We start from the raw sequence: 57,671 nt of genomic DNA on the forward strand, positions 1-57,671 counted from the left end.
GTTCGAAGGGCAAGACCGCCGGTCGCGGTACGAAGGGCACCAAGGCCCGGAAGAACGTGCCCGCCGGGTTCGAGGGTGGGCAGATGCCCATCCACATGCGGCTGCCGAAGCTGCGTGGGTTCAAGAACCGCTTCCGCACCGAGTACCAGCCGGTGAACGTCGGCGACATCGCCCGGGTCTTCCCGGACGGTGGCGACGTCACCAAGGAGCAGCTGGTGGAGCGCGGTCTGGTTCGCAAGAACCAGCTCGTCAAGGTCCTCGGCAACGGCGACCTGAACGGCGTGAAGCTGAACGTCACCGCCGACAAGTTCTCCTCGTCCGCGAAGGAGAAGCTCGAGGCGGCGGGCGGCTCGGCCACCGAGCTCTGACGCTTTGACGCGGGACGGCCCGCCGGTCTTCGAACCGGCGGGCCGTTCCTTTTTCCGGCCCTGGGTGCCACGATCGGGTGATGTCGTTTCCCGGGGTTCCGCCGGGCCGTCGTCCCGGCTGGCACGGCGGTCGGATCGTGGGCGCCGTGCTGGCGCTGCTGGCCGCCGCGGCCGCCGTGACGGGCTCGTTCCTGGCGCTGTTCCTGGGCGAGCTGCTCTTCCAGGGCGAGGCGCAGCTGAAGCTGACGGTGACCGGTTGGGACCTGTCGGCGGAGGCGGTCGAGCCCGGGATCCCGACGAACACCTTCGGCAGCCCGGTCCGCAACGGCTACCTGCTGGCGGCCGCCGGGTTGCTGCTGCTCGTCGCGGCCGTGCTGGGCCTCGCCGCGGCCCGCCGGACCGCGTCGCCGGGCCGCAAGCTCGCCGCGGCACTGGCGACGGCGATCGGAGCGGCCTTCCTGCTGGCGACGACCGCGGGGATAGTGCTGCAGGGAGTCAGCCTGCACGAGAGTTTCCGCCCAACAGGCGCCGCCGAGGGCGACGGCGATTTCACGACGGGGGACAGCTTCGGGCTCGGCTTCTGGCTGGTGGCCGGGGCGACCCTGGCGGCGATCGTGGCCGCGGTACTGGCCACGACCCGCGGCCGGCGCGCCCCGGACCCGACCACGCCGCGCTACGGGGTCCCCGCGCCGCCCGGCTACCAGCCCGGACCCCAGTTCCCGGCGCCGACAAGACACTGGCCCAAGGGCGAGCCCTACCCGGGCGGCCACGGCATGCCGCCACACGCCGGCTTCGCCCCCGGACCCCCGCAGGCTCCACAGCCGCCGGGTCAGCCGGACCTGGGCCGCCCGCCCGGAGGGCAGGCAGCTACGGGGCAGCCGGACCAGGGCTGGTCGCCCACGGCGCAGCCGGGCCCCGGCGCGGACACTTCGCCGGAGGAGTCACCACGGCCCGAGCAGCGACCCGGAGCCGACCGGCCGCAGCTGTAGCCCGCACCGGAGCGGCCAGGTAACCACGGCCGCCACCGCGATGGCGGTGCCCACATGGCCGGCCAGCGGACCGCCGCCAGTCGAGGGCCGGGCGGTCCCGCAGCGGATCGCGGGCGTCTCGCCGGGAGAGCCGCCGCGTGCGGCAGGTCGCCAGGGGAGCCGCCGGGAGGCGGCTCGGGTGAGGCGCTTCGCAGCGGGAGGCGGCGCGGGCGCGGCACTTCCCCGGCCTGCCGCCGTGGTCCGAGCAGCCGCCCCGGGGCCCCGCCGGGACAGCCGGACCGCGGCTGGGCACTGCCTCACCAGCCGCCGCGCTCCGAACAGCCGCTCAGCGCGCACCGCCCAGCGCGACCGGTCGCCCACCGCGCACCAGTCGCCCACGCGGACTGGGCGCCCGGCGCGGACCGGCCGGTCATCGCGCACCGGCCACCCACCGCGCACCGCCCACCCAGCGCGCACCGGCCACCCAGCGCACCGGTCGCCCACCACGCACCGGCCACCCAGCGCGCACCGGCCGCCCACCGCCCCACCGACCGCGCAGCGCGCAACAGCCGCCCAGCCCACAACCACTCCCGAACCAGCCGCCCCACCTACCGTCACCCCATGACCTGGTTGCTCGTCTTCCTCGGTGCCGCCATGCTCATCGCCCTCACGCCGGGGGCCAACAACCTTCTCGGGCTGCACCACGGGATTCAGCACGGCCTTCCGCGGGCGCTCGCGGGGCTGCTCGGGCGCCTGGCCGCCTTCACCCTCATGATCGGCGCCGTCGCGGGTGGGCTGGGGCAGCTGCTCGCCGCCTCCGAGCCGGCGCTCACCGTCATCAAGTGGGCCGGCGTGGCCTACCTCGTCTGGCTCGCGGTCCGCCTCCTGCGCGCCAAACCCCAGCCCGCGCAGACCCCGCCGCCGGGACCTGTGCTGCGCAAGGAGTTCCTCGTCGCCATCACCAACCCCAAGGCGATCCTCATCTTCACCGCCTTCGTGCCGCAGTTCGTCGACCCCGCGCACGGCTCGCCCACCGCCCAGATCGCCGTCCTCGGCGCCGTCTACCTGCTCGCCGAGTTCCTCGCCGGCACCGCCTACGCCGCGGTCGGCGCCGCGCTCAAGGCTGTCCGCCTGAGCGCCCGCGCCCGCCGCAACATGGACCGCGGCACCGGAGTCGTCCTGCTCGGCATGGCCGGCACGCTGGCCGCCTCCGGCTCATAACACGGCCTACCTCACAGCCCTCCAACCCCCGGCTGTTAGAGTCGGGCGACGCGCTTCGGGGACCCATCTGCCCCGGAGCGCTGCTGGCTTGCCAGCGACATGGTGTTCCTGCCGGCCAGCGTGCCGGCCAAGCCGATCGCCGGTGACACCCACCGGCGACGCCGAGGAGGTCCCCCGCGTGCTCAGCGCCTTTCGCTCGGCTCTCGCCACGCCGGACCTGCGCAAGAAGATCCTGTTCACGCTGTTGATCGTGGCCGTGTACCGGATCGGTGCGGTCACTCCGGCGCCCGGGATCTCCTATCCCAATGTGCAGGCATGCCAGGCAGGTGCCGACCAGTCCGGCATCTACTCCCTGCTGAACCTGTTCAGCGGCGGGGCGCTCCTGCAGTTGTCGATCTTCTCGACCGGCATCATGCCGTACATCACGGCCAGCATCATCGTCCAGCTGCTCACCGTCGTCATCCCGCGGTTCGAGGAGCTGAAGAAGGAAGGCCAGGCCGGCCAGAGCAAGCTGACGCAGTACACCCGGTACCTGACGATCGCGCTGGCGATCCTGCAGGCGACCGGTGTGGTGGCGCTGGCCGACCGCGGCCAGCTGTTCCCGGACTGCGCGCAGTCGATCATCCCGGACAACAGCATCTTCTCGCTGGCGCTGATCGTCATCACGATGACGGCGGGCACCGCGGTCATGATGTGGCTGGGCGAGCTCATCACCGAGCGCGGCGTCGGCAACGGCATGTCCGTCCTGATCTTCCTGAACATCGCGGCCCGCATCCCGGCCGAGGGCATGAACATCCTGAACAACCAGGGCGGTCTCGTCTTCGCGCTGGTGTGCCTCTTCGGCCTGGTGATCATCGCCAGCGTCATCTTCGTCGAGCAGGGCCAGCGCCGGATCCCGGTGCAGTACGCCAAGCGGATGATCGGCCGCCGGATGTACGGCGGCACGTCGACCTACCTGCCGATCAAGGTGAACCAGGCCGGTGTCATCCCGGTCATCTTCGCTTCGTCGCTGCTCTACCTGCCGGACCTGATCAGCCGTCTGTTCGGTGACCCGACCAGCGGCTCGGGCTGGCAGGCGTTCCTGCAGACCTACGTGGTCAACCAGTCCAGCTGGGTGCACATCCTGCTGTACTTCGCGCTGATCATCTTCTTCACGTACTTCTACATCACCATCACCTTCAACGTGGATGAGCGCGCGGAGGAGATGAAGAAGTTCGGCGGCTTCATCCCGGGCATCCGCCCGGGCCGGCCGACCGCCGAGTACCTGAGCTTCGTGCTGGGCCGGATCACCTTCCCCGGCTCGCTCTACCTCGGCATCATCGCGATCCTCCCGAACTTCTTCCTGTCCATCACGCAGGAGGGCAACAACCAGAACTTCCCGTTCGGCGGCACCGCTGTGCTGATCATGGTCGGCGTCGGCCTCGACACGGTGAAGCAGATCGAAAGCCAGCTGATGCAGCGGAATTACGAAGGGTTCTTGCGATGACGCGCCTGGTTCTTGTCGGCCCGCCCGGAGCAGGAAAGGGAACTCAGGCGGTAGCGCTGTCGCAGCGGCTCTCCATCCCGCACATCTCCACCGGTGACCTCTTCCGCGCTCACGTGGCGGAGCAGACGCCGCTGGGCGAGGAGGCGAAGCGTTACCTCGACTCGGGCGAGCTGGTCCCGGACAGCGTCACCAACGAGATGGTCCGCGAGCGCCTGGCCGAGTCCGACACCAAGGCCGGCTTCCTGCTGGACGGGTTCCCGCGCAACACCAAGCAGGCCGAGGTCCTCGGCGAGATGCTGGCCGAGTCGGACAGCGCCCTCGACGCCGTCATCCAGCTCGACGTGCCGGAGGACGTCCTGGTCGCGCGTCTGCTGGGCCGCGGCCGCACGGACGACACCGAAGAGGTCATCCGCCGCAGGCAGCAGGTCTACCAGTCGGAGACCGCGCCGCTGCTGGACTACTACCGCGACATCCTGGTGAAGGTGGACGGCGTCGGCGAGGTCGACGAGGTGTCCTCGCGGATCGTGAACGCACTCGACGACCGCGCGTGAACCTGGTGCCTTCCGTGCTCCGCCGCCACCGCGGCATCGAGATCAAGACGCCCGGCGAGCTGGACGCGATGCGGGCAGCCGGCATCGTGGTGGCCCGCACCCTCGCGGCGGTCGCCGAGGCCGCCCGGCCCGGCGTCAGCACCGGTGACCTCGACGAGATCGCCGAGCAGACGATCCGGGCCGCCGGTGCGGTGCCCTCGTTCAAGGGCTACCACGGCTTCCCGGCCTCGATCTGCGCGTCGGTGAACGAGCAGGTCGTCCACGGCATCCCGGCGAAGACGACCGTGCTGGCCGAGGGCGACCTGCTGTCCGTGGACTGCGGCGCGATCCTCGACGGCTGGCACGGCGACTCCGCCGTCACCCTGGCCATCGGCACGGTCTCGGCCGCCGACCAGGCGCTGTCGGCCGCCACCCGCGCCGCGATGCTCGCCGGCATCGAGGCCGCGGTGCCCGGCGCCCGGCTCACCGACATCTCGCACGCCGTGCAGTCCTCGGCCGAGACCTCCGCGGCGGCCGACGGCATCGACTACGGCCAGATCGTCGAGTACGGCGGGCATGGCATCGGCACCGAGATGCACATGGAGCCGTTCCTGCCCAACGTCGGCAAGCCCGGCAAGGGGCCGAAGCTCAAGCCCGGTATGGCGCTGGCCATCGAGCCGATGCTGACCGGCGGCAGCGCCGAGACCGTCGAGCTGGAGGACGGCTGGACCGTGGTGACCGCGGACGGCTCGCGCGCCGCCCACTGGGAGCACACGGTCGCCGTCACGGAGGACGGTCCGCGCGTCCTGACCCTCCCCGAAGGCTCCTGACCTGCGGTTTCGCCCCTTCGGGGGCGATCAGGGGTATCGTCGGAGTGACGTTGCCTACCACACATCACCCCGCCTCGCGAGGTGCGACACAGGCTGCGTACACTATCTAGTCGGCGTACCCATCACGCCGGTTCCAACGTGCTCGTCAATGCTCGGGTCCTTGGGGTCGGTGCGGCGTGTCCGCCGAACGCAAGAGTTGCCCATTTCGGTGCTCTACCCAGTCACGAAACGCGGAGGACATGGCTAAGAAAGACGGGGCCATCGAGGTCGAAGGTCGGGTCATCGAGCCACTCCCCAACGCGATGTTCCGAGTCGAGTTGGAGAACGGTCACAAGGTCCTGGCACACATCAGCGGCAAGATGCGGCAGCACTACATCCGCATCCTCCCGGAGGACCGGGTTGTCGTGGAGCTGTCGCCGTACGACCTGTCTCGCGGGCGGATCGTCTACCGCTACAAGTGACACGGTGAGCAACGCATAAGGAAGCAGGAGACGTGAAGGTCCAGCCGAGCGTCAAGAAGATCTGCGACAAGTGCAAGGTGATCCGCCGCCACGGCCGGATCATGGTGATCTGCGAGAACCTGCGGCACAAGCAGCGGCAGGGCTGATCACCGCTCGCACCACGCAGAGCGGACGGACAGCTGAATACCCTCCCCGCACCTGCCGGGTCGCGCGAGCGGCCCAGCCGACCCCCGGACTCCAGGCCGGGGCCGGGACACCGGACACGCAAGTGCTCCGGACGACATGCGAGTCGGTCCCGGAACCGGGCGGGGAGCACACCTGGAGCGATGAACACTAGAAGGAGCATCAAGCGCCATGGCACGACTCGCCGGCGTAGACCTCCCCCGCGAGAAGCGGTTGGAGATCGCGCTGACCTACATCTACGGCATCGGTCGTACCCGCTCGAAGGAGCTCATCGCCGCGACGTCGCTGAACCCGGACACCCGGGTGCGCGACCTGTCCGACGACGACCTCGTCAAGCTGCGGGACTACATCGAAGAGAACTTCAAGGTCGAGGGTGACCTCCGCCGCGAGGTGCAGGCCGACATCCGTCGCAAGATCGAGATCGGCTGCTACGAGGGCCTGCGGTGGCGCCGCGGTCTGCCCGTCCGCGGTCAGCGGACCAAGACCAACGCCCGCACCCGCAAGGGTCCGAAGAAGACGGTCGCCGGCAAGAAGAAGGCTGGCAAGAAGTGAGCGTCCAGGGCAAGAAGGTCGTGCGGATCGGCGCCGGGCAGATGCGTCGCCGCAACAATTCGTGCGTCTCGCCGAAGGCCCTGTACGCCCGCCCGATGGCGCTTCGCCAGCTCTACACCGACGCCGGCTCGCTGATCCGGCGTGGCCAGCAGGAGGCCCGCGAGGCCGCCGCTGCCGCCGCTCAGACCGAAAACTCGCGCTAGGCAGGAGAAACCACCCAACATGCCACCCAAGGCTCGCGCCGGGGCCAAGAAGGTCCGGCGGAAGGAAAAGAAGAACGTGGCCCACGGCCACGCCCACATCAAGAGCACGTTCAACAACACCATCGTGTCGATCACCGACCCGAACGGTGCCGTGATCTCGTGGGCCTCGTCCGGCCACGTCGGCTTCAAGGGCTCCCGCAAGTCCACCCCGTTCGCCGCGCAGATGGCGGCCGAGAACGCGGCCCGCAAGGCCGCCGAGCACGGGATGAAGAAGGTCGACGTGTTCGTCAAGGGCCCGGGTTCCGGCCGGGAGACGGCGATCCGTTCGCTGCAGGCCGCCGGTCTCGAGGTCGGCACCATCCAGGACGTGACCCCGCAGCCTCACAACGGCTGCCGCCCGCCCAAGCGGCGCCGGGTCTGAGGAACGGGGAGGAGTAACAACACATGGCTCGCTACACCGGCCCCGCGACTCGCATCTCGCGGCGCCTCAAGGTTGACCTCGTCGGCGGCGACCAGGCTTTCGAGCGCCGCCCGTACCCGCCCGGCCAGCACGGCCGCGGCCGCATCAAGGAGAGCGAGTACCTGCTTCAGCTCCAGGAGAAGCAGAAGGCTCGCTACACCTACGGTGTCCTGGAGCGGCAGTTCAGCCGCTACTACAAGGAGGCCGCGCGGCGCCCCGGCAAGACCGGTGAGAACCTGCTGCAGATCCTCGAGTCGCGCCTGGACAACGTCGTGTACCGCGCCGGCCTGGCCCGGACCCGCCGCCAGGCGCGTCAGCTGGTCGCGCACGGTCACTTCACCGTCAACGGCGTGAAGGTGACGATCCCCAGCTACCAGGTCGAGAAGTTCGACATCATCGACGTGCGGCCGAAGTCGCTCCAGATGCTGCCCTTCGTGGCCGCCAAGGAGTCCTTCGGCGACCGGCCGATCCCCGGCTGGCTGCAGGTCGTGCAGTCCAACCTGCGCATCCTGGTGCACCAGCTCCCCGAGCGGGCGCAGATCGACGTTCCCGTCCAGGAACAGCTGATCGTCGAGTACTACTCGAAGTGATCGGCAGCGGCGGCGCGCACCCGCGCGCCGCCGCTTCGCCATCCCTTTCGGCGTCATATGGCGGGCGCCGGCAGGAAAGGAAGAGAAGAAAGTGCTGATTTCCCAGCGACCGGCCCTCGGCGAGGAGCCGATCAACGAGACCCGGTCCCGGTTCACCATCGAGCCGCTGGAGCCCGGCTTCGGGTACACCCTCGGCAACTCGCTGCGGCGCACGCTGCTGTCGTCCATCCCGGGCGCGGCGGTCACCAGCATCCGCATCGACGGGGTGCTGCACGAGTTCACCACGGTCCCCGGGGTGAAGGAAGACGTCACCGACATCATCCTGAACCTCAAGGAACTGGTCGTGTCCTCCGAGGAGGACGAGCCCGTCACCATGTACCTGCGCAAGCAGGGCCCGGGTGAGGTCACCGCGGCCGACATCGTGCCGCCGGCCGGCGTCACCGTGCACAACCAGGATCTGCACATCGCCTCGCTGAACGGCAAGGGCAAGCTGGAGATCGAACTGGTCGTCGAGCGCGGTCGTGGTTACGTGCCTGCCCAGCAGAACAAGCAGGCGGGTGCCGAGATCGGCCGGATCCCGGTCGACTCGATCTACTCGCCGGTGCTGAAGGTCACCTACAAGGTCGAGGCGACCCGTGTCGAGCAGCGCACCGACTTCGACAAGCTGATCCTGGACGTCGAGACCAAGCCGTCGATCACCCCGCGGGACGCCGTCGCTTCCGCCGGCAAGACGCTGGTCGAGCTGTTCGGCCTGGCCCGGGAGCTCAACGTCGACGCCGAGGGCATCGAGATCGGCCCGTCGCCGCAGGAGGCGGACACCATCGCCGCCTACGCGATGCCGATCGAGGACCTGGACCTGACGGTCCGGTCGTACAACTGCCTCAAGCGCGAGGGCATCCACACGGTCGGCGAACTGGTCTCGCGCAGCGAGGCCGACCTGCTCGACATCCGCAACTTCGGCGCGAAGTCGATCGACGAGGTCAAGATGAAGCTCGTCGGTCTCGGCCTCTCGCTGAAGGACAGCCCGCCCGGGTTCGACCCGACCGCGGCTGCCGCGTCCTACGAGGGCGGCGAGAGCTGGTCCGCCGAGGGTGTCGGCGGTCTGTCGGACAACGGCCACGACGACGGCCAGGACTACGCAGAGACGGAGCAGCTGTAAGGACGGCAGCCCGCCCCGCCGGATGAGCGTGCGGGGCGGGCGCCGGCCTGAAAGCGGCCGGATTTACGAGGAGAAGCAATGCCCACCCCCACGAAGGGCCCCCGTCTCGGTGGATCCGCGGCCCACGAGCGGCTGATGATGGCGAACCTCGCCACGTCGCTGTTCGAGCACGGCAAGATCACCACGACCGAGGCCAAGGCCCGCCGGATGCGGCCGCTCGCCGAGAAGCTGATCACCAAGGCGAAGCGCGGCGACCTGCACAACCGGCGTCAGATCCAGCGCGTGATCCGCGACAAGGACGTGGTTCACAAGCTGCTGGCCGAGATCGGCCCGTTCTTCGCGGACCGCAACGGCGGCTACACCCGGATCACCAAGACGATGCCGCGCAAGGGCGACAACGCCCCGATGGCGGTCATCGAGCTGGTGTCCGAGAAGACCGTCACCGCGGAGGCGGAGAAGGCGCGGAAGACCAAGTTCGCGGCTAAGGACACTGCCGAGGCTTCATCCGCGGTCGAGGAGACCAAGGCCGAGGCGACCGACCAGGACGCCGAGGCGCCCGAGTCGGCCACCACCGAGGCGACGGCCGAGCCGGCCGAGGGTGCCGACGAGGCCAAGGCTGAGGACACCAAGGACGAGGCCAAGAAGGACGAGTCCTGACGGCTGAGTTCGGTCCAGGCAACGAGCCCGCTGCTCCCTCCGGGGAGGGCGGGCTCGTTCGTCTGCGCCTGGACGTCAGCTACGACGGCACGCAGTTCTCCGGGTGGGCCCGCCAGCCGGGCCGCCGCACGGTGCAGGGCCTGCTGGAGGAGGCGCTGGCGAAGCAGCCGCCCGGGGCCGCGGTGCCGAAGTCGGTCGTGGTGGCCGGCCGCACGGACGCCGGGGTGCACGCGACCGGGCAGGTCGTGCACGTGGACGTGGTGCCGCTGTCCGGGCCGGCCGGACGGCTGGCGGTGGACGAGCACGGAATTCTTGATCTGGAGCGGATGCGGCACCGCTGGAACCGGTTCCTGCCAGGCGACGTGCGGGTGCTGGACGCGCGCGTTGCACCCGAGGGTTTCGACGCCCGGTTCTCGGCCGTTCGACGGCACTACCGCTATCGGGTGTCGGACGCGCCGTGGGGTGTCGATCCGCTGCGCCGGTTCGACACCCTGGCCTGGGGCCGCCCGCTGTCCCTGACGGCGATGAACCAGGCGTCGGAGGCGCTGCTGGGTCTGCGGGACTTCGCGGCGTTCTGCAAGCAACGCGAGGGCGGCACGACGATCCGCGAGCTGCAACGGTTCACGTGGCACCGGATCGACGAGCACGTGGTGGAGGCCGAGGTCTCGGCGGACGCGTTCTGCCACTCGATGGTCCGCAGCCTGGTCGGCGCGATGCTCCTCGTGGGTGACGGCCGTCGCCCGGTGGAGTGGCCGGCGGAGCTGCTACGCGGGCGAGTGCGGGACAGCGCGGTGGCCCCAGCACACGGCCTGACGCTGACCGGGGTCGACTACCCGCCCGACGAGGAGCTGGCCGCACGGGCCGAACAGACCCGCAACATGCGAGCGACATCCGAGGCGAGCTGAGTTATCCACAATCCACAGGGGTTGTCCACAGCTATCCACAGGCCGCGCACGGGCGGTGAGGGGGAGCTGACGGCGGGGAAGCCTGGCCGTGCGGAAGGCCTCCGTTCCGGCGGCCGGCAACGCAAGCGGGCTGGTGATCAGCCTGACCACGCGGCAGCCCTGCGTCCGGCAGCCGGCAACGCGAGTGGCCTGGCACTCGGCTGACCGCGGCAGCCCTGCACAACCGCCGCCCGGCAACGCAAGTGGACCGACTACCCCAACCAGACCTCCCCCGCCCCCGATCCACAGCCGGTCTTTGGTCGCCGATCAGGCGTGTCAAGGTACTCTTTCCCGCCTTGACACGCCTGCTCGGCGACTGAAACACAATCAGGCATCGGGGGCGGGGGTGGTCGGAAGGTGACCGTTCGGCGCCGTGAGGCGCTTCCCGCCCGCAGGGCGGACTCCCCGCCTGCCCAAAAGCAAGACTAAAGATCAAAAGATGTCCTCGCCGGACGGGCAGGCTCCGGGATGACGGGGACCGTTGTTGTCTCACCTCGGGTGGGTGGTCGCTGGGTGGTCATCCCGTCGCCTTCCGGTTTGTGTGTATCACTTTGAGCCAGGCCCGCAAGGTTGGCATGTCATCTCGCGTTGGCAGCGGATGTTGCGGGCCTGGCTCAAAGTGATCGTTCCGGTGTCAGGCGACGGGATGACCACCCAGCTCGGGTTGGGTGCAAAGATCAAGGGCACGGCGCTGGCGCGCCGTCAGTCGCCGCGCCTGACTGGGCCCAGTAGTGCCTGCTCCTTCGGTGTGGTGACCAGCCGGAGTGGTCGCCACAGGTTCTGGCCCAGCGCCACCACCTGGTCGTCCTTCAGCGTGGTCAGCTGCCGCATCATCTGGGGTGGCAACCGCCAGATCCGGGCGGCCAGCTCGGCCTGTCCGACGGGCAGGCGCTGCATCAGCACCACGTCCGCGGCGTTCGCGATCGTCGTTGCCTGGGGGTGCAGGTACGGCAGCACGTAGACCGTCGTATGCCAGGGCGATCGCGGCGGGAACAGGTCCTGCGGCGTCGGCCCGCCGTCGGTGACCACGAGCAGCGGTGCGTCCTCCGACGGGCGCGGCAGCTCGACCGGCGAGAGCCGGCGGATGGTCACCAGCGGCGACGGTCGCCCGTTCGGCTGGTTCCCGGCCGCCTTCGGCAGCACCTGCCACGCCGCCGGCCGCCCGGTCGCGATGGTCACCCACGCGCCGACGGCCATCGCCCGCAGCGCCACCTGCCGCGCCAGGTACAGACCACCCACCAGCACGATCCGAGTGGGCGCGGCACGCAGCGCGGAGATCGTCAGCGGCTCGCCCTTCAGCCCCGAGCCGACCACGATCCCGCCGCGGTCACCGGACGGGCTGACCGCGTCCAGCAGCACCGGGTCGACGACGAACTCGGGCGCCACACCCGTGTTCCGGCCCGGGTCCCGAAGCCGCAGGCTCATGCGGTGCCTCCCATCGGCATGGTCGCGGCGAGCCCGTCGATCTGCAGGCCGCGCAGCGGGGTCAGCGACACACCGACGCGCTCGGCGAGCGAGTTGAGCCGCTCGTCGGCGGTGTCCAGCTCGCGCGGGTTGCGGGCGCTGAGCCGCACCACCCCGCGCAGGCCGACCTTGCCCTCGTCGTCGGCGGGCGAGATGGACATCGCCACGGTCGAGGACAGCGTGCGGACACTGGTCAGGGCGTTCAGCGTGGTGGTGATCTTGCCCTTGGGCCAGCTGGTGATCGCGTAGCTGGCGTGCCCGATGCCGGCCGCGGTCGCGCTGGTCCAGTTCTCCTTCATGCTCACCTTCGAGCCGCCGGCGACCGCCGCGGTCAGCTCCGCGGCCGAGATCCCGGCCCGCAGCAGCTCGTCGGGGCTGAGCGGGCGGGTCGGCACGCCCTGCGACTCCAGGGCGTTGCGCACGCGGGACAGCGCGCCGATCAGGGCGCGGTGCGCGCCGACCACGCCGCCACCGCGTTCCCGGATCGCGGTCGGGCAGCGCCGCGGGTCCAGCCGGATGGCGACCCACGTGGTGCGCCGCGCGGCGGCCGGCAGCGGCCCGAGGACCTCCAGGTAGGACGTCAGCGCGGGCGAGTCCGCGGGCAGCGCCGCGCTGCCCGGGTAGCAGTGCCAGATCATCTGGATGGAGTCCAGGACCACACCGCGGTCCTCCAGGCACGGCGCCAGCGCCGACAGCGGCAGGCTGGGCGCGCCACCGGCCTGCGTGATCAGGGCCGGCGCGGGCTCGACGAGCAGGACCGCGGTCCATGTGCCGTCGTGCCAGGCGAGCCCGACCTCCTGCAGCTCGTGGTCCTTGCCGTGGGCGACCACGAGGTCCGGCACGACGAGCCGCAGCAGGCTGACGCGCACGTCCTCGGGGCCGGTAACGGACACGTCGCCGGTCACGATGGCCTGGGCGTCGGGCTTCGGCGGCGTCGACACCCGGTCGTGGTTCCGGAACGAGTAGCGCAGCGTAAGTCCAACCCATTGGGTGAACCACTGACCGCGCCAGCGCAGGATCGCGATGATCAGGGCGGCGGCGAGCACGCCGATGCCGACGTAGAGCAGCGACTCGTTGATCGCGATGAGGATCAGCCCGATCGCCAGGCCGATCTCCAGCACCACGAGGTTGATCACCGGGACGGGACCGAGCCGGGTGTTCAGCACGCGGCGGCGGGCCGGGGGAGCGACCGGCGCCGGCCGTTCGGCGGGCGGCTGCGCGGGCGGCGGTCCACCCGGACCGCCTGGTCCGCCCGGACCGCCTGGGCCACCCGGTCCACCAGGGCCGCGGCTACCGGGACCACCGGGACCACCCGGTCCGCCCGGGCCTCCGGGGCCTTGTGGGCCGCGCGGTCCGGCGGGTCCTCCCGGCCCGCCCGGCACACCGCCGCGCGGTGGCGGACCCGGCGGACGGCCCCTCGGCGGCGGCGAACCCGGAGGCCCACCCGGACGTGGCGGAGTGGTGACGGACATCCGCTCGTTCTTCCCCTCGTACCTACAGCGATCCCGGCAAGCCGGTCGGCCGGGAACCCGACCCTAACCGGAGTTGGGAGAAACCCACACCGGCGGAGTTCCCGTACCGCTATCCTGCGGAACCGTACCGCGACTCGGGGAGCAGTAGGTCGAGAATGCCGTCAACACCGACAACGAAATCGCAAGTTCACGCTTACCAGTTCGTGCTGCGCCGCATGCAGTCCGCGCTGGTCCGGCGTGACTCGGTCATGCTCCACGACCCCATGCGGACCCACGGCAGAGCGACGATCGTGGGGTTCATCCTGGCGCTGCTCGGTGTCGTCGGCTTCGTGATCTTCGGGTTGATCAGCCCGAAGCCCGCCGTGCCGGACTCGGGCAACATCGTGATCGGCAAGGAGTCCGGCGCGATCTACGTGGTCACCGGCAACCCGAAGCAGCTGGTCCCGACCTTCAACCTGGCCTCGGCGCGGCTGCTGCTGATGGCGCAGTCGGGGCAGAACGGCGGTGCCGCGACGGCGGCGGTGGAGCCGTCGGTGGTGCCGGACGACCAGCTCAAGGACATCCCGCGCGGACGGCTGACGGGCATTGTGGACGGTCCGCAGCTGCTGCCGACCACGTCGCAGCGGGTTTCCGACGACTGGGCGGTGTGCGACCAGCTGACCATCCGGGACGACCTGCCCGACCAGGTCGCCGTGCAGCAGGCCACGAACGCGACGACGGTGCTCGCCGGCGTGTCCAGCCCGGGGCGTGAGCTCGGCGACAGCGAGGCCGTGCTGGCCGTGGGCGAGAACGGCAAGCCGTACCTCATCTACCGCCTGGAGCGGAACCCGAACCAGCCGAACGCGAACACGGTGCGCGCCGAACTCGACCCGTCGCGCGCCGGTGTCTACACGGCACTCGGCCTGAACCCGCAGAACGCGCGGCGCATCTCGATCGGCCTGCTGAACGCCATCCCGCAGGTGACGCCCTTCACCCCGCCGTCGATTCCCGGGCAGGGCAACGCGTCGCAGTTCTCCGCGCTGCAGAACTTCAGCCTCTCGGTGGGTGATGTGTTCGCGGTGCCGTTCGCGGACGGCACCAACGTGAACTACGTCATCCTGCAGAACGGCATCCAGCGGGTGTCCCCGGCGGTCGCCGACCTGATCCGGTTCTCGTCCGACTCCAACGCCGCGCCGCGCCCGCAGGAGGTGCGGCCGGACGTGATCAGCAGCATCCGCCAGATCCAGCCCGGTGACGCGGACGCGCTCAAGGTGGACACCATGCCGGCCAAGCTGCCGACGGTCCTGGACCCGACGCAGACGCCGGTGACGTGCCTGGGCTGGAACGTGGTGAACCCCGGCGACCCGACGACGGAGGACCAGCACACGGCCGTCTACGTCGGCACGCAGCTCCCGATCCCCGCCGACGCGAAGCTGATCCAGATCGGCCAGCCGAGCCCGGACGGCCTGAAGATCGACAACTTCTACATGCCTCCGGGCCGCGGAGCGGTCATCCGGTCGGCGACGTCGAAGCAGTCGTTCAAGACGGGCCCCATCTCGCTGGTGACCGACCGGGGCCTGCGGTACGGGGTACCGGACGCGAACACGGCGAACGCGCTGGGCCTGAGCGACCCGAGGCCGGCCCCGGACGCCATCGTGCGCCTGCTGCCGACCGGAGCGTCCCTGAACGTGCAGGACGCGCAGCGGAGCTACGACTCGGTGCCGGTCTCCCCGAACGCGGGCAGCTTCCCGAGTCAGCAGCAACAGGCCGCCGGCGGCACGGGCGCCTCCGGAAACTAGCAGGTCCACTTAGGACGGCGGCCCCTCGCGAAAGCGAGGGGCCGTCTTCTTTTCGAGACCGCCGCCCGGCAACGCAACAGCACCGACTACCCCAACCAGACCTCCCCCGCCCCCGATCCACAGCCGGTCTTTGGTCGCCGATCAGGCGTGTCAAGGTACTCTTTCCCGCCTTGACACGCCTGATCGGCGACTGAAACACAATCAGGCATCGGGGCGGGGGTGGTCGTAAGGTGACCGTTCGGCGCCGTGAGGCGCTCTCCGCCCGTAGGGCGGGCTCTTCGCCTGCCCAAAAGCAAGACTAAAGATCAAAAGATGTCCTCGCCGGACGGGCAGGCTCCGGGATGACGGGGGACCGTTGTTGTCTCACCTCGGGTGGGTGGTCGCTGGGTGGTCATCCCGTCGCCTTCCGGTTTGTGCATATCACTTTGAGCCAGGCCCGCAAGGTTGGCATGTCATCTCGCGTTGGCAGCGGATGTTGCGGGCCTGGCTCAAAGTGATCGTTCCGGTGTCAGGCGACGGGATGACCACCCAGCTTCGTTGGGTTTTACGGCCCCGGCTAGCTCGCCTTGCGGGTGTGGCGGAGCGTGCGCATCACGAACATCACCACGAGCAGCACCACGAGGCCGCCGCCGGTGCCGGCCAGCGCCACGATCATCGGTGTCCAGTTCTTCGGGGACGCGTCCGGCAAGCCGGACGGCAGCTGCCGTCCCGACTCCGCCGCCAGGCCCTCCTCCGACGGCACGATCGCGGTCAGCGCCGCCACCGGGTTCACCACCCCGTAGCCGGTGAAGTTGTCCCGCCCGCCCTGCGCGCCCGGGTGCTGCGCGGTCACCCGGATCCGGTTCATGATCTGCCGCGCGTTGAGGTGCGGGTACTGCGCGGCCACCAGCGCGGCGACCCCGGCCACGTACGGCGCCGCGAAGCTCGTGCCCTGGATCGGCGTCGCCTTGTCGTTCTCGATCGTCTGGTTCGCCAGCTGCGACGAGCCCTTCGACGGGTCCAGCGAGATGATGTTGGTGCCCGGCGCGGCCACGCTCACCCACGGCCCGTGCACGCTGAACGGCGCCACCCCGCCGGTCTCGTCGATCGCCGCCACCGACAGCACGTCGTCGGCGAACCACGGGGGCGTCACGATCGACCGCGGCCGGTTCGGGTCGGGCTGGTCGTTCTGCGGGCACGTCTCCGACGTGTTGCCGGCCGCGGCCACGACCACGACGTTCCGGTCCACCGCGTACCGCACCGCCGCCTGGATCGCCCGCTCGCCGTCGGTGATCGAACCGTCCGCGGGGCGGCAGTTGTCCACCGACATGTTGATCACGTCGACGTTCAGGTTCGCCGCGCGCACGATCGCCTGCGCGAGCGACAGCGTGGTGCCCGCGCCGTTGGCGTCGTTCTGCTGGCGGCCGCCGGTCTGCTGCCCGCTGGTTCCGCCCGCGGAGTCCGGCTTGGCGTAGTTCTGGCTGGACTGCCGGATCGACACGATCGTCGAATCGGGCGCGACACCGGTGAACCCGATCTGGTCCTGCGGGGTCCGCGCCGCGATGATCCCGGCCACCTCGGTGCCGTGACCGTCGCAGTCGTTCAGGCCGTTGTCGCCGGCCGAGACGTAGTCGCCGCCGCCCTCCAGGCGCGGCAGGTACGGGTGCTGCGTGACCCCGGTGTCGATCACCGCGACCCGGATCCCGCCGCCCGCCGAACCCGTCTTGGCACGCGCGAGCTGCTGGGCCTCCTCGATCTGGAGGTACTGCTGGCCCCACGGCTTCTCGCGCAGCACGACCTCCTTCTGCCCGAGGTCGCGCGTCACGCAGGCGTTCTTCTGCTGGTAGTCGAAGCTGTTGCGGCCGCCGTTGTCGCTCGGCAGGTACCTGGCCTCGAACGGCGGCGGCACCGCCCAGTACCCGCCGGAGCCGGTGCCGCCCGTCTGGGCCTGGGCCGTGCCGGTCGCCAGCACGCCGATCGACGCCGCCAGCAGGACGGTCGCCGTCCGGCCGGGCACACCGAGTCTCCGCACGCGAGTTCCCCCTCGAGTCATGCTCAGCCGAACGAGATGTGGCGCAGCGTGGCGTAGAGGTCCATGACCGCCAGCGCGAGCGGCAGCACGGTGGCGATGCAGATCGCCTCGAAGATCTCCACGGTGCGGCGCAGCGGCGGCGAGAACCGCTGGTTCGGGAACACCACGCCGACCACCAGCGAACCGGCGCCGATGATCACCAGCACCCCGAACACCCACAGCAGACGGCCCATCGGGGTCTGCGTGCCCAGCCAGCCGATCAGGATGCCGGCGCCGGAGACGATCCCGGTGGTCAGCAGCGCGACGGCCTGGCTGCCGTTGGCGTAGGAGCGGGCGCGCAGCAGCAGGACCATCGTCGCGACGGCCGCGGTGAGGATGCCCCACACCCCGGGCGCGGTCGCGGTGATGATCGCGGCGATCGCGGTCGCGCTGCCGCAGCCGATCAGCAGACCGGTCATGTAGTTGTGGGCGACGGCCGTGCGGCGCTCGATCTCGGTGTAGTCCGGGAACGTGGTGTCCTCTTTGAGCTCCTCCGCGGTGCCCGGCACGTGCGGCAGCGGCAGCTTGGCCAGCCAGATCGTCGCGCGCGGCAGCAGCGAGATCAGCGCGAGCGCGCCGGCCGCGGTGCCCGCGGCGATGCCGGGCGCGGGGTGCGCGATCAGGGTCGCGACGGTGAACGCGATCACCCCGATGACCCCGGCCGTGGCGGCGGCGATGAACGTCGTGATGCCCGCGCCCATGATCATGATGGCGACCGCGGCCAGGATCACCACCAGCCCGCTGGCCAGCAGCAGGTTGGCGCGCACGGTCAGCCCGGGCACGGCGTAGAAGCCGGCCACGAAGGCGAACGGCAGGCCACCCGCGGCGGCGATCACCACGCCGGTCGCCTCGGCCTGGTAGGCCTTGGCCAGGGTCGCGCCGACCGCGAGGCACGCGATCGCCGCGACACCCGCGGTGAGCGCGGCGGCGAGGCCGTTGCCGCCGAACAGCGGGCCGCCGAAGAACAGGGCCAGCGCCGCGGTGAACAGGGCCAGGCCGCCCGCGATGTGCCCGATGCGGCGCGCGGTTTCCGTGGTCCACGGCCGGAACGTGTCCGGCTGGGCGTCGGCGATCGCGTCGACCACGTCGTCGTACAGCGGCGGCGGCGGGTTGTCGTTGCGCTTGCGCAGCTGGAGCAGGTCACCGTCGACGATGCCGAGCGAGGCGAGCGTGCGGCTCGGGTCCAGCGGCGCGTCGCCCAGCTTGGCCAGTGCCCAGCCGCCGTGGCGGGCGCCGCCGTCCGGCGACTTCTCCCGGGCCATGTCCAGCAGCATCGGCATCAGGTCGGCGACCGCGACGTCGGCGGGCAGCGCCACGTCGATCCTGGTGCGGGGCGCGACCACCGTCACCCTGCTGAATACCGTCGTGCCCGTTGCCACTTGCCTGCCCCCTACCCGAGAGAATGCTGCGGGCTACTTATACCGAACGACCGTGTCCGCGGCAGCCGCTGCCCGTGAATTCCTGCCCAACGTGCGCCCGCGGATCGTTCCGGACTGTCGGTGGGCGGTCCTAGTATTACTGCACCTGGCTCCGCCTCGGGGGTGGATTCGGGCAATCGGTGCCGGGTTGGGCGGTCTCGGCCTCGGAAGAGGTCGTTGTTCGCTACCGTGTGGGCGCTGGAGGAGCAGGCGAGACACGAGTTGAAGAGGGGACCCTTCGGTGAGCACGCTGCAGTTCAAGAGGTCACCAAGGCTTGCTGCGCCGCGCCCACCGGGCGGTGAGGTCCACCTCGAGCCGCCACCCGAGGTGCCCCGCACGATCCCGGGCAACGTCGTCCAGAAGATGATGCCGGTGGTCATGATCGTGGCCACCCTCGGCATGGTCGTGGTCATGTTCACCACCGGCGGTGCGGCCGCGCGCAGCCCGCTGACCCTGATGTTCCCGCTGATGATGCTCATGTCGATGGGCGGCATGTTCGCCGGCGGCGGCAAGAGCGGCGGGGCCAAGAAGGCCGAGATGAACGAGGACCGCAAGGACTACCTGCGGTACCTCGGGCAGATGCGCGAGCGCGCCCGCGAGGCGATGGCCGAGCAGCGCGCGTCGCTGGAGTGGGTGCACCCGGATCCGCAGGCGCTGTGGTCGCTGGCCGCGAGCCGCCGCATGTGGGAGCGCCGCCAGAACGACCAGGACTTCCTGCACCTGCGCGTCGGCCGCAGCTCGCACCGGCTGGCCACGCGCCTGGTGCCGCCGCAGACCGGCCCGGTCGACGAGCTGGAGCCGATCGCGACGCTGGCGTTGCGCCGGTTCGTGCGCGCCCACTCGATCGTGCCCGACCTGCCCACCCAGATCACCCTGCGCGGCTTCGCGGCGGTGAGCCTGAGCGGCGACAAGGAGCTGACCCGCGGGCTGACCAGGGCGATGCTGGCCCAGCTGGTCACCTTCCACAGCTGTGACGACGTGCTGCTCGCGTTCGCCACCACCGGCCGCGCGAAGGCCGAGTGGGAGTGGGCGAAGTGGCTGCCGCACGTGCAGCACCCGGAGCTGGCCGACGGCATCGGCCAGCTGCGGATGATGGCCGGCTCGCTCGCGCAGATCGAGCAGTGGCTGGACGTGGAGCTGCGCGACCGGCCGCGGTTCTCGCGCAACGCGACGCCGTCGCCGGACCAGCCGCACGTCGTGATCGTGCTGGACGACGCCGAGGTCACCCGCGAGGAGCAGATCATCCTCGAGGAGGGCCTGGTCGGGGTCACGCTGATCGACCTGTCCGACTCGCTGGGCAACCTCGCCGCGCGCCGCGGCCTGCGCCTGGTGGTGGAGAAGGAGCGGGTCGGCGCGCGCAGCGGCGGCGGCATCGAGTGGTTCGGCAAGCCGGACACCTTGAGCGTGGTCGAGTGCGAGGCGCTGGCCCGCAAGCTCGCGCCGTACCGCGTCGGCAGCGCCGCGCAGGAGGCCAGCGAGGACGAGCCGCTGCTGTCCAACCCCACGCTGCTGGAACTGCTCGGCATCCCGGGCGACCCGATGACGTTCGACGTGCAGCAGGCGTGGCGGCCGCGCCCGGTGCGGGACCGCTACCGCGTCCCGTTCGGCATCGGCGAGTTCGGGCAGGCCGTCGAGCTGGACATCAAGGAAGCCGCGATGGAGGGCATGGGCCCGCACGGCCTGTGCATCGGCGCGACCGGTTCCGGTAAGTCGGAGTTCCTGCGCACGCTGGTGCTCGGGCTGCTGGCCACGCACTCCAGCACGACGCTGAACATGATCCTGGTCGACTTCAAGGGTGGTGCGACGTTCCTCGGCCTGGACAAGGCCCCGCACGTCGCCGCCACGATCACCAACCTGGCCGGTGACCTGACGCTGGTCGACCGGATGAAGGACGCCATCGCCGGTGAGGTCGCGCGGCGCCAGGAAGTGCTCGCGAAGGGCAACTACAAGAACGTCTGGGACTACGAGAAGGCCCGGGAGAACGGCGCCGACCTCGACCCGATGCCCGCGCTGTTCATCTGCATCGACGAGTTCTCCGAGATGCTGACGGCCAAGCCGGACTTCATCGACATCTTCCTCCAGATCGGCCGCGTCGGCCGGTCGCTGCAGATGCACATGCTGCTCGCCTCGCAGCGGCTGGAGGAGGGCAAGCTGCGTGGTCTGGACACGTTCCTGTCCTACCGGATCGGTCTGAAGACGTTCTCCGCGGCGGAATCGCGTGCCGCGATCGGTGTGCCGGACGCGTTCGAGCTGCCCTCGATCCCGGGTTCCGGGTACCTGAAGTACGACACGAACACGATGGTCCGCTTCAAGGCGTCCTATGTGTCCGGTCCGTACCGGCCGGCGGGGATGCAGGCGGCCGGGCCGGTCGCCAACGTGGTGCGCGCGGACAAGCGGCCGCAGTTGTTCGTGCCCGACTACGTCGAGCTGCCGCCGGAGCCGGAGCCGGAGCCGGTGCGCGTGGAGGCCGTGCCCCAGCCGCAGCAGGAGGAGGGCACCGAGCCCACCGAGCTGGAGGTCATCGTCGACCGCCTGGTCGGCCAGGGCCCGCCCGCGCACGAGGTGTGGCTGCCGCCGCTGGACGAGTCGAACTCGCTGGACACGCTGCTGCCGAACCTGAACCCGACCGACGACCGCGGTCTGTCGCCGGTGGGCTTCTTCGGCAACGGCAAGCTGCAGGTCCCGATCGGCATCGTCGACCGGCCGTTCGAGCAGCGGCGCGACCCGCTGTGGGCGGACTTCTCCGGTGCGGCCGGTCACGGTGTGATCGTCGGCGGCCCGCAGTCGGGCAAGTCGAACCTGCTGCGCACGCTGATCATGTCGCTGTCGCTGGCCAACACCCCGGAGGAGGCGCAGTTCTACTGCATCGACCTCGGTGGTGGCACGCTCGCCGGCCTGTCCGACCTGCCGCACGTCGGTGGTGTCGCGGTGGCCCGGCGCGAGCCGGACAAGGCCCGCCGCATCGTGGCCGAGCTGAACGCGCTCGCCAACGCGCGGGAAGGCCTGTTCGGGCAGCTGGGCATCGACTCGATGGCCGACTTCCGCAACCGGAAGCGGCGCGGCGAGATCACCCCGGAGCAGGACCCGTGGGGCGACGCGTTCCTGGTCGTCGACGGCTGGCGCGCCCTGCGCGACGACTTCGAGGAGCTGGAGCCGCAGATCACCGCCCTGGCCCAGCGCGGTCTGGCCTACGGGGTGCACGTGATCATCTCGGCGAACCGGTGGGCCGACATCCGCCCGGCGATCAAGGACATGCTGGGCACGCGCTTCGAGCTGCGGCTCGGTGACCCGAGCGAGTCGGACATCGACCGCCGGGTCGCGGTGAACGTGCCCGAGGGCCGCCCCGGCCGCGGTCTGACCCGCGACCGGCTGCACATGCTGATCGGCCTGCCGCGGATCGACGGGTCCAGCGACCCGGAGACGATCGGCGCGGGTGTGGCGGACGCGGTCGCCAAGATCAAGGCCGCGTGGCCGGGCCGCCCGGCGCCGCAGGTGCGGCTGCTGCCGGAGATGGTGTCCTACGAGGACGTGCTGTCGATGGACAAGCAGCGGCACACCAAGCTCATCCCGATCGGCATCAACGAGGACGAGCTGGCGCCGGTCTACCTGGACTTCGACGCCGACCCGCACTTCATCGCCTTCGCCGACGGCGAGTCCGGCAAGACGAACCTGCTGCGGCAGATCACGCGCGGGATCACCGAGCGGTACACGGCCAAGGAAGCGGTCATCGTGCTGGTCGACTACCGGCGCACGATGCTCGGGTTCGTCGAGGGCAACCACCTGCTCGGCTACGCGGTGTCGGCCAACCAGCTGGACGGCATGGTCAAGGACATCGTCGGGTCGATGACCCGGCGGCTGCCCGGGCCGGACGTCACGCAGGAGCAGCTGCGCAACCGGTCCTGGTGGAAGGGCCCGGAGCTGTTCATCGTGGTCGACGACTACGACCTGGTGGCCACCCAGACGTCCAACCCGCTCAAGCCGCTGTCGGAGTTCCTGGCCCAGGCCAAGGACGTCGGCCTGCACATGGTCGTGGTGCGGCGCACGGGTGGTGCGTCGCGGGCGGCCTACGACCCGATCATCGGCAAGCTGAAGGAGATCGCGGCGCCGGGCATCGTGATGAACGGCAGCAAGGACGAGGGCCAGCTGCTGGGCAACGTCAAGCCGGGTCCGATGCCGCCGGGCCGTGGTGTGCTGGTGAGCCGCAAGGTCGGCAAGCAGCTGATGCAGGTGTCGTGGATCCAGCCGGACTGATCGGGACCGTCCTTTCCGGACCGTTCGGACTCGGGCGCCACGGGGGCGCCTCGTGACCCTGCGTGTCGCCGTGGACTTCGGGACGTCGAGCACCTGCGTGGTGGCCGCGTTGAACGGCCGGCCGCCCCAGGTGGTCGTCGTCGACGGGCAGCCGCTGATGTCCTCGGCCGTGTACGCCGCGGCCGACGGCACCCTGTTCGTCGGGCAGGAGGCCGACCGGCAGGCGGCGATGGACCCGTCGCGCTACGAGCCGAACCCGAAGCGCCGCATCGACGAGGGCGAGCTGCTGCTCGGCGACCGCGTCCTGCGGGTCACCGACGTCGTGCGCGCGGTGCTCGACCGCGCCGTCACCGAGGCCCGCCGGCTCGCCGGCAACGCCGAGGTCGACCTGCTCGTGCTGACCCACCCGGCCGACTGGGGCGCGGTCCGCACCCGGCTGCTGCGCCAGGCCGCCGGTGGTCTGGCCCGCGAGGTCACGCTCGTGCCGGAACCGGTCGCGGCCGCGGTGTTCCACGCCGCCACTTTCGCGCCCGAGGAAATCAACTCCGACCGCACCGTCGAGATCAGCAACCGCCCCGGCGCGACGCTGGCCGTGCTCGACCTCGGCGGCGGCACGGTCGACGTGAGCGTGGTGAGCCGCGTTCCCGGGCACCGCGGCGGGTTCCAGGTGCTCGCCACCCGTGGCGACCCGAGCTTCGGCGGCGCCGACGTCGACCAGCTGCTGCTGGAGCACGTCGGCGGTCTGGTGTCGTCGGCCGATCCGGAGGCGTGGCGCCAGCTCGTCGAGGGCCGCGAACTGGCCGACCGGCGCCGCCGCCGGGTGTTGCGGCAGGACGTCCGTGGCGCGAAGGAAACGCTGTCCCGCCACGCCTACACCGACGTCCCGATGCCGCCGCCGTTCGCCGACGCGCACGTCACCCGGGAGGACCTGGAGCGTCTCGTCGCCGCGCCGCTCGGCCGCGCGGTCGAGCTGACCTGCGCCGCGATCGAGGAGGCCGAGCTGCGGCCGAAGCAGCTCAGCGCGATCTTCCTGGTCGGCGGGTCCAGCCGGATCCCGATGATCTCGCGGCTGGTGCACGAGCGGACCGGGGTCGTGCCGACCACTTTGGACCAGCCGGAGACGGTCGTGGCCCGCGGCGCGCTGCTCGCCGTGCAGAAGGCGCCGTCCGCGCCGCCGCCGCGGGTGCCGGCCCGGCAGCTCGCCGACCAGCGCACGGAGGTCGTGCGCAACCCCAACGTGCCGCGGCCCGGGTTCTCGCCCCGGCCACCCACCCCGCCCGGCGGGTTCAGCGGCCCCGCCGTGCCGCGGCAGGCGCCGCACGGGGTGCGCCGTCCGCCGCCGGGCCCGCCGCGCCCCGCGCGTCACAGCCCGGCCCCGCACGGTTCGGGGCCCAGCTCGCCACCGCGCGGGATCCCCGCGCCGCCGGCCCGCGTGAAGCCGAAGCTGCCGTGGATCATCGGCGGTGCGGTGGTGCTCGTCGCGGCCGCGGTCGCCGGGCTGCTGCTGGCGCTGAACGCCGACGGGGAGCCCGAGCAGCCGCCCGGGAAGGTCGTCGCGCAGTACCACTACCAGTTCACCGCGCCGCAGGACTGGACGCAGACCGGTGGCGATCCCGATCTGCGGGAGACGCTGATCAAGCCGGACGACGCGCAGCAGCAGTTCGACTCGGTGTCGGTGCAGGAGCACCCGCTGTCCTACGACGCGTCGGCGGATCCCGACCGGCTGGTGGGGGAGTTGCGGTCGCAGATCATGGCCGCACCGTCGCAGTACTCCGGGTTCGATCCGGACGCGACGTACGCCGGCCGGAACGTCATCTTCTACCACCAGGTGCTGCCCGGACAGAACGCGTCGATCGACTGGTACGCCTTCGCGCAGGGCAAGGTCCAGGTGAACGTCGGATGCGTGTATGCGAACGAGAACGCGCGCCAGCGGGTCGACGGCGCCTGCACCCAGGTGATCAAGACGCTGAACATCAGCGCGTGAAATCGCTCGCCCACTCGTCCGGGTGAGCGCGGCATTCACTCTCGCAACTACTTCGGGGAAGTGCGGGACAAGGCGGAACCGCCCATGGCAAGGTCGTCGTCGTAGGTCCGTAAGGCGGTTGGGATCGTTACGGACGACACCACGACGAAGGGGGTAGTTCCTCATGGCAGGCGGCTTTGAAGGGGATCCGGCAGAATTTGCGGCCGCGCACCTGAAGGTGTCCGAGGCCAAGCTGGCGATGGACCAGAACCTGATGCAGCTGGCCAACAACATCGCGGCCACGCAGGCGGGCTGGACCGGCCCCGCGGCCAAGGTGTTCCAGGAGGTCATGGACGCGTTCGCGCAGAAGTCGGCGAAGCTGAACGACGCGCTCGAGCACATCGGCGAGATGCTGAAGTCCTCCGGTGTCCAGTACGAGGTGCAGGACCAGGAAGTCAACCAGCAGCTGAGCTCGCTCCAGGCCGCTCTCGAAGGCCTGTGACCGCGGCCCGAGCGCCGTTTCTCCACCTGACTTCCCAGACCAGAGAGGACAATCATGTCGGGCCCGATGAAGGTCGATTACGCCACGATCCACCAGGCAGCCACGGACTGCAACAAGACCGGTGGCGAGCTGGAGAACCTGTTCACGCAGCTGAAGTCGGATCTCGCTCCGCTGACCAACTCCTGGACCGGTGACGCGCAGCAGGCGTGGCACGACCGGCAGGAGGAGTGGAACCGCGCGCTGGAGGACATGAAGGCCCTCCTCGCCCGGATCGCCACCGCGCTGCCGCAGATCGCCGACGGCTACCAGGCGACCGACACCGGCATCACCAAGATGTTCGGCGGCTGATCATTTCCCGAAAGGGCCCCGGCTGGTTGAGCCGGGGCCTTTTGCGTTCGTCAGCGCGGCATTCCGACTTCGTACTGGGCCTGGTCGTTGAGTACGCGGACGGTCACCTTTTTCGGTTGCCCGGCAACGGTGACGGTGCATTCGAACGTGGTTCCCGTGCGGACGGGCTGGTCCTCGGGGCACTGGGCGTCTCGGACATCGCCCTCGCCGAAGTCCTCGCGGAGGATCTTGAGGACCCCGTCCTGGACGGCGGTCTGGTCGAGGGTGTCCCCCTGGAACGCGCCGAGCAGCCAGGCGCCGGCCCCACCGGCACCGAGCAGAACAACCACGGCGAGCCCGATCAGGAGCGGCTTGGTGGAGCGCTTGGGCTTCTCCGGAGCGAACGCACCAAACCCCCCATAGCTCGGCTGCCACTGCCCACCCTGCTGGGGCTGGGACCCGCTGGCCGGGTTGTGGGCGGAGTGGTTCGGGCCTGGGGTGGGGTAGGGCTGGGCTGCTTCGCCGGGCTGCCACTGCCCGCCCTGCTGGGGCTGGGACCCGCTGGCCCCCTGCTGCCCCCACGCCTGCGGCACTGGCCCGCTCGGCGGACCCGCGACGGACCCGGCGCCGCCCGGGCCGGGTTGCTGGTTCCAGGGTTGGGGCACCGGCCCGCTGGTGGGGTTCGGGTTGCCCGGGTGGCTCCACGGTGCGGCGGTGGGGCCGCTCACCGGGCCCGAGGAGGCGCCGTGCTGTCCCCACGCCTGCGGCATCGGCCCCGGCTGCTGGCCCCAGGCCTGCGGCATCGGCCCGCTCGTCTCGCCTGCTTGGGGCCCGGGCTGCGGTGCGGGCCCGCCGACCCCCTGCTGGCCCCAGGCCTGCGGTACCGGCCCGCTCGTCTCGCCTGGTTGCTGCCACGGCTGCGGCGCGGGCCCGCCGGCTCCCTGCGGCACTGGCCCGCTCGTCTCGCCTGGTTGATGCCAGGGCTGAGCTGCGGGTCCACCAGCCCCCTGCTGCCCCCACGCCTGCGGAGGCCCGCTCGCACCCGCCGGCTGCGTCCACCCGTGCGGCGCTGTCCCACCAGTCCCGGGCACTCCGTACCCGCCGCCCGGCATCGGCTGCGGCCCCTCCGGCGCCCCCGCAGGCCCCGCCGACCCCGAAGACTCCGAAGACCCCGCCGACCCCCACGGCTGCCACCCGGGCTGTTGCGGCTGGTTCACGCCTCACTCACCTACCCTGCCCCTGGATGTCATCCATCCGGGCGTAGAAATCGGCCACCGCGGCGCTGTCCGCCAGCACCGTGACCTGCGACGGGTCCGGGATCTTGGGCAGGTCGACCTCCGAGGGCGTGCCGTCGAGCCGGTAGTGGTAGTCGATCTCCAGCTCGTGCCCGTCGCCGGTGATCTTGCCCGTCATCTCGATCTCGGTGAGCTTGCCCCGCGGGTCCAGCGCGACCCGCGTCTGCAGCGTCTGCGCCTTCATCTCGGCCGTCAGCTCGGAGGCGATCGCCGCCGGGAAGGTCACCACGTCGTGCTCGATGAACGCCGTCAGCGTGACCTCCGCCATCAGCTCCAGGCTGCCGTCGGGTTTGCTGTTCGCCCGCTTCGCGCCGCGGCCACCCTCCACCGAGTCCTGCACGGCGCCCAGCATCTTGCAGACCGTCTGCGCGCCCTCCCAGTAGCACTCGTTGTAGTTGCCGGACGTGTAGGGCATCTGCACCCACGGCGTCGGCGCCAGGCTCGCGTACACGGGCCCCAGCAGCATGTACTCGACCGGGCTGTTGGCCGGGTGGTAGACGTCCAGGTACTCGTTCGAGTCGAGGTTCGAGTGGTTGCGGCTCAGCCGGGCGGGCGGGTGCCCCAGCTGAACGGCGCTGATCGTCGCGTTCAGGCGCTTCTCGTCGAACCGGACCACCTGGTCCAGCCGGGTCTTGCGGGTCTCGTTGGCGCTGAACTGGTCGGACAGCTTGTTGAGCGTCTCGTCGAACTTCGCGCTCACGTACGCCGCGGCGTCCTCGCCGTCGGGCACGGGCGTACCGGCCTGTGCGCTGCCGCAGCCGGCGAGCAGGCCCACCGTGGCGAGCACCGCGGTCAACCTCGGTAGTCTGGATCTCGTTCGCGCGGACACGCCGGTGGCCCCCTCCAGGCGGAAAACCGTGTTGTCGACTGCGCGTCACCCTAGTATGTAAGCCGGGGACACCCCGCCTTCAAGGTCGCCGAACCCGGCGGGTATCTTCATATGTCGTTGTGCGTGCAGCAAGCGTTCGCGCTGGGTACGCACTCGACCCCAAACGCACCGTTGACCACGAGGTAGACCCTTGCCCACGTACAGCCCTAAGCCTGGCGATGTCACCCGTGCCTGGCATGTGATCGATGCCGAGGATGTCGTGCTCGGCCGGCTCGCGACTGAGGTCGCCACGCTGCTGCGCGGCAAGCACAAGCCCACGTATGCACCTCACGTGGACACCGGTGATTTCGTCATCATCGTGAACGCCGAGAAGGTCCGTCTGACCGGTAACAAGCGCGACCAGAAGTTCGCGTACCGGCACAGCGGTTACCCGGGCGGTCTGCGCAAGCGCTCGTTCGGCGAGCTGCTCGACACGCGGCCGGACCGGCTGCTGGAGAAGGTCGTCAAGGGCATGCTGCCGAAGAACAAGCTCGGCCGCGCCCAGGCGAAGAAGCTGAAGGTCTACGCAGGCCCGCAGCACCCGCACGCTGCGCAGCAGCCGCAGCCGTTCCAGATCACCAAGATCGCGCAGGTCGCCAAGTGAGTGAGGAAGTGTCTGTGACCAGCACCGAGACCGAGGCCTCCCCGGCCACCGAGGCCCCCGAGGCCACCGAAGCGGTCGTGACCAGCGAGACGCCGGCCGCTCCGCGGCCGTCGCGCGCTGCCGGTGGCTCCGCCCAGACCGTCGGCCGTCGCAAGGAGGCCGTCGTCCGCGTGCGGCTCGTCCCCGGCACCGGCAAGTTCAAGCTCAACGGGCGCAGCCTCGAGGAGTACTTCCCGAACAAGGTGCACCAGCAGCTCATCCGTGAGCCCCTGGTGACCGTCGAGAAGCCGGACTCGTTCGACATCTTCGGCAACCTGACCGGCGGCGGCATCTCGGGCCAGGCCGGCGCGCTGCGCCTGGCGATCGCCCGCGCCCTGGTCGAGGTCGACGCCGACGACCGTCCCGCGCTGAAGAAGGCCGGGTTCCTGACCCGCGACGCGCGTGCCACCGAGCGCAAGAAGTACGGCCTCAAGAAGGCCCGCAAGGCCCCGCAGTACAGCAAGCGCTGACCCGCGCTCAGCTCGTTCACGAAGGCGCCCATCCGGTTCCGGGTGGGCGCCTTCGTCGTTCCCGCCCCGGCTGGGTTCGTCACGTGCGAAAAGGGCATTCTGCCAGCGGAACGCACCCCGGCGACGACGTCCCGGGGCGGCGTTACGGTCGAACCGGAGGACGCTAGGTTGTCGGGGTTGCACGGCTCGAGGAGAGGATGAGATGGCTCGCCTTTTCGGCACCGACGGGGTTCGAGGTCTGGCCAACGGGGAGCTGACGCCGGAGCTGGCGCTGTCCGTGGCGGCCAGCGCGGCCCGCGTGCTCGCCGCGCACGACCGCTCGCACCGCCCGGTGGCCGTCGTCGGCCGCGACCCGCGGGCCAGCGGCGAGATGCTGGAGGCCGCCGTGGTGGCGGGCCTCGCGTCGGCCGGCGCGGACGTCCTGCGCGTGGGCGTCCAGCCGACCCCCGCCGTCGCCTACCTGGTCGGGGCCCTCGAAGCCGACCTCGGCGTGATGATCTCGGCGTCCCACAACCCCATGCCGGACAATGGCATCAAGCTCTTCGCCGCCGGCGGGCACAAGCTGCCGGACGGCATCGAGGACGAGATCGAGGCGGGCCTGACCAGCGACGGGCCCCGCCCGACCGGCGCCGGGATCGGCCGGGTCAGCGACGTCGGCGACGCCATCGACCGGTACACCGACCACCTGCTCGCCGCCACCCCGCACCCGCTCACGGGCCTGCGGATCGTGGTCGACTGCGCCAACGGGGCGGCCTCGTTCGCCGCACCCGAGGTCTACCGCAAGGCCGGCGCCGAGGTCATCGCCATCCACGCCGAACCGGACGGCATCAACATCAACGAGAACTGCGGCTCGACGCACCCGGAGCAGCTCCAGGCGATGGTGGTCGAGCACGGCGCCGACCTGGGCATCGCCCACGACGGCGACGCCGACCGCTGCCTGGCCGTGGACGCCTCGGGCGAGCTGGTGGACGGCGACCAGATCATGGCGATCCTGGCGCTGGCGATGGCCGAGGCCGGCGAGCTGACGCAGGACACCCTCGTCGCGACGGTGATGAGCAACCTCGGCCTGCACCTGGCGATGCGCGACCACCAGGTGAACCTGCGCACGACGGCCGTCGGCGACCGGTACGTGCTGGAGGAGCTGCGCTCGGGCGGTTACGCGCTGGGCGGCGAGCAGTCCGGTCACGTGGTGTTCCCGGCGCTGGCGACCACCGGCGACGGCCTGCTGACGGCGTTGCGGGTGATGAGCCGGGTCGCCTCGACCGGCAAGCCGCTGGCCGAGCTGGCCGGGGTGATGCGCAAGCTGCCGCAGGTGCTGGTCAACGTGCGGGTCTCGGACAAGGCGACGGTCGCGAAGTCGCCGGTCGTGCGCGAGGCGGTCGAAGCCGTGGAAGCCGAGCTGGGTGACGAGGGCCGCGTCCTGCTGCGCCCGTCCGGCACCGAGCAGCTGGTGCGGGTCATGGTCGAGGCGCCGGCGCAGGAGATCGCGCAGGCCGCGGCGGACCGGCTCGCGGGAGTGGTCTCGTCCGTCTCCTGAACCGACTGCGAACTGTCGTACCCCCTGGGTACATTCGGGGCACGACACGGAGTGAGGGGGAGTGGTCGTGGCCGGGTACGAGGTCGATCCGCAGCAGTTGAGCGCCGCCGCGGGCACGGTCCGGGACGAGCCCGGGACGCAGCTGAAGTACACGCTGCCCAACCTGCGGGACGTGCAGATCAAGGCCGAGGACTTCGGCCGCAAGCACCACGAGTCCTTCGCCGGGTACCAGGCGGGCGTGGCGCGGCTGGTGGCCTGTGTGGACAGCTACGTGCGTGCTTCCGGTGAGTACGCGGACAGACTGGGCGGCGCGGGCAAGTCCTACGCCGCCGCCGACGACCAGTCCCAGGCCGGCGTGCGGACGGCGGCGAGCTGATGGCGTCCCGGCTGCCCACGATCCAGGAGGTCCAGCAGCTCGTCGACGACCCGAAGATCGACGACGAGACCAAGCGGACGCTGCTGGTCCGGTACTTCGACGCCATCGGTGACCACGACCCGGTCGGCTACGGCTTCCAGAACGAGAACGAGAAGAAGCAGCTGCTGGAGTCCTATCAGGACCGGTTCGACTTCACCGATCGGGACCTGACGGACGGCGCGTTCGCCTACGACGCGTACTCGAAGGCGCAGGGACAGCACGACGCGAACGTGCAGGCCGCGCGTGACGAGCAGAAGCGCGCGGTCGACGACGGGAAGACGCGCCTCGATTCGCTGAAGGGCACGGACACCAGCCCGGGGGCGGCGAACTCGAACGAGATCCTGGACGCGGGCGCGGCGGGGCTGGACAGCTTCCGCACCTGGCTGCCGGTCTACAGCAAGGCGCGCGCGGTGGCCGCGCCCGGCCTGCCGGACTTCCGCCTGCCGGAGCTGATCGAGCGGTACGACGAGCAGCGCGACATCCCGTTCGACAAGTTCGCGGCCGGGGTGACCGAGATCGTGCAGGTGCGCGAGTCGGTGGCCGACGCGGCGCCGTCGCAGAACTCGGCGATGCAGGCCCTGTTCGGGTCGTGGGACGGCGATGGGAAGAACGCGGCGGCGGCGTCCTGGACGAAGTTCGGGGACGGGGTCAAGGCGGTCGAGCAGGCGCTGGAGCACGCGGCGGACGTGGTGAACCGCACGATCGCCGCGGTTGCCGGGTCGTGCCGGGACAAGGCTTCGTGGGTGCTGCAGTACGCGTTCCAGACGTGGCCGCAGCAGCAGGGGCTGACGGCGCAGGACACCGACCGGCTCACGCGGATCGCCCAGCTGGGGCGCAACGCCAGCGCGGACGACTTCAAGCACTTCATCGGATTTCTGTACTCGCAGAACCCGCAGCTGGCGAACCAGTTGGTGCTGGGTTCGTCGTTCGGGATGTCCGACGAGTTGCTGGACGCGGTGCAGGCGTGGGCGAAGAGCTGGCTGGCGCAGTTCTGCGGCTGGTTCGCCGGTTTCGTCGGCGAGTTCCAGTCGATGTGCGAGAACACGCGCGTCGCCGTGGCGAGTCAGTGGTCGGCGCTGAACACCGAGCTGCAGAAGGTGCCGGACAACCCGTTCGCCGCCGTCGGTGCGGCCGCGGCGCCGGTGACCGCCGGTGCGGGCGGCTCGCGCGGGGGTTCGGGCGGCTCGGCTGGTGGCGCCGGTGGCGGTGGCTCGGCAGGTGGCGCGGCCGGCGGTGGCGGTGGTTTCGCGGGCGCTGCTGGTGCGGCTGGTGCTCTTGGGGGTGGTGCCGATGGCTCGGCTGGCGGTGCCGGTGCCGGTGAGCCGGCGGGCGGCGCGGGTGCGGTGCCACCAGCAGCCGCACCGATCGTCCCTCCGGCGGTCGCCCCCGTCGCGCCGGTGGCGGCGGAGCAGGACACGCTGACGGTCCAGCGGGGCGACAGCAAGCTCGAAATGTCGGAACCGGACCAGAACGGCCGGATGGCCATCAAGATCGACACGGGCGACGGCCCGGCGAAGGACTACCAGCTGACCTGGGGAGCCCCCGACCCGGCCAACCCCGCCCACACCCCGGCCGCCGACGGCAAGATCCACATCGACGAGGGCCCGCTGCACATCACAGCCGACCGCCCAGTCGGCGAAACCGGCCCCACGGTGATCACCATCGACGACGGCACGGGCCCCCCGACGACCTACACCCTCGGCGAGGAGCCCGCCACCACCCAGCACCCCGCCCCGTCGGCCGGCGCCGCCCCCAGCGCTCTCACGGACGCCGCCCAGCGGCTGGCCTCGTCCGCCGTTGTCGGCGCATCCACCCCCGGCACTCTCCCGGATGCGGCCGAGCGGTTCGCCCCGTCTGTCGGCGCAGCCGCCCCCGGCACTTTCCCGGATGCGGCCGAGCGATTCGCCCCGTCCGCCGATGCTGGCGCTGCCGCCCCCGACGCTCTCCCGGACGCGGCCCAGCGGTTAGGCACAGCCGGAGCCTTCGGCGCCGAGCCAGCGGCTGCTCTGGGTGGCGCGGCCAACCAGAGCTTCACCCCCACCGCCGACGACGCGGCTCCTTTTGGCAGCGCGGCTGGGCAGGGCTCCTCCGACGTCGCGCAGGCGGCCGGCTTCGGTGGGGTGAGTGCCGGCCAGGCCGCTGCTGGCTTCGCCGGTGGTGCTGGTGCTCCCGGCGAGGTGCCCGGCTTCCCCGGTGCTGATCCCGGCACCCACGGCCAGGCGGCCGGTTTCGCCTCTTCCGGTGAGCCTGTTCCCGGCAGGCAGGACCAGACCGCCGCGGCAAGCGCGCTCGGCGGGGTTGCGGACGGGCTCGCCGCCCAGGTCAGTGGCTCCCTCGGGGATCCCGGCTCGCTCAGCCACTCCTCGGCGCCTTCTCCCTCCGGGGCGACCCTCGGCACCGCGCCCGGGCTGGATCCGGTCGGCGCCGCTGTCGATTCGAGTGGGATGGGGATGCTCGGTGGCATGCCGCCGGCCGCGGGGCAACAGGGCGGTGACGACCCCGAACGGACGTCCCGCGCCTACCGCGTCGACGGTGACATCTTCGACACCCCCGGCTCGGGCGGCCGCATCAGCGGTTCGCTGGACGACGAGGGGACCCGCAGGTGAGCGAGTTCCAGGCGAAGCTCGACGCGATCGCCGCCGAGCGCGCCGCCCGCCAGGACCTGATCAGCCGCCGCGTCGAGACGAGCCTCGCGGAGAGCCAGGCCCGCACCGACGAGCTGACGAGGGAAACCGCCGCGACTGTGCAGCGCCTCGCCGAGCAGGCCGCCCGGGCGCGCACCGCCGCCGGCTGGGAGCGGCCCGAGAAGCCCGACCCCAACGCCTCGCTCGGCATGGCCTTCGAGGACCCCGACATGGCGACCGAACCCACCAACCGCCACGCCCCACCCCTCGAACCCGCGGCCCGCCGAGGCCGCCACGCCCGCCCCGACGACCCCGAGGACGACTACTCGAACAAGGACTGGCTGGGCTGACACGTCCGGCCGCGCACCCCCAGGCGCGATGGCCGGACTTCCGAGACCGCAGCGAACCCGAGGATGGGGAGGCTGAAGACCGCTTCGGGGGGCTCTGGGTGCCTGGGGATCGGCCCGCGGGGGCGCGGCGGCTGGCTTGTCTGTTGGGGGCGAGGTCGCTGGGGCCCCCGCTCCAGGGGCATGGCCTGCGGGATCGGTCCGCGGGGGCGCGCGGCGGCTGGCTTGCCTGCTGGGGGCGAGGTCGCTGGGCCCCCGCTCCGGGGGCATGGGGTGCCTGCGGGATCAGTCCTCGGGGGCGCGCGGCGGCTGGCTCGCCTGGTGGGGCGAGCCAGGGCTGCGGCGCCTGCCTACGCGGCCACCGGCAACGCGTCGCGGGTGAAGTCGATCGGGGCGCGCTTCGTGTCCGACTCCAGCAACGGGCGGTACCTGTCCGTGCCCGTCAGGTGCGTCAGGAAGAACGCCGTGAACAGTGCCCTGACCAGCACCTGCGTCCGGCGGTCCGGCTTTCCGTGCAGCAGGCGCTGGCTCCAGTGGCTGCCCTCCGTCAGCGCCAGATGACTCGACTTGTCGACCTTCCGGTACTGGACTGGCCCGCCCCACGCCTTCGCTATCGCCTCGGCGTTGCCGCCCGCTGGTGCCATCAGGTCGCCGTCCGCGGCCAGGTGCAGTCCGGGCACGACCACCCGCACGGCCGCCGCGCTCGCCGACGGCAGCGTCTGCGCCGCGGCGAACGTCGCCACCCCGCGCACCCCGCCGGAAGCCGCGGCCAGCACCGCTGAACCGCCGCCCGTCGAGTGCCCGGCCAGCCCCAGCCGGGCCGGGTCCACGCTGATCGCGTCCGGGCCCAGCCGCACCCCGGTCACCACGTCGAGCGTCATGCGCAGGTCGGCGGCCAGCAGGCGGTGCGACGGCAGCGGACCCAGCTGCGTCGCGGGCGCCGCGGCCACGACGCCCCAGCTCGCGAGGTGACTCAACAGCCCGCGGTAGCGCCCGGGCGGCTGCAGCCACCCGTGGCCGAACGCGACGGCCGGCAGCCCGAGGCCGCTTCGTGGGGTGAAGACCACACCGGGCAATCCGGCGAGCGCGAGGTTGCCCCGCAGCACCTCGTGCGGTCCCGCGTGCGACAGCTCTTCGAGCAGCTCCTTGGGCTTGCTGACCATGGTCGAGAGCTTAGGGCAGCCCGCCCCGGCACGGCCGCGCAACATCCATCGGAAGCGCGGTTTCGCCGAGGTGGAGATGAGCCGGGGGAGCGCACACCGTTTCCCTCGTTAGGCTGGTGGGGTGTGCGGAATCGTGGGATATGTCGGTCACCGGCAGGCGCTGGACGTCGTGCTCGGCGGGCTGCGCCGGATGGAGTACCGAGGCTATGACTCGGCCGGGGTGGCCGTGCTGGACGGCGCCGGCGCGCTGACCGTCGAACGCAAGGCGGGCCGCCTGGCCAACCTGGAGGGGGCGCTCAACGAAACCGGCCTCGACCGGTTCGCCGGCACCGCGGGCATGGGCCACACGCGCTGGGCCACCCACGGCGCCCCCATCGACCGCAACTCGCACCCGCACCGGGACGCCTCGCAGCGCGTCGCCGTCGTGCACAACGGCATCATCGAGAACTTCGCCGCCCTGCGCGCGGAGCTGGAGGCCGACGGTGTCGAGATGACCAGCGACACCGACACCGAGACCGCCGCCCACCTGGTGGCCCGCGCCTACGCCGACGGCCCCACCGCCGGTGACCTGCCGGCCAGCGTCCGTGCCGTGTGCCGCCGCCTCGAAGGCGCGTTCACCCTGGTCGTCACCCACGCCGACCAGCCGGACATGATCGTCGCCGCGCGCCGGTCGTCGCCGCTGGTCGTGGGCGTCGGCGAGGGCGAGCACTTCGTCGCCTCCGACGTGTCGGCCTTCATCGAGCACACCCGCGAGGCCGTCGAGCTGGGACAGGACCAGGTCGTGGTCATCACCCGCGACGGCTACGACATCTCCGACTTCGCCGGCGAGCCCGCGCAGGGCAAGCCGTTCACGGTCAACTGGGACCTCTCCGCCGCCGAGAAGGGCGGCCACGAGTACTTCATGCTCAAGGAGATCGAGGAGCAGCCGGAGGCCCTGGCGAACACGCTGCGCGGGCACTTCGACCGCGGCCGCATCGTCCTCGACGAGCAGCGCCTGTCCGACCAGGACCTGCGCGAGGTCGACAAGGTGTTCGTGGTGGCCTGCGGTTCGGCCTACCACTCCGGCCTGGTCGCCAAGTATGCGATCGAGCACTGGTGCCGCCTGCCGGTCGAGGTCGAGCTGGCCAGCGAGTTCCGCTACCGCGACCCGGTGCTGGACCGGGACACCCTGGTCGTCGCCGTGTCGCAGTCCGGGGAGACCGCCGACACGCTCGAAGCGATCCGCCACGCCCGCGACCAGAAGGCGCGCGTGCTGGCCGTCTGCAACACCAACGGCGCGCAGATCCCCCGCGAGTCCGACGCCGTGCTCTACACGCACGCCGGGCCGGAGGTCGGGGTCGCGGCGACGAAGACGTTCCTGTCGCAGATCGCGGCGAACTACCTCGTCGGCCTCGCGCTGGCGCAGGCCCGCGGCACCAAGTACCCGGACGAGGTCGCGCGCGAGTTCGCCGAGCTGGAGGCCATGCCGGCCGCCGTGCACAAGGTGCTGTCCACTGTGGACCAGGTGCGGGCGCTGAGCCGCGGCATCGCCGACTCGAAGGCCGTGTTGTTCCTCGGCAGGCACGTCGGCTACCCGGTCGCGCTGGAGGGTGCGCTCAAGCTCAAGGAGCTGGCGTACATGCACGCGGAGGCCTTCGCCGCCGGTGAGCTCAAGCACGGCCCGATCGCGCTGATCGAGGAGGGCCTGCCGGTCGTCGTCGTGATGCCGTCGCCGAAGGGCCGCGCCGTGCTGCACGCCAAGCTGGTGTCCAACATCAGCGAGATCCAGGCCCGCGGCGCGCGCACGATCGTCATCGCCGAGGAGGGCGACGACACGGTGCGCCCGTTCGCCGACGAGCTGATCGAGGTGCCGGCGGTGCCGACGCTGCTCCAGCCGCTGGTGTCCACTGTGCCGCTGCAGGTGCTGTCGGCCGAGATCGCTCGCTCGCGTGGTTACGACGTGGACAAGCCGCGCAACCTGGCGAAGTCGGTGACCGTGGAGTAGACAGGGCCGCGTGCGAGGCATTTGGACCACTGACCGGATCCGCGCGGCTGAAGAACAGCTGCTGGCCGTCACGCCCGAAGGCGCGTTGATGCACAAGGCCGCGTTCGCGGTCTCCGTGCACGCGGCCGAGATGCTGGCCGAGCACACCGGGCGGGTGTCCGGGCGCCGGGTCGCGCTGCTGGTCGGCGCGGGCAACAACGGTGGTGACGCGTTGTGGGCGGGTGCGTTCCTGCGGCGCCGCAATGTGAGCGTCACCGCGATCCTGCTCAAGCCGGAGAAGGCGCACGCCGCCGGGCTGGCCGCGTTGCGCCGGGCGAAGGGCCGGGTGGCTTCCGTCGAGGACGGTCCCGCGGTGCTCGACGGCGCGGACCTGGTGATCGACGGGATCGTCGGCCTGTCCGCGCACGGCGGCCTGCGCCCGGACGCGGCGGCGCTGGTCGAGCACGTCCGCGCGCCGGTGCTGGCCGTCGACCTGCCCAGCGGCGTCGAGCCGGACACCGGGGTGGTGCCGGGGGCGGCGGTCACGGCCACGCGGACGGTGACCTTCGGCGCCCGCAAACCGGTGCACGTGCTCAACCCGGCGCGTTGCGGCCGGGTCGAGCTGGTCGACATCGGCCTGGACCTGGACGAGCCGGACCTGTCGCAGTTGGACGCCGCCGATGTCGGCCGCGCGTGGCCGGTGCCCGGGCCGGAGGACAACAAGTACAGCCAGGGCGTGACCGGCATCGCGGCCGGCTCGGCGACCTACCCGGGGGCGGCGGTGCTCGCGACCGGTTCGGCGGTGCTCGCGACCTCCGGCATGGTGCGCTACGCCGGCCCGGCGGCGGATGTCGTGCGGTCGCGGTGGCCGGAAGTCGTGGCGACCGGTTCGGTGACCGACGCCGGGCGGGTGCAGGCGTGGGTGGTCGGCCCCGGCATCGGCACCGGGAGCGAGGGGCGCGAGGTGCTCACCCACGTGCTGGGCGCCGGGGTCCCGGTGTGCGCGGACGCCGACGCGACGACGCTCATGGCGCACCGCCCGGACGTCCTGGACGCCCGCGACCCGGGCACGCCGCTGGTGCTGACCCCGCACGCCGGCGAGTTCGAACGCCTGATGGGCCGGCCGCCGGGCGAGGACCGGGTGGCGTCGGTGCGGGAGGCCGCGGCCAAGTACGACGCGGTCGTGCTGCTCAAGGGCAACGTCACGATCGTCGCCGACCCGGACGGCCGGGTGCTGGTCAACGTCGCCCGCGGCTCCTGGCTGGCGACGGCCGGTTCGGGCGACGTGCTGTCCGGCTTGATCGGTTCGCTGCTGGCGAGCGGGATGGACCCGTGGCTGGCTGCCGGGTGTGCGGCGTACGTGCATTCGCTGGCGGGGGATCTGGCGGCGCGGGGTGTGCCGGTGTCGGCGTCGGGGATTCTCGCCGCGATTCCGGATGCCGTGCGGAGGGTGCGCGCCGGCGCTGTCTGACGCCGAGCGCGTGCTCCCGGGGCGCAATCAGCAGGTCTGGGCGGGGGTGGGTGCTGCCCGGGTTGATTGGCTCGCTGCTCGCGCGCGGCGAGGGTGGCTGGCGGGGCGGCCGGCCTCCGGGAGCCTCGCCGAGGGTGCGCGCCGGCGCTCCCTGAACACGAACTATCACCCACAGCTCCCGTAGGAGAACTTGCCCATCAAGTTATCGAGTTATGTGTTAACAGCTGCGAGTTCCTCTGGTAAATAAGTGGGCGTCCCCACCAACTACGGAGGAACCCAATGACGGGAGCGCCCCCACGGGGCCTCGCGCGGCGGTCGGTGCTCAGAGGGGCGCTGGCGGGCGGCGCGGCCCTCGCCACCGGCGGTCTGCTCGGCGCCTGCGGTGCCCGCCAGGACGCGCCACGGATCGCCACCGACGACCGCTGGCGCCAGTTCGCCGGCGCCACCATCAACCTCATCTCGGAGAACACCGCCCCCACCGCGGCGATCGCGGCGAACCTCAAGCCGTTCACCGACCTGACGGGCATCAACGTCAACATCGTCACGCTGGAGCTGTCCGCCCTGGTCCAGAAGGTCGCGCTCGACCTGGCCGGCGGCGAATCGCAGTACCACGTCATCTACGCCGACCCCTACCAGGTGCTCGCCCCCTACTCGAAGGGCCTGGTCGACCTGCGGGAACTCGCCGGACAGCCCGGCCTGCCCGAGTTCACCGGCTGGGACGACTTCATCCCGACCCAGCTCGACGCCGCCGGCCGGTTCGGCGACCGGGACAAGATCTTCGCCGTCCCCTACGACTGCCCGACGATGATCTGGCAGTACCGCGCCGACCTGTTCGACAAGTACTCCGCGCGGATGGCCGACGACCTCGGGTTCGACCCCACCCCCGGCCTCGACCGGACCTGGGACGAGTACCTGCGGATCGCGAAGTGGTTCACCGACAACGCCGACGAGGTCGCCTACGGCACCGGCCACCAGGCCAAACAGCACGACTCGCTGATGTGCGACTTCTCCAACGTGCTGTGGTCCTACGGCGGCGACTACTTCGACCGCGGCACCGAGATCGGCCTCTACGGCACCACCGACCCCGGCCCGTGCCGCCTGGGCAGCGACGCCGCGATCGCGGCCGCCGAGTTCTACCAGCGGCTCCTGTCGATCGCCGACCCGTCGTCGAAGACCTGGGACTGGAACGGCCTGGCCCCGGCGCTCAGCTCGGGCCGCATCGCGATGTGCGTCAACTGGCACGAGTACGCGGCCACCAACGAGAAGGCCATGCCCGGCCGCTTCGGCTACGCGCCGCTGCCGCGCGGGCCCGTCCGCTCCGCCAACCACTACGGCGGCTGCGGCATCGGCATCAACGGCAACACCCTGCCCAACGAGCGGATGGCCGCGTGGCTGTTCGTGCTGTGGGCGACCTCCACGCAGACGCAGCTGGCCAACCTGAAGAGCGAGGCCGGCGGCGGCACCCCGACTCGCCAGTCCGTCTACGACCTGCCCGAGGTGCGCGCCGCCGAGCACCGGCCGTCCGCGATGCCGAACATCCTCGCCGCGCCCGCCGTGGCGACCGCGTGGCGGCCGGAGAACATCGGGCTGCGGCCGAAGATCCCGATGTGGAACGAGTGCGACACCGCCGTCTACACGCAACTGTCCAAAATGCTCGCTGGCGACTCCTCGCCCGCCGAGACGATGCGTGACGCGGCGGCGAAGATCGACCGGATCACGGCACGGGGGTGGGCGGCATGACCACGACACTCGACGCGCCCGCCCAGGCGCCGGCCCGGAACACCAAGCCGCGCAGGCGGATCGGGTTCCACGGCCTCATGATGACGCCGGGCATGATCCTGCTCGCGCTGCTGTCGGTCATCCCGCTGGTCACGATCATCGCGATGAGCTTTTCGCGGGTGCGCCTGCTCGGCGGGGTGGTGTTCGACAACGTCGGCCTCACCTACTGGGCGCGCCTGTTTTCCGATCTCGACCTGTGGGTGCAGTGGCTGCGCACCATCGCGTTCTTCGTGCTGACCGTCGGCCTGGAGATGCTGCTGGGCCTGGTGTTCGCGCTGTGCCTGTGGAAGCTGATGCGCGCCCGCAACCTGCTGCTGACGCTGTTCCTGCTGCCGATGTTCGTCGCGCCGGTGATCGTCGGTTTGCTCGGCCGGTTCCTCACCGACTCCACGTTCGGCCTCTACACGTGGCTGCTCGGCCTGGTCGGTTACCACGGCGACATCCTCGGCAGCGGCACGTCGGCGTTCGTCGCGGTGGTCGCGATGGACGTCTGGGAGTGGACGCCGCTGATCACGCTGGTCGTGCTCGCCGGCCTGACCGCGGTGCCGCAGAGCATCCGCGAGGCCGCGGCGCTGGACGGCGCGAACGGCTGGCAGACCTTCCGGCACGTCCTGCTGCCCTCGATCTCCGGCGTGCTGCTGGTGGCGCTGCTGATCCGCTCGATGGACGCCATCCGGTACTTCGACATCATCAACGTCACCACCAACGGCGGCCCCGCCGACGCGACCAAGACCGTGCCGATCCGGCTCTACGAAACGGCTTTCCGCTTCTTCGACCTCGGCTACGCCGCGGTGATCGGGCTCGTCATGCTCGGGGTGACGATCCTCATCGCGCGGGCGTTCGTCCGGGTACTGGACAGGAAGGGGCTGACCCGATGACGACGAGCGCCATCGACCGCACCCCGCTGCGCGCCCGGCTGGGCGTCCGCGTGGTGGTGCTCCTCGGTCTGCTGTGGACACTGGTGCCGCTGGTGTGGATGGTCGCGTCCTCGTTCAAGTCCGATGTGGACGTGACCGCCGCGGAGCCGGAGTTCCTGTTCCAGCCCACGCTGGAGAACTACCGCAGCCTGTTCACCGGGGCCAACAACCTCGGCCCCTACATCTGGCACAGCGTGCTCGCCTCCGGCATCTCCTCGGTGCTCGCGGTCGCGATCGGCGCGCTGGCCGGGTACGGGCTCGCCGGCACCCGGATGCGCGCCAAGAAGCACGTGGCGTTCTGGATCATCTCGACCCGGATGGCGCCGATCGCGGTCGTGGTGCTGCCGCTGTTCCTGCTGTTCCGCGGCGCGAACCTGATCGACAGCATCCCCGGGCTGATCCTGGCGTACCTGACGTTCAACCTGCCGTTCGCGATCTGGCTGATGAGTGCGTTCTTCGCCGAGGTGCCGCCGTCGGTGGAGGAGTCCGCGCTGGTCGCGGGCTGCACGCGGTGGCAGGCGTTCTGGTACGTCGTGCTGCCGCTGACCAAATCGGGCCTGGTGACCACCTTCGTGCTGTGCCTGGTGTTCTCCTGGAACGACTACGCGTTCGCGCTGGTGTTCGGTGGTCCGCACTCGCAGACCCTGCCGATCGCCGCCGACCAGCTCGTGACGCAGACGGGAATCGACTGGGGCCAGCTCACGGCGATCGGCACTATTGTGGTGTTGCCGATGATCGTGGCCGGTCTCGCCGTGCGCCGGTGGCTGGTCACCGGCCTGACGCTGGGAGCCGTGACAGGTGAGTGATGTGCCCGCGACGATGAAGGTCGCCGTGCTGTACGGGATCCACGACATCCGGATCGAGGAGCGGCCGGTGCCGCGGCCCGCGCCGGACGAGGTGCTGATCCGGGTCGCCTCCGTCGGCACCTGCGGTTCCGACGTGCACTACTACGAGCACGGCCGCATCGGGGACTTCGTCGTCGAGCAGCCCCTGGTCCTCGGGCACGAGCCCAGCGGCGTGGTGGTGGCCCGCGGCAGCGACGCGCGGCGGCACGAGATCGGCGCGCGCGTCGCCCTCGAACCGGGTGTGCCGTGCTCGGTGTGCGGCGAGTGCAAGGCCGGCCGCTACAACCTGTGCCCGCGCATGCGGTTCTTCGGCACCCCGCCGATCGACGGCGCGTTCTGCGAGTACGTCGTGCTGCGCGAGGACTTCGCGCACCCGGTGCCCGACGCGCTCAGCGACGACGCGGCCGGCCTGCTCGAACCGCTTTCGGTGGGCGTGTGGGCGAGCTGCAAGTCCCGCATCGCGCCGGGCAGCCGCGTACTGATCACCGGGGCCGGTCCGATCGGCCTGGTCGCGACCCAGACCGCGCGGGCGTTCGGCGCGAGCGAGGTCGTCGTCACCGACGTCAACCCGCGCCGCCTCCAGGTGGCGGAGGAGCTGGGCGCGACCGCGACGATCGACGTGTCGCGGGAGAGCCTGGCCGGCGCCGGGTTCGAGCCGGACGTGCTGCTCGAATGCTCGGGCGTCCCGGCCGCCGCGGGCCAGGCGATCCGCACGGTGGCGCGCGCCGGCCGGGTCGTGCTGATCGGCATGGGCGGCGACGAGATCCCGCTGCCGCTGGCGCACGTGCAGAACTTCGAGCTGGAGGTCACCGGCACCTTCCGCTACGCGAACACCTGGCCGACGGCGATCGCGCTGGCCGCCGGCGGCGAGGTCGACCTGGACCGCCTGGTCACCCACCGGTTCGGCCTGGACGAGGTCGAGCAGGCGCTCACCATCGCCGCCAAGGACGACTCGGTGATCAAGGCGGTGGTGCGTGCCTAGGCCGTCCGACGCCGAGGTCGAGCAGCGCCGCCAGGAGGTCCTGCGGCACGTGATCGACTGCGGTGAGGTACGCATCGACCAGCTGACCGAGCAGTTCGGGGTCAGCCTGATGACGATGCACCGCGACCTCGACGACCTCGCCGAGCGGCGGCTGCTGCGCAAGCTGCGCGGCAAGGTCGCGGCCTACCCGGCGCTGACCATGGAGACGGCGAAGCGCTTCCGGGAGACCCTCAACCTGCCGGTGAAGGAAGCGTTGTCGGCGCTGGCGTTCGAGCAGGTGACCGCGGGGCAGACGGTGTTCGTCGACGATTCGACGACCCTGTTCCCGCTGGTCCGGCGTTTCCCGGAGCTGGGGCGGCTGGTGGTGATCACCAACTCGCTGGAGGAGGCGCGGATCCTCGGCGAGGCCGAGGGCGTCGAGGTGCTGCTGCTCGGCGGCCGCTACACCGAGTTCGACTCGTGTGCCGGCCCGGACACGGTCGCCGCGCTCGGCCGGATGCGGGCCGACGTCGGGTTGGTCTCCGCGACCGCGGTCGCCGGTGGCCGGCTCTACCACCCGGTGCGCGACTACGCGGACCTCAAGACGGCCGCGCTGGCCGCGTCGAACCGCAACGTGCTGGTGGTCGACCATTCGAAGTTCGGCCGCACCGCCACCTACGATTACGGTGACGTGAGCGCCTACGACGTGGTGATCACCGACGACGAGACGCCCGCCGAGGAGATCGCCGCGATGCGCGCGCTCGGCGTGGAAGTGCTGGTGGCGCAACTCCGGGAGGAAGCATGACGGACAAGCTCGTGGCCGGGGTCGACTCCTCCACGCAGTCCACCAAGATCGTCGTCTGCGACGCGGGGACCGGCGCCGTGGTGCGCACCGGCCGCGCCGCGCACCCGGACGCGACCGAGGTGGACCCGCGCGAGTGGTGGCGGGCCTTCACCGAGGCGAGCGACGGGTTGCTGGACGGCGTCCAGGCGCTGGGCGTCGGCGGTCAGCAGCACGGCATGGTGACCCTCGACGAGGACGGCGAGGTCGTGCGCCCGGCGTTGCTGTGGAACGACACGCGGTCCGGTCAGGCGGCCGAGGACCTGGTGCGCGAGCTGGGCGGCCCGGCGGCGTGGGCGGAGGCGGTCGGCCTGGTGCCGGTCGCCAGCTTCACGGTGACGAAGCTGCGGTGGCTGGCGGAGCACGAGCCCGAGCTGGCCGACCGGGTGGCGCGCGTGGTGCTGCCGCACGACTGGCTGACCTGGCGGCTGACCGGCGGCGAGGCGGTGACCGACCGCGGCGACGCGTCCGGCACCGGGTACTTCTCGCCCGCGGACGGCGTGTACCGGCGGGACATCCTCAAGCACGCGTTCGGCGGACGGGACCCGGAGCTGCCGCGGGTGCTGGGCCCGGCGGAGGCGGCCGGGCGGACACCGGACGGGGTGCTGGTCTCGGCGGGCACCGGCGACAACATGGCCGCGGCGCTGGCGCTGGGCCTCGGCGAGGGCGACGTCGTGGTGTCACTGGGCACCAGCGGCACGGTGTTCGGCGTGTCCGAGACGGCGCCCGCGGACGCCACCGGGCTGGTCGCCGGGTTCGCCGACGCGACCGGGCGGTTCCTGCCGCTGGCCTGCACGCTCAACGCGGCGCGCGTGCTGACCGCGACCGCCGGGATGCTGGGCACCGACCTGGCCGGGCTCGACCGGCTGGCGTTGGCGGCCCCGCCCGGCGCGGAGGGCCTGACGCTGCTGCCGTACCTGGACGGCGAGCGCACCCCGAACCTGCCCACGGCGGCCGGTTCGCTGCACGGGCTGCGCCGGGGCAACATGACGCCGGAAAACCTGGCGCGGGCCGCGGTCGAGGGCATGCTGTGCGGGCTCTCGGCGGGGCTGGACGCGGTGGCGGCGCAGGGCCTGTCCGCGCGGCGGGTGCTGCTGATCGGCGGCGCGGCCCAGTCCGAGGCGGTGCGGGCGATCGCGCCGGTCGTGTTCGGGGTGCCGGTGGTGGTGCCGGAGCCGGCCGAGCACGTGGCCCTGGGCGCCGCGCGCCAGGCCGCCTGGGCACTCGCCGGCGGCGCCGAGCCACCGGCCTGGGAGGCGAAGGCGCAGGTGACGCTGGAGCAGCCGGCGTCGCCGGAGGCGGGCGACGAGATCCGGGGACGGCACCTGGCGGTGCGGCAGCTGGTGCACAACGTGCCGGTGCAGGGGGCCTGAGGACGTTCGGCGGTGACCACCGCCACGGGCATCGTCCGTGCCCGACCGGCACCCGGTACCCCGGACGTGGGAAAATGGGCCCCGATGAGTCCCGATTCCCCCCGTGCCGAGGTTGTCGTCGACCTGGCTGCCCTGCGCCACAACGTCGCCCTGCTCGCGAGCCGGGCGGCGGCTTCCGGTGCCGCCACGATGGCGGTCGTCAAGGCCGACGGCTACGGCCACGGCGCCGTCCCCGTCGCGCGGGCCGCGCTGCAGGCCGGCGCCACCTGGCTCGGGGCCTGTTCCCTGGACGAGGCGCTCACCCTGCGCGCGGCGGGCATCACCGCGCCGCTGCTCACCTGGCTCGACCTGCCGGCCACCGACTTCGCCCCGGGCATCGCCGCGGACGTCGACCTCTCGGCCGGCTCGCTCCACGAACTGGCCCGCATCGCCGAAGCCGCCCGCCGGGCCGGCAAGAAAGCCCGCGTGCACCTGAAGATCGACACCGGTCTGTCCCGCAACGGCTGTCCCGCCGCGGACTGGCCCGCCCTGGTCAAGGAGGCCGCCGCGGAGCCGGCCGTCGAGGTCGTCGCGATCTGGTCGCACCTCGCGTGCGCCGACGAGCCCGGCCACCCGTCGATCGACCGGCAGGCCGACCGCTTCGCCGCGGCGTATGGGATCGCCCGCGAAGCCGGCCTGAACCCGTTGCGGCACCTGGCGAACTCGGCCGCCACGCTGAACCGGCCGGACCTGCACTTCGACCTCGTCCGCCCGGGCATCGCGATCTACGGACTCAACCCCAACCCGGAGCCCGAGGACCTGCGCCCGGTCATGACGTTCCGGTCCTCGGTCGTGCTCACCAAACGGATCCGCGCCGGCGAGTCCGTCTCCTATGGACACACGTGGACCGCGCAGCGCGACACCACGCTGGCGCTCGTGCCCACCGGCTACGCCGACGGGGTGCCGCGCACGCTGTCCGGCCGGATGGACGTGTGGCTGCACGGCAAACGCCGCCCGGTCGCCGGGCGCGTGTGCATGGACCAGCTGGTCGTGGACTGCGGTGACGACGAGCCGCCGCTGGGCGCCGAGGTGGTCCTGTTCGGCGACGGCGCGAACGGCGAGCCGACCGCGCGCGAATGGGCCGACAAGATCGGCACCATCGACTACGAGATCGTCACCGGCATGTACCGGCCGCGGATCCGGCGGCGGTACCTGGGGGAGGACGTCTGATGGTGTCCCGCCGGATGCTCACCGTGCTCGGCGGTGCCGTCGCGCTGGTCACCGGCACCGCGGCGGCCACCATCGCGGTGACCGCCCAGCAGCAGCGCCAGCGCGACCACCTCGCCGCCGCGCCACTGGGCACCCTGGACCCGGACCGCACCTCCACCGTCGCCGCCGACGACGGCACCCCGCTGTCGGTGTCCGAGATCGACCCGGCCGACGGCGGCAAGCCCGAACTGATCGTGGTCGGCGTGCACGGGTTCGCGTTGTCGCAGCTGAGCTGGCACTTCCAGCGCCGTGACCTGGCGTCGCTCACGTTGCCGCGGGTCCGGCAGGTCTACTACGACCACCGCGGGCACGGCACGTCCGGCCCGGCGAGCGAAAAGGCCAGCACCATCGAGCAGCTGGCCCGCGACCTCGACGCGGTGCTGCGCGCGGTCGCGCCGGAGGGGCCGATCGTGCTCATGGGCCACTCCATGGGCGGCATGGTGGTCATGGAGCTGGCCCAGCAGAACCCGGACCTGTTCGCCGACCGCGTCTGCGGGGTTGCGTTCATCGCCACCGCGGCGGGCGAGGTGGGCCGCAAGGGCCTGCCGCGCGGGCTGCTGTCCAAGTACAACCCGCTCACCCGCGGCGTCGGCGAGCTCGCCGGGTGGCAGCCGGGGCTGGTCGAGTTCGTGCGCGCCGCGGGCGGGCAACTGACCCGGCAGGCGGTGCGGCTGCTCGCGTTCGGCTCTCGCGACGTCGATCCGCGCGTGGTCGACTTCATGCTGGAGATGCTGGCGGTGACGCCGGTGAAGGAGCTGGTCGGGTTCGTCGACACCCTCGGCAGCCACAACCGGTACGCCGCGCTGGCCGGTCTGAAGCACGCGCACGTGCTGGTGATCGGCGCCGACACCGACCGGTTCACGCCGTACTCGCACGCCGAGCGCATCGCGGCCGAACTGCCCGACGCCGAGCTGGTGCGGGTGCGCGGCGCCGGGCACATGGTGCAGCTCGAACAGCCCGAGGTGGTCAACAGCCACCTCATCGACCTGGTACAGCGATGCGCCGGCGTGACCGACGAGTCCCGCCCGCGCCGGATGTGGCGGTGGTTGAACCAATGAGCATCCAGTTGCCGACGGCCGAGGACACGGTGGCGTTCGGCGAGTCGCTCGGCCGCACGCTGCGGGCGGGCGACGTCGTCCTGCTCGCCGGGCCGCTCGGCGCGGGCAAGACCGTGCTGACGCGCGGGATCGCGGCCGGGCTCGGGGTGTCCGGGCGGGTCAGCTCGCCGACGTTCGTGCTGGCGCGGGTGCACCCGGCGGGGGAGCGGGGCGTGGCGCTGGTGCACGTGGACGCCTACCGGCTGGGCGGCGACCTGACGCAGCTCGACGACCTGGACCTGGACACGGACTTGGATTCGGCGGCGGTCGTCGTCGAGTGGGGCGAGGGTTCGGCGGAGCGGCTGTCGTCGGACTACCTGGTGGTGCGGCTCGTTCGCAGGCCCGACGACGTGCGGGAATTGACCTTGGAACCGCACGGCTCGTGGGTCGAGCGGGTACCCGAGCTGGTGGGCTGATGGGGCGCGCGGTCGTCGTCGAGAGCCCGGGCAAGCTGCGCGTCGTGCGCGCCGAACCGGAGGATCCCGGCCACGGCGAGGTCGTCGTGCGCGTCGAGTGGGCGGGGATCTGCGGGTCGGACCGCGAGGTGCTGGCCGGGACGCGGCCGGAGGGGTTCGTGCGGTACCCGGTGGTGCCGGGGCACGAGTGGTCCGGGACGGTCGTCGAGCTGGGGCCGGGCACGGATCCGGAGCTGCTGGGCAAGCCGGTGGTGGGCGAGGGGTTCCGCAACTGCGGCCGGTGCGCCCCGTGCCGGCGCGGCGACACGACCCTGTGCGTGGCCGAGTACGACGAGACGGGCTTCACCCAGCCCGGCGCGTGGGCCGAGGAGCTGCGGTTGCCCGCGCGGTTGCTGCACGTCCTGCCCGACGGCGCCGACCTGCGCGCGGCCGCGTTGCTGGAGCCGGCGGCGTGCATGGCGGCGGCGACGTTGCTCGCGGCGGTCGTGCCGGGCGAGCGGGTGGCGGTGATCGGCGGCGGGACGCTCGGGCTGCTGGCGACCCAGCTGCTGGCGGCGAGCGGCCCGGCGGAGCTGGTCGTGGTGGACCCGCGGGCGTCCCGGGCGGCTGTGGCGTCCCGCTTCTGCGGCGCTTCCGGTTTCTACAGCCCGGGCGCGGCGCCGGGCGGGTTCGACGTGGTGGTGGAGGCGGCCGGCGCGCCGGGCACGGGCGCGCTGGCAGTGCGGATGTGCCGCCGCGGTGGTCGGGTCGTGCTGACGGGCCTGGCGGGCCACGAGACGGAACCGATCGCGCCCGCGGACCTGGTGACGGCCGCGGTGACGGTGCACACGGTGTTCGGCGCACCGTCGCGAGCCTGGACGCACGCGGTGAGGGCCTTTTCGACGGGCGTGCTGGACCCGGCGCCACTGATCACGCACGAGTTCCCGCTCGAGGAGGCCGACCGCGCGCTGCGCGTGCTGGAAGACCCCGCCGCCGACGCCGGCAAGGCCCTCCTACACCCCTGACCGCCACCCCCGCACGCCTCCGCCCTCAGGCGGCGAGTCCCACGCTCAGGCGGGCGAGTCCCACGCTCGGGCGGGCGTGTTCCACGCTTGGGTGGGCGAGTTCCACGCTCGGGCGGGCGTGTTCCATGCTCCGGTGGGCGTGTTCCACGCTTGGGTGGGCGAGTTCCACGCTCGGGCGGGCGTGTTCCATGCTCCGGTGGGCGTGTTCCGCGCTTGGGTGGGCGTGTTCCGCGCTTGGGTGGGCGTGTTCCGCGCTTGGGTGGGCGAGTTCCGCGCTTGGGTGGGCGAGTTCCGCGCTTGGGTGGGCGAGTTCCGCGCTTGGGTGGGCGAGTCCCACGCTTGGGCGGGCGAGTCCCACGCTCCGGTGGGCGAGTCCCACGCTTGGGCGGGCGAGTCCCACGCTTGGGTGGGTGAGTCCCACGTCCGGCACCCGGGTGTCGCCTCCGGCGGTGCGCCCGAGTGGTGGCGCGCCCGCCGCGCGAGCCGCCTCCGGCAGCAGGCCTGGCGCGCGAGAGCCGTCACGCAGCGGTGTGCCCCCGCGGCGGCGCGCCTGCTGCGCGCGAACCGCCTTCGGCGGTGTTCCCGCGTGGCCGCGGGCCTGCCCCGGGCGAACCGTCTCCGGCGGCGGGCCTGCTGCGCGCGGACCGCCTGCCCCGGGCGAGCCGCCTCCGGCGGCGGGCCTGCTGCGCGCGGACCGCCTGCCCCGGGCGAGCCGCCTCCGGCGGCAGGCCTGCCGCCCGCCCCGCGCGAGCCGCCCGCCCCGCCCGCCCGTCGGGAACCTGCCCGCCCCGCCCAACCGCCGCCGCGCCGCCTTCAGCGGGTCACGATTCCCCGTGCGATGCCGAGCTCCACCAGGTCCTGCGGCCGCAACCGCAGCTGGTTGGCCGTCTCCGGGACCTCCGACGGCGCCCGCTTCAGGATCGATGCCGCCGCCTCCGGGGACGTCACCGAGAAGAAGCTGTCCGGCGTCACCCACGTCCGCTCGGGGTGGGCGAACGCCAGCGCGCCCCCGGAGCCGCCCTCGCCGATCACCAGCGTCGTCACCGGCACCCGCGCCCCGGCCACCGCCGCGAACACCTCCGCGATCGCCGCGCCCGCGCCCGCCCGCTCCGCCGCCGGGTCGTTCGCCGCGCCGGGGGTGTCCACCAGCGTCAGCACCGGGATCCCCAACCGGTCCGCCAGCCGGATCAGCCGCGCCGCCGTCCGGAAACCCGACGGCAGCGTCGCCGTCCCGCACTGCGCCGCATACGCCACCGTCACGCCCGAGCGCATCCCGAACCCGCACCGCACCCCGGGATCCACCCCACCGCAGCGATCACCGCTGATGTCCTCCCGCCAGTCGAAATACGCGTCCAAATAGGACTCCGCGCGCGGACGCGAAGGAGCCCGGGCGGCCCGCACCGCGGCCCAGCCATCCGACGGCAGGTCACCGGAACCGAGCGCCGACGGCGGCGGCGCGGGCGCACCATCGGCACCGGTCAGCAGCGACAACCACCGGCCCAGCCGCTCACCCAGCTCCGCCGCCGGCACGATCTGGTCCACGTGCCCCGACGCCAGCTGCGACTCCGCCGTGTAGGCCGCAGCGTCACCCGCCGGCCGCACCCGCGACCCGGCGAACCCGACCTGCGCCCCGGGCAGGGCCAGCGCCACGTCCGAACCCGCGCCGAGCGTGGCCCAGCCGCCACCGGTCGTCGGGTCCCGCACGACCGCGACCTGCGGCAACCCGGCGGCCCGGGTCAACGCCGCCTGCCGCGCGATCCGCTGCAGCTGGGACAGCGCCGCCATGCCCTCCTGCATGCGGCTGCCGCCGGTCGCGATCATCGACACGACCGGCGTCCGCAGCTCCCGCGCCCGCTCGAACGCCGCCTCGATCCGGTCACCGGTGCGCCGCCCGAGCGAACCGCCGAGGAACCCGAACTCCCACGCGATCACGGTCGCCTCGGTGCCGCCGAACTTGCCGACCCCGCACACCACCGATTCCTGTTCACCGGTGCGCTCCACGGCCCTGGCACGCGCGGAGTCGTAACCGGGCCAGCCGATCGGGCCGTCCACACCGGACTCATCGGGCTCCGGCGCCGGCAGCTCGGTGAACCCGGAGCACACCGAGCCGATCACCGCGCGGGCGCTCTCACGCATTCAGCGCCCGCTTCATGACCTTGCCCATGTCGTTGCGCGGCAACGCGTCCAGGAACCGCACGACCCGCGGCCGCTTGTGCGGCGACAGCAACCGCGCCACGTGGTCGGCCAGCTCCTGCTCCGCGGGCGGCTCCCCGGCCGGCACGATCCACGCCACGATCCGCTCGCCCAGGTCCGGGTCCGGCTCGCCGGTCACCGCGGCCTCGGCCACGCCCGGGTGCTCCAGCAGCGCGTTCTCGATCTCCCCGGCGCCGATCTTGTAGCCGCCGCTCTTGATCAGGTCGGTGGCCTTGCGCCCGACGATCCGGTAGTAGCCGTCGGCGTCCCGGGTCGCCATGTCGCCGGTGCGGAACCAGCCGTCGTCAAACACCTCCGCGGTCGCGTCCGGCCGGTTGAGGTACTCGGTGAACAGGTTCGGCCCGCGGACCTGGATCTCGCCGACCGTCTCACCGTCGCTGGTCTCGATCACCGCGCCGGACTCGTCGACCAGCCGCACCTCGACCCCGCGCAGCGGCACGCCGACCGTGCCGGGCTTGCGCTCGCCGTCGGCGCGGACGCTGGTGTTCATCAGCGTCTCGCTCATGCCGTAGCGCTCCACGACCCGCTGCCCGGTGGCCGCGCGGATGCGTTCGTGGTCGTGCACCGGCAGCGCCGCCGACCCGGACACCAGCAGCCGCGCCCCGCTCAACGCCTTCGCCAGCTCCGGGTTGCCGCCCACCTCCTCCGCGATGCGGTGGTACATCGTGGGCACGCCGAACATCATCGTCGCCTCGGTCGACAGCTCCCGCGCGATCACGTCGGTGGCGAACCTGCCGGTGTGGTGCACGGTGCCGCCGCGGCGCAGCGGGCCGAGGATTCCCAGGATCAGGCCGTGCACGTGGAACAGCGGCAGCGCGTGCACGAGCACGTCGTCCGCGCTCCACTGCCAGGCGTCCTCCAGCGCGTCGAGCGTGCTGGAGATCGCGCGCCGCGGCAGCACCACGCCCTTCGGCGGCCCGGTGGTACCCGAGGTGTAGACGATCAGCGCGGGAGCCTCGTCACCCGGCTCTTCGGGCAGGTCACCGGGGCTGCCGATCAACGCGACCTGCTGGCGCGGCAGGTTCGCCAGCCGCTCCGGCAGTTTCGCGCCCGGCTCGCTGAGCACGAGCGAGGGCGTGCTGTCGCTCACGATGTGGTCGAGTTCGCGTTCGCCGATCTTCGGGTTGACCGGAACCGCCGGGACGCCCGCGAGCAGTGCCGCGACCACGGCGACGCTCGTGTGGATGGTCGGCGTCGCCCACACCGCCACCCGGGTGGGGGACTGGGCGCGGATCTCCCGGGCGAGTGAACCGGCGATCGCCGCCAGTTCCGCGTAGTCGAGCGAGACCTCGCCGAAGCGCAGGGCTTCCTTCTCGGGCGGCTCCGCCAGGGCCGGGAACAACCGTTCGGGCACGTGAACTCCTTACAGATCAGCCGAATCCGGGCACGATGAACACGAGCCAGGCCACGGCGGGTACCACGGCGACCATGATGCCGCCGTAGACGAGCAGTTGCCGGAAGAAGGAATCCCGGTCCACCTCGCGGGCGTTGGCGAGCACCAGCGCGCCGTTGGTGGAGAACGGGCTGACGTCGACGACCGTCGCCGACACCGCGAGCGCGCAGATCATGCCGACCGGGCCGACCGTGCCGAGCGCGAGGAACGGCACCGCGAGCGGGATGAGCGCGCCCATGATCCCGACCGAGGACGCGAACGCCGACACGATCGCGCCGATGTAGCACAGCAGCAGCGCGGCGATCAGCGGTGCGCCGATGCCGCCGACGCCCTCGCCGGCCCACTCGATCGTGCCCATCTCCTGCAGCACGCCGACGTAGGTGAGCACGCCGCAGATCAGCAGCACGGTCGGCCAGGTGACCTCGCCGACGGCCTTCTTGCTGGTCGCGGGCCAGATCACGCTGAGCACGACGGCCAGGGTCATCGCGGTGAGGCCGACGTCGAGGTCGAACACCAGGGTGGCCACGACCAGCACGGCCAGGCTCGTGAGCGTGGCGATGCGGGGCGCGTTCAGACGGATGCGTTCGCGCGTTCCGGTGCCCGCCAGGCCGGTGGTGGTGGGCGGGCCGCCGGTGCCCGCGGCGACGAGTTCGCGCTCCTCGGCCGGCGCGGAGGCCACCTGCCGTTTGCGCAGCACCACGAACACGACCGCCGCGATGACCAGGTTGACGACGAAGCTGGCCAGGAAGAGCGTGATCTCGCTGCCGCCGAGGCGTTCGCGCGCGACGATGCCGTTGACGATCGTGCCGTAGACGCTGATCGGCGAGAAGCCGCCGGCCTGCGCGCCGTGCACGACCATCGCGCCCATGAGCAGCGGGTGGATGCCGTACTGGGCGGCGAACCCGAGCGCGACGGGCGCGACGATGGCGACCGCGGCCGGGCTGACCGCGCCGATCGCGGTGAGCAGCGCGGTGATCGCGAAGGTGACCCAGGGGATCAGCGCGACGCGGCCGCGGACGAGCCGGACGGCGGCGTCGACCAGCCAGTCCGTGGTGCCGTTGGCGCGGGCGATGGCGAACAGGAACGTGACGCCGACGAGCACGACGAACAGGTCGCCGGGGAAGCCGGCGAAAATCTCGTCGGCATCCATGTTCGCGGCCAGCGTGCCGACGCCGAACGCGGCCGCGAAGGACAGCACCCCCATGTTGATCGAGCGGGTCGTCGCTATCACGAAGACGACCGCGAGGACGAGGATCGAGATCAGCTCAGCGGACATCCGGAGAACTCCCGCCGTTGGGATTCAAGTGGCTGAGTGGCTGAACCACTTTGCGGCTCAGCCACTCAGCCTGTCAAGGGCTAGGCTGCGGAACGTGTCTGATGCGCTGAGTCCGATGGCTCGTCCACGGCTGTACGAGCAGGTCCTGGAGCGGTTGCGGGCGTACGCGGCCGATGCCGGGCTGCGCGCGGGTGACCGGTTGCCCGCGGAGCGTGACCTGGCGCAGCGGCTCGGGGTGAGCCGCGCGTCGGTGAAGCAGGCGATCGTCGTGCTGGAGGTGCAGGGCCTGGTCGAGACCCGCCACGGCGGCGGGACCTACCTGGTGCGGGACGCGCTGGACGCCGAGCCGGTCGAGCGGCTGGTGGAGCGCCGCCGCCGGTTGCCGGACGTGCTGGACGCGCGGGAGGCGCTGGAGACGAAGCTGGCCGAGCTGGCGGCGATGCGCCGGACCGAGGACGATCTGGCCGCGCTGGAGTCGGCGCTGGAGTTCATGGCCGCGGAGATCCGCGACGGGGGAGCCGGCGTCGAGGGTGACCGCCGGTTCCACGCCGCGGTCACCGGGGCCGCGCACAGCGCCCTGCTGGCCGAGTTCATGGACGCGATAGCCGACCAGATCACCGAGAGCCGCACCGAGTCGCTCCGCCAGCCGGGCCGTCCGCCGCGCTCGCTGGACCAGCACATCCGCATCGCGGAGGCGATCCGCGACCGCAACCCGAAAACCGCTGCCGAAGCGATGCGGGACCACCTCCGCACGGTCGCCGAGGTGCGCTTGCTGAGCTGGGACCCGGAAACCCCCTGACCACCCGCGTGGGGCGGTAACCGCAGGTCGGCGGGCACGCCGTACGCTGGAGTGCTGTGCTGGTACTGGCTCTGGACACGTCGACGCCCGCGGTGACCGCCGGGGTCGCCGAACTCGCCACGGGCGTCACCGTGCTCGCCGAGCGCGTGACGCTCGACGCGCGTGCGCACGGCGAACTCATCACCCCGCACGCCCTCGACGCCACGCGGGAAGCGGGCGTCGCGCTCAAGGACGTCGGCGCGATCGTCGTCGGCGCCGGGCCAGGGCCGTTCACCGGTCTGCGGGCCGGTCTCGCCACCGCCGCCGCCCTCGGGCACGCGCTCGGCGTCCCGGTCCACCCGGTCGGCAGCCTCGACGCGATCGCCCAGCAGGTCGACGCCGGCGAGCCGTTCTCCGTGGTCACCGACGCCCGCCGCCGCGAGGTCTACTGGGCCGCCTACGACGCGACCGGCGCCCGCACCGGCGGCCCGCACGTCCAGGCGCCCGCCGAGCTGTCCCTCGGCCTCGCCGCCGGGGACGGGGCCCGCCGCTACGCCGAGCAGCTCGGCGCGCGCGTGGTCGAGCCGTACTACCCGGGCACCGCGGGCCTGGTGGCAGCCGCCCGCGACGCGCTCACCTCGGGAGCCGCGCCCGCCCCGCTGACGCCGCTCTACCTGCGCCGCCCGGACGCCGTCGAGCCCGGCGCGCGGAAGCGGGTGACCACGTCGTGAAGCTCGCCAAGCTGCGCCGCAAGGACATCCCGCGCTGCGTGGAGATCGAACAGGTCCTCTTCGCCGGAGACGACCCGTGGAGCGCCCGCGCGTTCCACAGCGAGCTGGACTCCGGCGGCTACTACCTCGGCGCGTACACGCCCGAGGACGTCCTGATCGGCTACGGCGGCCTGGCGGTCGTCGGCAGCCGGGGCGACTACGAGGCCAGCGTCCACACGATCGGTGTCGACCCGGGCTACCAGGGCCAGGGCGTCGGCACCGCGTTGCTGCGGGCCCTGCTCGCCCGCGCCGACGAGGTGCGCGCGCCGGTGTTCCTCGAGGTCCGCACCGACAACGACCGGGCCCAGGAGCTGTACCGGCGGCACGGTTTCGAGCAGATCGGCCTGCGCAAGCGTTACTACCACCCGTCCGGTGCGGACGCGTACACGATGATGCGTCCCGCCGTGACCAAGCAGGAGGTGGGCTGATGTCCCGCGTCATCCTCGGCATCGAAAGCTCCTGCGATGAGACCGGCGTCGGCCTCGTGCGGCTGCACGACGACGGCACCGTCGAACTCCTCGCCGACGAGGTCGCCTCGAGCGTCGAACAGCACGCGCGCTTCGGCGGTGTGGTGCCGGAGGTCGCCAGCCGCGCCCACCTGGAGGCCATGGTGCCCACGGCCGAGCGGGCGTTCGCCGCGGCCGGGCTCGGGCTGTCCGATGTGGACGCCATCGCGGTGACCGCGGGCCCGGGGCTGGCCGGTGCGCTGCTGGTCGGCGTCTCCGCGGCGAAGGCCTACGCGGCGGCGCTGGACGTTCCGCTCTACGGCGTCAACCACCTGGCCGGGCACATCGCGGTGGACACCCTGCAGCACGGCCCGCTGCCGAAACCGTGCCTGGCGCTGCTGGTGTCCGGCGGGCACACGCAATTGCTGCGGGTGGACGACATCGCGGGCGAGATCACCGAGGTCGGGTCTACTGTGGACGATGCGGCGGGTGAGGCCTACGACAAGGTGGCCCGCGTGCTGGGCCTGCCGTACCCGGGCGGCCCGCCGATCGACAAGGCGGCTCGCGCGGGCAACCCGAGGGCGATCGGCTTCCCCCGCGGCATGACCGGTCCGCGCGACGCGAGGTTCGACTTCTCGTTCTCCGGGCTGAAGACCGCGGTGGCGCGGTGGGTGGAGAACGCCGAGCGCCGCGGCGAGCAGATCCCGGTCGACGACGTGGCGGCGTCCTTCCAGGAGGCGGTGGCCGACGTGCTGACCGCGAAGGCCGTGCGCGCGGCGAAGGAGATGGGCATCGGGACGCTCGTGATCTCCGGCGGCGTGGCGGCGAACTCGCGCCTGTCGGGCCTGGCGCGCGAGCGGTGCGAGGCCGCGGGGATCGAGTTGCGCGTCCCACGGCCGCGCCTGTGCACCGACAACGGCGCGATGATCGCGGCGCTGGGGGCGCACGTGGTGGCGGCGGAGAAGAAGCCGTCGGCGCTGGACCTGTCGGCGAACCCGGCGCTGCCGGTGGAGGTCGTCTCGCTCTGAAGCGCGCGCGGGAGCGTGGTTGCGGCGGTGCCTGAAGGCGTTCGCGCGCATGCTGCGCGAGTCGCACTTCGGGTTCGAGCGGCCGATGACCGGGTTCTAGATCGAGGTCAACCTGGACGACGTGCGCGCCAGCCTCAACTCCGCCGAGGCGAACGCCGGCCGCATCGGCGCGCAGCTCATCATGGTCGGCATCCTGCCCACCCTGCGGCAGGACCACCTGACCGGCGCCTCACTGTCGCCGAACCCGAACGCCTGCGGGCCACCTGCGACACGATCGTGCCCGAGGCGGAGTGCACAAGCAACCAGTTCCACCTGCAGGTGAGTCCCGCGCAGTTCCCCGCCTACTGGAACGCCGCGCAGGCCATCGCCGGGGTGCAGGTCGCGGTCGGCGCGAACTCGCCGTTCCTCCTCGGCAAGCACCGGTGGGCTGCACAACGGCACGATTTACCGCTGGAACCGGCCGATCTACGCGGTCACTCGCGACCGCGCCCATCTCCGGGTGGAGAACCGGGTCCTGCCCGCCGGGCCGACGGTCGTCGACGCCATGGCCAACGGGGCGTTCTACTTCGGACTCGTCCGCACCCTGGCCGGGGCTGGGCACCGTCCCGGTGGCGGAACTGGTCCTGCGGCGGCTCCTGCGCACCCTGGTCG

General features: G+C 71.9%; 52 protein-coding genes and 1 pseudogene (1 of these 53 running past the window's edge). 43 read left to right on the forward strand and 10 right to left on the reverse strand.

Translation table 11 applies throughout. From position 1 onward, the window contains the following. The 15 genes from rplO to truA form a co-directional block, all read left to right on the forward strand. On the forward strand, positions 1–368 hold the 3' portion of the coding sequence (gene rplO, locus L1857_RS05870; RefSeq protein WP_094003905.1) for a 50S ribosomal protein L15. The gene continues 79 nt to the left of window position 1, outside the view; only the last 368 of its 447 coding nucleotides appear in the window; the start codon falls outside the window, past its left edge; the stop codon is at positions 366–368. An 80-nt stretch (positions 369–448) separates the two neighbouring features. Beyond that, complete coding sequence (locus tag L1857_RS05875; RefSeq protein WP_162831028.1) at positions 449–1,357, forward strand: chromosomal replication initiator protein DnaA; 909 nt, start codon at positions 449–451, stop codon at positions 1,355–1,357. Positions 1,358–1,957: 600 nt separating this feature from the next. Next, positions 1,958–2,557, forward strand: a complete 600-nt coding sequence (locus tag L1857_RS05880) for a LysE family translocator (RefSeq protein ID WP_116110453.1) — start codon at positions 1,958–1,960, stop codon at positions 2,555–2,557. 178 nt (positions 2,558–2,735) lie between these two features. Further along, a complete protein-coding gene (gene secY, locus L1857_RS05885) occupies positions 2,736–4,043 on the forward strand; it encodes a preprotein translocase subunit SecY (protein WP_094003917.1) in 1,308 nt (435 codons plus the stop codon). Further along, complete coding sequence (locus L1857_RS05890; protein ID WP_094003908.1) at positions 4,040–4,594, forward strand: adenylate kinase; 555 nt, start codon at positions 4,040–4,042, stop codon at positions 4,592–4,594. Before secY ends, L1857_RS05890 begins: the two co-directional genes overlap by 4 nt. Then, a complete protein-coding gene (map, locus tag L1857_RS05895; RefSeq protein WP_116110452.1) occupies positions 4,591–5,403 on the forward strand; it encodes a type I methionyl aminopeptidase in 813 nt (270 codons plus the stop codon). Before L1857_RS05890 ends, map begins: the two co-directional genes overlap by 4 nt. 239 nt (positions 5,404–5,642) lie before the next feature. After that, positions 5,643–5,864, forward strand: coding sequence for a translation initiation factor IF-1 (gene infA / locus L1857_RS05900; protein ID WP_005443304.1), 222 nt, complete (start codon positions 5,643–5,645; stop codon positions 5,862–5,864). A 32-nt stretch (positions 5,865–5,896) separates the two neighbouring features. Next, positions 5,897–6,010 (forward strand): 50S ribosomal protein L36, encoded by a 114-nt coding sequence (rpmJ, locus tag L1857_RS05905; protein ID WP_004558882.1) that lies wholly within the window; start codon positions 5,897–5,899, stop codon positions 6,008–6,010. A gap of 208 nt (positions 6,011–6,218) precedes the next feature. Then, positions 6,219–6,599 (forward strand): 30S ribosomal protein S13, encoded by a 381-nt coding sequence (gene rpsM, locus L1857_RS05910; RefSeq protein ID WP_094003910.1) that lies wholly within the window; start codon positions 6,219–6,221, stop codon positions 6,597–6,599. Next, positions 6,596–6,802 (forward strand): hypothetical protein, encoded by a 207-nt coding sequence (locus L1857_RS05915; RefSeq protein ID WP_094003911.1) that lies wholly within the window; start codon positions 6,596–6,598, stop codon positions 6,800–6,802. The genes rpsM and L1857_RS05915 overlap by 4 nt, the downstream gene beginning before the upstream one ends. Before the next feature lie 19 nt (positions 6,803–6,821). Further along, positions 6,822–7,223 (forward strand): 30S ribosomal protein S11, encoded by a 402-nt coding sequence (gene rpsK, locus L1857_RS05920; protein WP_017986633.1) that lies wholly within the window; start codon positions 6,822–6,824, stop codon positions 7,221–7,223. Between the two features lie 23 nt (positions 7,224–7,246). Beyond that, positions 7,247–7,852: a 30S ribosomal protein S4 gene (gene rpsD / locus L1857_RS05925; RefSeq protein ID WP_094003912.1), complete on the forward strand. Its 606-nt coding sequence runs from the start codon at positions 7,247–7,249 to the stop codon at positions 7,850–7,852. A 91-nt stretch (positions 7,853–7,943) separates the two neighbouring features. Then, positions 7,944–9,011, forward strand: a complete 1,068-nt coding sequence (locus L1857_RS05930) for a DNA-directed RNA polymerase subunit alpha (RefSeq protein ID WP_017986635.1) — start codon at positions 7,944–7,946, stop codon at positions 9,009–9,011. Positions 9,012–9,089: 78 nt separating this feature from the next. Next, positions 9,090–9,668 (forward strand): 50S ribosomal protein L17, encoded by a 579-nt coding sequence (rplQ, locus tag L1857_RS05935; protein ID WP_094003913.1) that lies wholly within the window; start codon positions 9,090–9,092, stop codon positions 9,666–9,668. A 68-nt stretch (positions 9,669–9,736) separates the two neighbouring features. Next, a complete protein-coding gene (gene truA / locus L1857_RS05940; RefSeq protein ID WP_205413222.1) occupies positions 9,737–10,573 on the forward strand; it encodes a tRNA pseudouridine(38-40) synthase TruA in 837 nt (278 codons plus the stop codon). 741 nt (positions 10,574–11,314) lie between these two features. Here the strand turns inward: truA and L1857_RS05945 are convergent. Both L1857_RS05945 and eccE read right to left on the reverse strand, forming a co-directional pair. After that, positions 11,315–12,037, reverse strand: a complete 723-nt coding sequence (locus L1857_RS05945; protein ID WP_094003918.1) for a hypothetical protein — start codon at positions 12,035–12,037, stop codon at positions 11,315–11,317. Further along, a complete protein-coding gene (gene eccE, locus L1857_RS05950) occupies positions 12,034–13,212 on the reverse strand; it encodes a type VII secretion protein EccE (protein WP_249464621.1) in 1,179 nt (392 codons plus the stop codon). Before eccE ends, L1857_RS05945 begins: the two co-directional genes overlap by 4 nt. Positions 13,213–13,703: 491 nt before the next feature. Here eccE and eccB point away from each other — a divergent pair, with 491 nt between their 5' ends. Continuing rightward, positions 13,704–15,326: a type VII secretion protein EccB gene (gene eccB, locus L1857_RS05955; RefSeq protein WP_116110447.1), complete on the forward strand. Its 1,623-nt coding sequence runs from the start codon at positions 13,704–13,706 to the stop codon at positions 15,324–15,326. 556 nt (positions 15,327–15,882) lie between these two features. On the opposite strand, the gene mycP is transcribed toward eccB, so the two are convergent. Together mycP and eccD are read right to left on the reverse strand one after the other, a co-directional pair. Next, positions 15,883–17,337, reverse strand: a complete 1,455-nt coding sequence (mycP, locus tag L1857_RS05960) for a type VII secretion-associated serine protease mycosin (RefSeq protein WP_094003922.1) — start codon at positions 17,335–17,337, stop codon at positions 15,883–15,885. 23 nt (positions 17,338–17,360) lie between these two features. After that, positions 17,361–18,725: a type VII secretion integral membrane protein EccD gene (eccD, locus tag L1857_RS05965; protein ID WP_198958134.1), complete on the reverse strand. Its 1,365-nt coding sequence runs from the start codon at positions 18,723–18,725 to the stop codon at positions 17,361–17,363. 310 nt (positions 18,726–19,035) lie between these two features. On the opposite strand from eccD, the gene eccCa reads away from it, so the two are divergent. The 4 genes from eccCa (at position 19,036) to L1857_RS05985 (ending at position 25,859) form a co-directional block, all read left to right on the forward strand. After that, complete coding sequence (gene eccCa, locus L1857_RS05970) at positions 19,036–23,046, forward strand: type VII secretion protein EccCa (RefSeq protein ID WP_116110446.1); 4,011 nt, start codon at positions 19,036–19,038, stop codon at positions 23,044–23,046. A 52-nt stretch (positions 23,047–23,098) separates the two neighbouring features. Beyond that, positions 23,099–25,030, forward strand: a complete 1,932-nt coding sequence (locus L1857_RS05975) for a type VII secretion-associated protein (RefSeq protein WP_233157099.1) — start codon at positions 23,099–23,101, stop codon at positions 25,028–25,030. A 163-nt stretch (positions 25,031–25,193) separates the two neighbouring features. After that, a complete protein-coding gene (locus L1857_RS05980) occupies positions 25,194–25,511 on the forward strand; it encodes a WXG100 family type VII secretion target (RefSeq protein ID WP_094003925.1) in 318 nt (105 codons plus the stop codon). A 66-nt stretch (positions 25,512–25,577) separates the two neighbouring features. Further along, positions 25,578–25,859, forward strand: coding sequence for a WXG100 family type VII secretion target (locus L1857_RS05985; RefSeq protein WP_094003926.1), 282 nt, complete (start codon positions 25,578–25,580; stop codon positions 25,857–25,859). Positions 25,860–25,909: 50 nt separating this feature from the next. Here the strand turns inward: L1857_RS05985 and L1857_RS05990 are convergent, their stop codons facing one another. After that, positions 25,910–26,641, reverse strand: a complete 732-nt coding sequence (locus L1857_RS05990; RefSeq protein ID WP_240323149.1) for a DUF4333 domain-containing protein — start codon at positions 26,639–26,641, stop codon at positions 25,910–25,912. A 421-nt stretch (positions 26,642–27,062) separates the two neighbouring features. Further along, positions 27,063–27,920 carry a hypothetical protein gene (locus L1857_RS05995; RefSeq protein WP_094003952.1) on the reverse strand — a complete coding sequence of 286 codons (858 nt, stop codon included), beginning with the start codon at positions 27,918–27,920 and terminating at the stop codon, positions 27,063–27,065. A 232-nt stretch (positions 27,921–28,152) separates the two neighbouring features. Between L1857_RS05995 and rplM the strand changes: the two genes are divergently transcribed. The 6 genes from rplM (at position 28,153) to L1857_RS06025 (ending at position 34,040) form a co-directional block, all read left to right on the forward strand. Continuing rightward, complete coding sequence (rplM, locus tag L1857_RS06000; RefSeq protein ID WP_017986650.1) at positions 28,153–28,605, forward strand: 50S ribosomal protein L13; 453 nt, start codon at positions 28,153–28,155, stop codon at positions 28,603–28,605. Positions 28,606–28,619: 14 nt separating this feature from the next. Further along, positions 28,620–29,114, forward strand: a complete 495-nt coding sequence (gene rpsI, locus L1857_RS06005; protein ID WP_094003928.1) for a 30S ribosomal protein S9 — start codon at positions 28,620–28,622, stop codon at positions 29,112–29,114. A gap of 202 nt (positions 29,115–29,316) precedes the next feature. Further along, a complete protein-coding gene (gene glmM, locus L1857_RS06010; protein ID WP_094003929.1) occupies positions 29,317–30,651 on the forward strand; it encodes a phosphoglucosamine mutase in 1,335 nt (444 codons plus the stop codon). 67 nt (positions 30,652–30,718) lie between these two features. Then, positions 30,719–31,027: a hypothetical protein gene (locus tag L1857_RS06015; RefSeq protein WP_233157101.1), complete on the forward strand. Its 309-nt coding sequence runs from the start codon at positions 30,719–30,721 to the stop codon at positions 31,025–31,027. Then, entirely contained in the window at positions 31,027–33,672 is a 2,646-nt protein-coding gene (locus tag L1857_RS06020; protein ID WP_249464623.1) for a WXG100 family type VII secretion target, read from the forward strand. Before L1857_RS06015 ends, L1857_RS06020 begins: the two co-directional genes overlap by 1 nt. Beyond that, entirely contained in the window at positions 33,669–34,040 is a 372-nt protein-coding gene (locus L1857_RS06025) for a hypothetical protein (RefSeq protein WP_094003931.1), read from the forward strand. The genes L1857_RS06020 and L1857_RS06025 overlap by 4 nt, the downstream gene beginning before the upstream one ends. Before the next feature lie 347 nt (positions 34,041–34,387). Here L1857_RS06025 and L1857_RS06030 read toward each other — a convergent pair whose 3' ends face one another. Continuing rightward, the gene (locus L1857_RS06030) at positions 34,388–35,200 is read right to left on the reverse strand and encodes a dienelactone hydrolase family protein (RefSeq protein ID WP_249464625.1); all 813 of its coding nucleotides are present in this window, start codon (positions 35,198–35,200) and stop codon (positions 34,388–34,390) included. Between the two features lie 121 nt (positions 35,201–35,321). Here L1857_RS06030 and glmS point away from each other — a divergent pair, with 121 nt between their 5' ends. From glmS to L1857_RS06090, 12 genes are all read left to right on the forward strand, one after another. Continuing rightward, positions 35,322–37,184 (forward strand): glutamine--fructose-6-phosphate transaminase (isomerizing), encoded by a 1,863-nt coding sequence (gene glmS / locus L1857_RS06035; protein ID WP_116114813.1) that lies wholly within the window; start codon positions 35,322–35,324, stop codon positions 37,182–37,184. Between the two features lie 10 nt (positions 37,185–37,194). Then, entirely contained in the window at positions 37,195–38,634 is a 1,440-nt protein-coding gene (locus tag L1857_RS06040; RefSeq protein WP_116114814.1) for an NAD(P)H-hydrate dehydratase, read from the forward strand. A 279-nt stretch (positions 38,635–38,913) separates the two neighbouring features. Continuing rightward, complete coding sequence (locus L1857_RS06045) at positions 38,914–40,374, forward strand: extracellular solute-binding protein (protein WP_116114816.1); 1,461 nt, start codon at positions 38,914–38,916, stop codon at positions 40,372–40,374. Next, complete coding sequence (locus L1857_RS06050) at positions 40,371–41,291, forward strand: carbohydrate ABC transporter permease (protein WP_240323437.1); 921 nt, start codon at positions 40,371–40,373, stop codon at positions 41,289–41,291. Before L1857_RS06045 ends, L1857_RS06050 begins: the two co-directional genes overlap by 4 nt. Continuing rightward, positions 41,288–42,136, forward strand: a complete 849-nt coding sequence (locus tag L1857_RS06055; protein WP_094003937.1) for a carbohydrate ABC transporter permease — start codon at positions 41,288–41,290, stop codon at positions 42,134–42,136. Before L1857_RS06050 ends, L1857_RS06055 begins: the two co-directional genes overlap by 4 nt. A gap of 1 nt (position 42,137) precedes the next feature. After that, positions 42,138–43,157, forward strand: a complete 1,020-nt coding sequence (locus tag L1857_RS06060) for an NAD(P)-dependent alcohol dehydrogenase (RefSeq protein ID WP_116114820.1) — start codon at positions 42,138–42,140, stop codon at positions 43,155–43,157. After that, the gene (locus L1857_RS06065) at positions 43,150–43,941 is read left to right on the forward strand and encodes a DeoR/GlpR family DNA-binding transcription regulator (protein WP_116114823.1); all 792 of its coding nucleotides are present in this window, start codon (positions 43,150–43,152) and stop codon (positions 43,939–43,941) included. Before L1857_RS06060 ends, L1857_RS06065 begins: the two co-directional genes overlap by 8 nt. Then, positions 43,938–45,350, forward strand: a complete 1,413-nt coding sequence (gene xylB / locus L1857_RS06070; RefSeq protein WP_116114825.1) for a xylulokinase — start codon at positions 43,938–43,940, stop codon at positions 45,348–45,350. Before L1857_RS06065 ends, xylB begins: the two co-directional genes overlap by 4 nt. 84 nt (positions 45,351–45,434) lie before the next feature. After that, complete coding sequence (gene alr / locus L1857_RS06075) at positions 45,435–46,559, forward strand: alanine racemase (RefSeq protein WP_116114827.1); 1,125 nt, start codon at positions 45,435–45,437, stop codon at positions 46,557–46,559. Beyond that, complete coding sequence (locus L1857_RS06080; RefSeq protein ID WP_162831256.1) at positions 46,559–47,656, forward strand: alpha/beta fold hydrolase; 1,098 nt, start codon at positions 46,559–46,561, stop codon at positions 47,654–47,656. The genes alr and L1857_RS06080 overlap by 1 nt, the downstream gene beginning before the upstream one ends. Then, positions 47,653–48,111: a tRNA (adenosine(37)-N6)-threonylcarbamoyltransferase complex ATPase subunit type 1 TsaE gene (tsaE, locus tag L1857_RS06085; RefSeq protein WP_116114829.1), complete on the forward strand. Its 459-nt coding sequence runs from the start codon at positions 47,653–47,655 to the stop codon at positions 48,109–48,111. The genes L1857_RS06080 and tsaE overlap by 4 nt, the downstream gene beginning before the upstream one ends. Beyond that, a complete protein-coding gene (locus tag L1857_RS06090) occupies positions 48,111–49,115 on the forward strand; it encodes a zinc-dependent alcohol dehydrogenase (protein WP_249464627.1) in 1,005 nt (334 codons plus the stop codon). The genes tsaE and L1857_RS06090 overlap by 1 nt, the downstream gene beginning before the upstream one ends. An 813-nt stretch (positions 49,116–49,928) precedes the next feature. Here L1857_RS06090 and L1857_RS06095 read toward each other — a convergent pair. From L1857_RS06095 to L1857_RS06105, 3 genes are read right to left on the reverse strand one after another with little or no spacing between them, the layout of a single operon-like run. After that, positions 49,929–51,251 (reverse strand): carboxyl transferase domain-containing protein, encoded by a 1,323-nt coding sequence (locus L1857_RS06095; RefSeq protein ID WP_116112248.1) that lies wholly within the window; start codon positions 51,249–51,251, stop codon positions 49,929–49,931. Beyond that, entirely contained in the window at positions 51,244–52,683 is a 1,440-nt protein-coding gene (locus L1857_RS06100) for an acyl-CoA synthetase (protein ID WP_116112246.1), read from the reverse strand. The genes L1857_RS06095 and L1857_RS06100 overlap by 8 nt, the downstream gene beginning before the upstream one ends. A gap of 16 nt (positions 52,684–52,699) precedes the next feature. Then, complete coding sequence (locus tag L1857_RS06105) at positions 52,700–53,998, reverse strand: SLC13 family permease (protein WP_116112243.1); 1,299 nt, start codon at positions 53,996–53,998, stop codon at positions 52,700–52,702. Positions 53,999–54,113: 115 nt separating this feature from the next. Here L1857_RS06105 and L1857_RS06110 point away from each other — a divergent pair, with 115 nt between their 5' ends. From L1857_RS06110 to L1857_RS06130, 5 genes and pseudogenes are all read left to right on the forward strand, one after another. Next, complete coding sequence (locus tag L1857_RS06110; RefSeq protein ID WP_198958136.1) at positions 54,114–54,797, forward strand: FadR/GntR family transcriptional regulator; 684 nt, start codon at positions 54,114–54,116, stop codon at positions 54,795–54,797. Positions 54,798–54,853: 56 nt separating this feature from the next. Continuing rightward, positions 54,854–55,507 (forward strand): tRNA (adenosine(37)-N6)-threonylcarbamoyltransferase complex dimerization subunit type 1 TsaB, encoded by a 654-nt coding sequence (gene tsaB / locus L1857_RS06115; RefSeq protein ID WP_249464629.1) that lies wholly within the window; start codon positions 54,854–54,856, stop codon positions 55,505–55,507. Then, entirely contained in the window at positions 55,504–55,974 is a 471-nt protein-coding gene (gene rimI / locus L1857_RS06120) for a ribosomal protein S18-alanine N-acetyltransferase (RefSeq protein ID WP_094003949.1), read from the forward strand. The genes tsaB and rimI overlap by 4 nt, the downstream gene beginning before the upstream one ends. Beyond that, entirely contained in the window at positions 55,974–57,020 is a 1,047-nt protein-coding gene (tsaD, locus tag L1857_RS06125) for a tRNA (adenosine(37)-N6)-threonylcarbamoyltransferase complex transferase subunit TsaD (RefSeq protein ID WP_116112237.1), read from the forward strand. The genes rimI and tsaD overlap by 1 nt, the downstream gene beginning before the upstream one ends. 118 nt (positions 57,021–57,138) lie before the next feature. After that, positions 57,139–57,615 (forward strand): annotated as a pseudogene (locus L1857_RS06130) (glutamate-cysteine ligase family protein); the annotation flags it as partial. Positions 57,616–57,671 lie beyond the last annotated feature (56 nt).

The organism is Amycolatopsis thermalba (assembly GCF_023376025.1).
Classification (GTDB): domain Bacteria; phylum Actinomycetota; class Actinomycetes; order Mycobacteriales; family Pseudonocardiaceae; genus Amycolatopsis_E; species Amycolatopsis_E thermalba.

Excerpts from the sequence above, each read along its gene's own strand:
- L1857_RS05875 (WP_162831028.1), top strand. The coding sequence starts at position 449 with ATGTCGTTTCCCGGGGTTCCGCCGGGCCGTCGTCCCGGCTGGCACGGC.
- L1857_RS05880 (WP_116110453.1), top strand. The coding sequence starts at position 1,958 with ATGACCTGGTTGCTCGTCTTCCTCGGTGCCGCCATGCTCATCGCCCTC.
- L1857_RS05890 (WP_094003908.1), top strand. The coding sequence starts at position 4,040 with ATGACGCGCCTGGTTCTTGTCGGCCCGCCCGGAGCAGGAAAGGGAACT.
- infA (WP_005443304.1), top strand. The coding sequence starts at position 5,643 with ATGGCTAAGAAAGACGGGGCCATCGAGGTCGAAGGTCGGGTCATCGAG.
- rpsM (WP_094003910.1), top strand. The coding sequence starts at position 6,219 with ATGGCACGACTCGCCGGCGTAGACCTCCCCCGCGAGAAGCGGTTGGAG.
- rpsK (WP_017986633.1), top strand. The coding sequence starts at position 6,822 with ATGCCACCCAAGGCTCGCGCCGGGGCCAAGAAGGTCCGGCGGAAGGAA.
- rpsD (WP_094003912.1), top strand. The coding sequence starts at position 7,247 with ATGGCTCGCTACACCGGCCCCGCGACTCGCATCTCGCGGCGCCTCAAG.
- rplQ (WP_094003913.1), top strand. The coding sequence starts at position 9,090 with ATGCCCACCCCCACGAAGGGCCCCCGTCTCGGTGGATCCGCGGCCCAC.
- L1857_RS05945 (WP_094003918.1), bottom strand. The coding sequence starts at position 12,037 with ATGAGCCTGCGGCTTCGGGACCCGGGCCGGAACACGGGTGTGGCGCCC.
- eccB (WP_116110447.1), top strand. The coding sequence starts at position 13,704 with ATGCCGTCAACACCGACAACGAAATCGCAAGTTCACGCTTACCAGTTC.
- L1857_RS05980 (WP_094003925.1), top strand. The coding sequence starts at position 25,194 with ATGGCAGGCGGCTTTGAAGGGGATCCGGCAGAATTTGCGGCCGCGCAC.
- L1857_RS05985 (WP_094003926.1), top strand. The coding sequence starts at position 25,578 with ATGAAGGTCGATTACGCCACGATCCACCAGGCAGCCACGGACTGCAAC.
- L1857_RS05990 (WP_240323149.1), bottom strand. The coding sequence starts at position 26,641 with ATGCCGCAGGCCTGGGGCCAGCAGCCGGGGCCGATGCCGCAGGCGTGG.
- glmM (WP_094003929.1), top strand. The coding sequence starts at position 29,317 with ATGGCTCGCCTTTTCGGCACCGACGGGGTTCGAGGTCTGGCCAACGGG.
- L1857_RS06020 (WP_249464623.1), top strand. The coding sequence starts at position 31,027 with ATGGCGTCCCGGCTGCCCACGATCCAGGAGGTCCAGCAGCTCGTCGAC.
- L1857_RS06030 (WP_249464625.1), bottom strand. The coding sequence starts at position 35,200 with ATGGTCAGCAAGCCCAAGGAGCTGCTCGAAGAGCTGTCGCACGCGGGA.
- L1857_RS06045 (WP_116114816.1), top strand. The coding sequence starts at position 38,914 with ATGACGGGAGCGCCCCCACGGGGCCTCGCGCGGCGGTCGGTGCTCAGA.
- L1857_RS06050 (WP_240323437.1), top strand. The coding sequence starts at position 40,371 with ATGACCACGACACTCGACGCGCCCGCCCAGGCGCCGGCCCGGAACACC.
- L1857_RS06055 (WP_094003937.1), top strand. The coding sequence starts at position 41,288 with ATGACGACGAGCGCCATCGACCGCACCCCGCTGCGCGCCCGGCTGGGC.
- xylB (WP_116114825.1), top strand. The coding sequence starts at position 43,938 with ATGACGGACAAGCTCGTGGCCGGGGTCGACTCCTCCACGCAGTCCACC.
- alr (WP_116114827.1), top strand. The coding sequence starts at position 45,435 with ATGAGTCCCGATTCCCCCCGTGCCGAGGTTGTCGTCGACCTGGCTGCC.
- L1857_RS06080 (WP_162831256.1), top strand. The coding sequence starts at position 46,559 with ATGGTGTCCCGCCGGATGCTCACCGTGCTCGGCGGTGCCGTCGCGCTG.
- tsaE (WP_116114829.1), top strand. The coding sequence starts at position 47,653 with ATGAGCATCCAGTTGCCGACGGCCGAGGACACGGTGGCGTTCGGCGAG.
- L1857_RS06090 (WP_249464627.1), top strand. The coding sequence starts at position 48,111 with ATGGGGCGCGCGGTCGTCGTCGAGAGCCCGGGCAAGCTGCGCGTCGTG.
- L1857_RS06095 (WP_116112248.1), bottom strand. The coding sequence starts at position 51,251 with ATGCGTGAGAGCGCCCGCGCGGTGATCGGCTCGGTGTGCTCCGGGTTC.
- L1857_RS06105 (WP_116112243.1), bottom strand. The coding sequence starts at position 53,998 with ATGTCCGCTGAGCTGATCTCGATCCTCGTCCTCGCGGTCGTCTTCGTG.
- L1857_RS06110 (WP_198958136.1), top strand. The coding sequence starts at position 54,114 with ATGGCTCGTCCACGGCTGTACGAGCAGGTCCTGGAGCGGTTGCGGGCG.
- tsaD (WP_116112237.1), top strand. The coding sequence starts at position 55,974 with ATGTCCCGCGTCATCCTCGGCATCGAAAGCTCCTGCGATGAGACCGGC.